Genomic DNA, 57,671 nt, shown 5'->3' with positions numbered 1-57,671 from the left:
TGCAAGATCATAGGCCACTTTAGCTAAAGGCTTGTACATTGGACTCTCTTTTGCACATCTTGCAAACTCTTCCAAATCATCCTTTCTCAAGGCATCCATCATGGCATCATTTAATACAAGCAGTTCAAAAACACCTATACGTCCCTTATAACCACTGAAATTGCAATACTGACACCCCTTTCCCTTATTGCCAAGCTTGAACTTGTGCTGTCTCTGCTCTTCGATCGGAACTCCAAGTGCGGCTTCGATGAAACGTTCCTGTGAAGGTTCGACCTCACAGTAATCACCGCACTTAGGACATACTCTTCTCACCAGACGCTGTGCAAGCACTGCCTTTAGTGAACTGGCAACCAGATATCCGGGAGCCCCCATATCGACAAGTCTCATGGTACTTGATATGGCATCATTTGTATGCAGTGTGGATAATACAAGATGACCAGTCATAGCACCACGCAGACCAATTTCACTGGTTTCCTTATCTCGCATTTCACCTACAAGAATCACATCAGGGTCCTGACGCAGACAGGCTCTAAGAACATTGGCAAAATCCAAACCTATCTTCTGGTTTATCTGAACCTGAGTTATTCTCGGCAAACGGAATTCAACCGGATCCTCAACGGTAATAATCTTAACATCTGGAGTATTAAGTTCATTCAGTGCTCCGTACAGAGTTGTGGTTTTACCGGAACCGGTTGGTCCTGTTACAAGAATCATCCCGTGAGGTCTGTGAATCTGAATTCTCATGCTCTCAAGTATTTTTTCAGGCATACCTGTAGCATTAAGGGAAACAAGACCTGTTGCCTGATTCAGAATACGCATTACTATGGATTCACCATACTGCGTTGGAAGAGTTGACACACGGACATCCACGCCGTTTCCTGCAATCGTAATGTGGAATCGGCCATCCTGAGGCAATCTCTTTTCAGAAATATCCAGACCTGCCATAAGCTTTATTCTTAATGCAATAGCCGCACCTATATCAGAACTAGGCAAAATCTGTTCAGTAAGACTTCCATCTATACGCTGTCTTATTCTCAATACACCATCATCAGGCTCTATATGAATATCTGACGCTTTCCAGTTGATTGCATCTTCAAATACTGATTTAAGTAAATTAACAACCGCAGCATCTGAGGAATCATCGTCAACATTTAATGTATCTGTTGCACCGACTTCAAATGCCGATTTCGTAATTTCACTCTGGAGCTGATCCGCATATTTCGCAATATTTTCAGTATTGCGGTATAACATTGGAAGATATTTAACTATTTCTGATTCTGGAGTTATTACAAAATCAACTTCATTTGGATCCAGTTTATCAACAATATCATCACGACCGTAATAATCGAGAGGATCCGCAATTACAACCGTAATTACGTCATTTCCCGTATTCTGATTCAATCTTTTTGATATAGCCAACGCCCTTTTCTGTCTGGCTATATTTTCAGGAAGCATTTGAACTACATTACTGTCAATATTTAATTTTGACAAATCGGTAAAAACAGTCATCTGAAGCTGTTGCCCCAATGCGGTACATATATCAGCTTCCGTAGCCAGGCCGAGAGCAACCACGGCCTGACCAAGTTTGAGGTTCATTTCCTTTGAATAGTTCAGGGCCTCTTCGACGTCGTTTTCGGTAATTATCCCGGACTGAACTAAAACGTCACCTATACGTAATCTTTTTCTAGAGCTGTTATCTTCCGGCATTATCTCAGTGTCTCCAAAAACTTTATACGACCTTCAACAAACTTACGTGAGGATTGACTTAAATATAGAGACGAGGCTTTCTTATACGCTTCCAAAGCCTGTTTGTGTTTTCCCTGCTTTTCTTCGGCAATCCCTAATCCAAGATACCATTTACCATCAGGTGAATTGGTTGAGGCCAAGGCCCTATACGCCTTTGCTGCCACAGGAAAGTTACCGCTTTCTCTGGCAATACTTGCCATCGTGGCATAATAGTCAATATTTCCAGCAACAGGAGGAGTTACAGTTTCCAAAACTTTCAATGCTTTAGCATCGTCACCACGAGACTTATATATTCTTGCCAAAAACAAGCGATAATCATAATGATAAGGAGTCTGAGCAATACCTCCGTCAAGTACTCTGATAGCATCAACGTAATTATCCTGACCAAAATAAAGACTTGCCAATTTTTCTCGTGCCTCTATGTCTTTAGGATCAACGGCAAGTATATTCCGATAAGCATCTATAGCTCTTCTGCTATCACCTTTTCCTAGAGAATTCAACGCCTGAGTCCGGTAAATCTCTTTCTGTTCATTCGGAGTAAGCTGACTCTTAGCCACCTTTAGTGAAGAAGCCTTGCGACTTACCGGCTTTTCCACCACAACTACATTCGGTTCTTCCTCAATAACATAGTTATCGGCATCGTATACATAGTCTTCTACAACATTATTTTTTTTTGATTCCTTCGCAGACTGACTGTCTGTTTTTACAACTTTATGAATCTCCTGCTTTTCAACTGTCTTAACCTGACTCTGAGCAACTTCATGGTTCTCAGGTCTGTTTCTGATTAAATTTCTTTCCGTCTTCTGATGTACATCCAGTACGGGAACATCTTGATCCAAAGCATGTTCACTGTTAACGGATTCTGTATTCACCGCTGTAATACCGGTCTCAACAGAAGCAATGACGTTATTCTGAGTGTCGGTAACCTCATTTTCATTCTGAGAAACTGTATTTCTTTCATTTGTAATCTGAACATTGTTCAGATTCGGATCTGTGGACACCTCGGCAACAGAAGCTGTCTTTTCAGAAGAGGATTCAACTTCCTTTGAAAGAGTTGCTGTCGGCTTTGTCTTGGACAGATTGTTTTTTTCTCCTATCTTATATGCATAGTAACCGGAACCTGCTAAAACAGCTACGCCAATAATTACAAGAGAAGCCAATGTCAGTTTATTAAAAGACATTCCTGCTTTTTCCGGTGGCACATACTTGCCATATTCGTCCCCGGAATTTCGTTTATTCAGTTCCTTTAAAGCTTTATTTATAACACTCATCTAGTCGCTCCAAAGATATATAGGCCACCTACCACGGCAACAAAGACCAGACTGATAATTCCCAAATTTCTGAGCAGTCTTAAAAATCCTCTTTTACCAGCTCCCGCAGTAGTACCGTTTGTATCACTTACAGCTTCTGATACTATTTTTTTTGAAACTGCATACACGCCGTAGCCATAACATAGCATCAGGGATTTATTTGCAATCACATTAATCAGCCTAGGTATCCCGTGACTTGCCTTGTAAATACGTTGTGACACCTTGCGACTGAAAACTTCTATTCCCTTAAAACCAGAGGCTTTCATACGATAATTCAGGTATGAATAAGTTTCATGTTCATTTAGGGGTCTGAGTGCATATGAAAAAGAAATTCTCTGGCGCAACTGTCTGAAGTTATTCTGCAACAGTTTATAATCAAGTTCAGGCTGGCCAAATAGAATAATATGCAGCATTTTCTCCTGTTCGGTCTCAAGATTTCCCAAAAGTCTGATGGCTTCAAGAGTTTCATCACTTAAAGCCTGAGCCTCATCTACAATCATCACAACTTTCTTATTGGCCTTATTCAGCTCCAAAAGGCGATTATTGATAATGTCATTGAGGGACAAACTTGAAACATTATCAACATCCAGCTGTAACTCCTTGGCAATGGAAAGCTTGAGTTCTGCCGGAGTAAGAATAGGATTCGGAATATACACAAGTTCATAATTATCAGACAGTTTTCCCATAAACAGTCTGAGAACCATTGTCTTACCGGTGCCAACCTCTCCGGTTACCTTTATAAACCCCTCTCCATTCAATAATGCAGTATTAAGAACCTCCAGCGCTTCTTCATGTGGAGGTAACCCGTAGTACAAACTGGTGTTCGGAGTCAAACTGAACGGTTGCTGTTCTAACCCAAAAAAATCTTGATACACCGCAAAAATCCCTAATTGTTGTTTATTTATTCTATGAAATCAACATCTGAACTCTTCTTCTCACCATCATCGTTCGGGTACCATTTCTTTAATAAATCCATGGACTTTCCGATTTCATTCTTCCAGGTATTGCCATCAACAACAACAGGCTTCAGAAGAATTACGAGCTCCTTCTTGTGATTAAAGTTGTTTCTGTTGGTAAAAAGCTCTCCTAAGTACGGAATATCTCCGAGTACCGGAACCTTTGACACATACTCCCCAACTTCAGATCTCATTAAACCACCAATGAGAATAACGTCACCTGATTTAACCTTTACAATAGTATCTGTTTCTCTTACCTGAGAACTGGCAAGAGGCAGCTGCATGGCTGAGGAGCCTCCTCCGAGGTTAACAGTCTTACTATCTTCCTTAACATCTATCACAGCCGGATGAATATGCATCAGAACTTCATTATTATCATTAATCTGCGGTAACACATCGAGGGATACACCACTGAAGAACGGCTTAAAAGTAACATCTGAAGTAATGTAATTGCTACTTGTAGTAGTGCTTGCTGAGGTATCAACAGAAATATCTGTCAGGAAGTACGAATCAGTACCAACCTTCATTATGGCCTTCTGATTATTCAAAGCAGTAATTCTCGGACTTGACAGAGTCGTTACGTCACCCTGGGTCTTAAGGAAATTCATTAGTGCATTAAAATGGCTGGATTCCGCAGAAAAAGACAATCCACCTCCCATGATGCCGATAATGGCATCACCGGATCCGCCTCCAAAAGCTTTTGCACTCCCAAATTTGAAAGTATGACCGGTTATAGCAGACCAATCTATCCCCTGAGCATAATTCTCATCCAGAGTCACTTCCAGTATCTTAGACTCTATTACAACCTGTCTGTGAAGATTTGATTCAATACTATCCAGATAATTCTTCACATTCTGTATATCTTCCGGCATACCTCGTACGGTAACAACTGCGGCATGAGGATTAACTTTAACTAGTCTGCCTTCATCTGTTCCTACAATTGAACTCAGAACATTTTGCAGGTCAGTCCAGAAATCACTCTTTGCCGTTGTTGTAACCTTAGTGCCACTTGAACTGTTTGACGAACTGTCACTGTCACTTGAAGAAGAAGATGATGATGAATTAGATGAACTGTCACTGTCTGAATTAGTCACTGTATTGTTAACAATAGATAATTTTGTTTCCGCATCTCTTATCATTGACAGATAATTGATCGGAATATTCTCGGTATGAATACCTGCAGGATACACGTAATAAACAGAATTTTTCTTTTCAGTGTAATAACCGTACATTCTATATACAGCATCAAACACTTCATCAGTGGTTACATTATCCAGATTAAGAGTAATGTTACCGCTGACTTCCGGATGAACAACCACCGAAGAATTTGTCTGATTCATTATTCGAGCAAAGAATTCAGAAGCAGGAACATTGTTTGCGGCAATTGAAATACGACTGGCATTACCTATTGAATACTGTTCATCCAACGGATTATCGGGATTCAACTCATTAAGCACATCTTCCGGTACATCAGACAACCCGGCCTGAGACAGAGCTAAAGCAAGTTCCTCCTGAGCTTCCTTAGGCTGTGGATGATTATAAACACAACCTACGCACATAGCCAAACTCAAAGCTATTGCAGATTTCAATATCCTACTCATTTTTGCACCTTCGATGTAAACAGTGATAGTTTCACAAGTACAGGATTATTATCCTTTTTCAAAAGAATGTCAGACTTGTTGATAGCATATACTCTATAACCGAAACATTCCTCTGATATGTAGCATGTCCTTCCATTAACTATGGCCCTTGTGCGCCCGTTTCCTCTCATTATTGCCTGAAGTTTGAGTTCTTCTGCAGAATTTTTACTATCGCTGCTTGTCGATGTACTCATTCCAGACAGTGGGGTTGTCGGATCATGCAACTGAAAATCTTCAGCATACGCTACTGGTATGAGCATTGCCGATAAAATAATTATTTTCTTAAGCATGTAGAAAATCCTTATTAATGCTAAGAGTATAAACTTCAACAGTCACTTCTGATACCGGATACTGAACCACATGATAGTTTATTAGATGCCAATTGAAGTTATACCCAGAGTTTTCCATTTTCTCCATATGCTTCATGATATCAAGGTAACGACCTTTGAAAGTCATACGGACAGTATGTTGGTAAAGCAGGCTGTCACCATTGCTCATCAGAATTTTAGGAGGTAAATTTTCCATAGATAACAGTTCTATTTCTGATGTTTTCAGCATACCTTTCAATATATCTGACATATGCGATGCATCAACCAGGCTCGTTGCCCCTTTATCAAGCTTTCCAGATATATCAGCAATCTCTTTATTGAGATTTTGCAATTCTTCACGAAGTTCAAGATTAGGGTCTTTCGTAATTCTGGACTGCCACGTTTCAAGTTCAGATCTTTTTTCATCGAGATCCGTCTTCAAAGAAGACATACTTGAATTTATTTTCTTTTCTGCCATGTTATTGGCGTCGATTACATAAAAATAGATCGGGGTAACAAAAGCACAAATACCAACCATCAGAACCATAACGCGTTCACGCATGGTCATGTTGGCTACTTTCTTTTCATAATCTCTATAAGCACTCATTTTCTTTCCCCTTTATCGTCTTTATCATCTTTTATTTTGCTCTCAAGGGAAAAACCTAAGTAATTGTCGTCTCTGTTGTAATTTAGTTTAACGCTGCCGAAAGTTAGATTTGATAAATCTGAATATTCACGGAACTGACCTATCCACTTTGGCACATCTTCTGCCGTTCTGGCTACACCTTCAATATCAGCCTGACCATCAACAATACTGAAACTGGTTATTGCTATACCATCATTTCTAACTGTGGCCAGAGCTTTCATAAAACCTGCAAAACCATGACCGCTTTTATTTGAATCTCTTAATAAATAGGCGCCTAACTCTCTTTTTCCCTGAGCAATTTTGCGTGCGGTTTCAACCTGAGACTGGAGTTCAGTGTCCAGTTTAAGAGACGAAACTATGACCTGAGTCTGCATCAGCTCATCAGAAACACTCTCATACTCATCATTCATAGTCTGTTGCTGTCGTACAAGCTTTTTCTTCTTGTCATTTGATACATTAGCCCACAACCCCATAACAACAGCAGTTATCAGCCAGATAATAATCATGTGTTTTAAGCTAAGAATTACCAGTTTTGGTTGAAATTCCTTGCTGTAGAGATTGATTCTAATTTTTCTCACTTACAAGTATTCCTTCTTTTAAAATTCCCAACAACGGTGCATAGCCCAAATCTTTTTTCAAAATATCAACCAGCTGTGCATTTTTACAAACCGAATATCCCACTGCCTCTGTTGTAGCCACATCATCATTTATAGGCACAACGTCAACAACTCTTCTGAAATTCTGACTGAAACCCGCAGCAATATTCTTAAGCTGTTCTGCGTTCATAACCAGAAGCAGCTTGCTCATCGGCGGCAGACCTAATCGTGATGTAAAGAAATCATCCGTAATACGGAGTATTTCTGTTGTAAGTTTACTGATCGTCGGATCGTCAGCACCGCCAATCAGATCTGTTGCCAGATTTTTATATCCTCTAAGAGTACGCGAATAGCACAGTTCTCCGCCAAAAACACCATAGACCGTAAGATCCCTGGATTTCTGAAGATAAAGAGTAAGGCAGAGCTGAGGAACAAACAGATTCTGTTCCTTGTCCTTAATTTTCCCCATTGACAGAGCCTGATAATAGGAAATAAATTCAGTCATTGCCAAATCAAAAATAGTAATTTTTTCTAAGGAGGCAACGTCATTAACTATTTCAGACAAACCTGCTATAAGCTTCTTTTCCACAAGTACAAAATTCAACGAAGGCTTACTGTTTTTCCCTGTTTTGGCATCGTAAAAATCCCAGGTATAGTCCAAAATACGCCCCTGAACCGTAGGTTCAAGTTCTTTGTTCATTGCTACGCTTTTTAATTCTTCCTCGGAAAGACGTTCATTTTTCGGAAGCTGAACCACAGTGTATAAGCCCTGCCCCAAAACAACAATCACCTTGCATGATGCTGGAATCTTATATTTTTTGAACAGTCCATCTACAGCATTTTTCCATTCTGTATTACCAGCGCACAACACCTTGTCTGTAATGATTTTAGTGGCTTTTGAGGATGTATAAAGAAACGTTATTTCCTCATTAGCAATACCTAAAATAACTTTGTTTATATTACCTTTAGCCATACAATAAATACACCGATAACAATAAAAAGATACCTAATTTAACTTTATCACGAACCTAAAATTTCAATAATTAAAACCTTTAATCATTTAGTCAAAATTTGAAATACATTAAGAATAAGCAACCAAAACTGATTTTCCTTTGTTTTCCAAAGAAAATTTTGTAATTTTCCTCACATATTTTTTTGATTTTTCGACCAAAAAAACTGTAATTATCATCTAATGCGTTGAATTGTTAGATTTTTATCTATAAAATACTATTTATACTAATACACAAATTATTGCTATCCATACATTTATGAATACCAAACATTGAACTTGGAGATGATTTTTTTGATTATGCTCAAGAACATTGTGCGAAAAAATGATAAAATCACACTGTCTTGACATCACAAAACGAATTTTCTTTGATAAAGACATTACTTCAAAGGCTAAGGTATCAGTAGCAAATAGTTAAGTAGGAAAGGAAATTAAATCAAGATAGAAGGTAAGTTATTAAGTCGAGAGGTAAATTATTATGGCCGCGCGTGGAGTAAACAAAGCAATTTTAGTAGGCAATCTGGCTGCCGAGCCTGATTTTCGCATGCTGAACGGAGGATCAAACAGTGTAGCCACTGTCAGTCTTGCAACAAACGAATCATTCAGGGATCAGAACGGCAACATACAGGAAAGAACTGAATGGCACCGCATTGTATTTTGGGGCAGACTTGCTGAAATCGCAAGAGATTATCTCCACAAAGGTTCTCAAGTTTACGTTGAAGGAAAAATCAGAACTCGTTCATACGATGATCAGAATGGTCAGCGTAAATACATTACTGAAATTCAGGTTACAGATCTGCAGATGCTTGGAAACAAGCCTCAGAATCAGGACAACAATGGCTACGGAGCCAACAATTACAATCAGCAGTATGGTGGCAACAGTTTGCAGAATCCTCAGAGAGGAAATCAGCAATATAACGGCAACGGCCATAACAACCAGGGAAACTATAACAACAATGGTTTCAATAATAACAATTTTGGCAACAATGGCAATTTCAATAATAATTACGGCCGTTCCGGGAACAACGTACCTCAGCAGCAGAATCCAATGCCTGAACCATCATATAACCAGAGCTCCAGCCAAAACGGCAGTGACAACGCTTACCCTGGATTACCTCCGTTACCATCTCAAGGGGCTGCTCAGACAGCTCCGGGAAATCTGAACATAGAAAAAGCTTCAGACTCAGGGGCAGGAAGCAATTCTGAATTTACTGCCAAGGAACCGGACATGCATTCATCATTCAACGATGATCCGTTGCCATTCTAAGTTGAAAATTTAAACTTTTTTCAAATTATCAAGTCTATAAAACAACGGCCGGAAAGATATAATTTCCGGCCTACTTTATGTCTCCTACATTTGTTTAAATCAAGCTTTTTATTTATAATAGTCTTGGTTGTTTGTACATAATAATTTTCAGGGATTCCTCAAGTGTTGAATCATTTAAAAAAGCTTTCACTATGCATCAGTTCTGTTTTGGTTTGCGCTCCTGCTGTTGCGGACAATGCGCCACTGATGCAAATCACTGAATATGATGAAAGATGCTATGGCTACGTTCCTGAATACGTAGCTCCTGACACTACAGTAGATATCCAGAAAGTGCCGATATCCATCACTGCGGACAGTATGGAATCGAACATTAAAAACAACATTCAATATGATGGAGATGTTGAAATCATCCAGGGAAACAAAAGGCTTAAAGCTGACAAAACAACATTCAATCAACATACTCAGGAAATGACTGCTTCAGGCAACATTCTCTACGAAGACGGCCAGATCACAGTAAGCAGTGATACAACACTTTACACAAACCTTGCCACTAACAGTACTGAACTGCACAATGCCACATATATGATCAATGGTTCAGTTATCCGTGGATCAACTGAAAAAGCTGTGCTGAATAACGAGAATAAAACTATCTCACTGTATGACGCCTCCGTGACTACATGCCCTAAACACCAGCCTTCATGGGTATTAAATTCTTCCGAAGTTAACATTGATCAGAATGAAGTTTTCGGTGAAGCATATCATACTGTTTTTAGATTTCATGATGTACCTGTGCTTTATTTACCTTATTTTAATTTTCCAATTAAAAATGAACGTAAATCAGGTCTTCTTTACCCTAATATTGAATATACGTCATCTGACGGAGGAATGCTCACACTTCCTATATACTGGAATATTGCTCCCAATTATGATTTTACTTACAGTCCTAAAATCATAACACGAAGAGGATTGTTGAATACCGGTGAATTCCGTTACATGCCTTTCAGAAATACATATGGCTCCGTGTATGGTCAATACATAAGTCATGACAGACACTACAAGAGTGACGGCGACACGGGAATAAACCACCAAACATTTGACGAACGGTGGATTTACTACATCAATCACGAAACATATTTTTCTGATAAAGATTATGGTTTCCTGATTAATTTTACTCGTGTAAGAAGCAATGACTACAACTACGTTAACGACTTTGATCCCAAGGTTCCTACACTTATTGACAATCAGCTGGTACAGTCAGGAAAGCTGTATGTTGACAAAAACAACTTTGACGCTAATCTGCTTGTTCAAAAATATCAACTCCTGGTACCTAACGAATATATTGTAAATCTGCCATTCAAACTTGTTCCACGGGTTGAAATGAACTACCATGACACCATTGGTTCACATTTGGCATACCGTTCCGGTTTCGAGTATTCTCGTTTCAGGGTTGAAGAATTAAAGGAGCAGAGTTACAAAGGTGACAGGTATCATTTTCAGCCTGAAATCGAATTGCCTATTCTCAATAAGAACGGGATTGAAGTAAGAGCTATCGGAAGAGGATTCCTTACCCATTATGAACAGGATATTCCGTCCACTCTGTACTCGAGCTACATAACTCACGGTTTTACCCCTGGCTTAATTAACGAAAAGGTCAACAGATATCTCTACAACGGAGAAATATACAGCAAGGCCACTTTTGTTAACAATACCCTCAGTTTCAAGCAGACACTTGAACCTGAAATCCAGTACATGTATATCCCTTATCGTAATCAGGATCATATAGGTATATACGATTCAACTGACAGAGTATATGATTACTACTCATTATTCGGTTACAGAAAATATGCCGGGCTGGACAGAATTGCCGATACAAACAGAATAAGTTACGGTATTACCTACCGTATGTATGACAACGAATTGAAGGAAAGGCTGAGATTCAACATCGGTCAGGGATATGATTTCCATAGTCAGAAGGTAAAATTCTATCCTAATGAAACCTCAACTACATATCCGAGAACCCCAATTGCCACAGGAATCAATTTGAATTTTCTTGATTATGTATCAGCCAACGGAAATCTGGTATATAACACTGAAAAAGGGGAAACATCAAGCTGGAATAGCCAGCTTAACGGCATGTATGAAGAATTTAAGGTTCAGCTCAGTTATCGCTATCTGAGAGACGGGAACCAGACTATGAATGGCGAGATCAGCGATCTTAAACAACTTGGGGGGGCTTTCAACTTCCCTATTACTGACGATATTAAAGGTGTGGCTGCAATGTACTATGATTTGGAAAGAAGTCGAAATATTGACCAGAAACTTGCTCTCAAGTACGAATCATGTTGCTACAGTATCGGTTTCCAAATCGAAAGATTCAATAAACCGGACAACTACACACTTACAGCTAAAAACGAAACAAAATACGGTGTTTTCTTTGAATTAAAGGGATTGACTGATTCGAATATGAACGCATCCTTCTCTCCGGAAACAAAACTGATTCCATATAACAACGCCGTAAACTTGAATAAATAGGATATTGTTATGCTAAACAGCCTTTTTAAGAAAACAGCAACAATTTCTACCCTTCTGATTATGATGGGGTTATCTCAGGCGGAAGCCACCGATTACATGGTTGACAGAACCATTGCAATTGCCGGTGACGAAGCAATCCTTTTCAGCGATCTGAATTCAGAGGTAATCAAATACAAAAACTTTCTGAAAGCCCATAATCAGGAATTACCTGCTGACGATGTCATTCGTAAGAATGTTTTGGAACAATTGATTACCAAAAGACTTATCCTGCAGTTGGCAAATAAAAACAACATTATTATCAGTGATACAGATTTGGACAGAGCAATAAAACACATTGCTGAAAACAATCACATGACTACTGAACAATTAATGTCAAAGTATAGAACAACAGGTTTAACTGACGTCGCCATCCGAAATACAATCAGAGATGACATCATCATTGACGAAGTGAAGCGCAGTCAGGTAAGAAGCCGTATTCACATATCTGATCAGGAAGCTGAACATCTTGCTTACGTCTTAAAGGATCAGGCAGCGCATATGCTGACATACCATTTGGCAGTAATTAATTTTTCCCTTCCTGTTACACCGTCTCCTGCTGCAACTGATGCCGCTAACCGTAAAGTTAATATGGTAATGAAAGAATTAAAATCAGGAATGTCATTTGCTCACGCCGCTCAGAAGTACTCTGAGAGCAGTAATGCCATAAATGGAGGAGACCTTGGGAAACTGACTATAAATGAAATTCCTGAATATGCCGCCCCCGCAGTATCAAGGGCAAAACCGGGAGATGTCGTAGGACCTATCAAAACAGAAAGAGGTCTTTCTCTTATCAAGGTCTACGATATTGCAAAAATGACACCTCAGCCTCTTGAACAGGTTAAGGTTAGACACATCCTTCTTACAACCAACATCATATTCGATGATGTTGCCGCAGAACAGCGTTTAAACAACATTCGTAACGATATAATAAACGGTGACCATAAATTCGAAGATGAGGCAAGGCGCTATTCTGAAGATTCAGGGTCAGCCTACAACGGAGGTCTGATCGACTGGTCTAATCCTGACATTTTCGATCCTAGATTCAGAGAGGCAATTAAAAGCCTTAATCCAGGTGATATCAGTGAGCCTTTCAAAAGCAGTTTCGGCTGGCATATAGTTGAATTGATTGATAGAAAAATAGACAAAGATTCAATTGAAGCATATAAAATCAAAGCCAGAGAAATATTATCAAACCGCTCAGTTATGGAAGAAAGTGAGAAATGGGAAAGAGAGCTAAGAGATTCTGCCTACATTAAAATACTCGAATAGACATCTCCATATAGAATGACTTGTATTAAATTGATTTGAACATAAACAGAGACATAAATGCACGATTTAGTTACTCAGGGACATACCGCACGAAAAAGATTTGGTCAGAACTTTCTTCAGGATCAGAACGTTATTGCTAACATAGTCAGAGCCATCAATCCGTCAGCTGATGACAACATTGTTGAAATCGGCCCCGGCCTTGCCGCCCTAACAACTCCTGTAAGTGAAAAAGTTAATAAACTTCATGTTATAGAGCTGGATAGAGACCTGGCCAAAAGATTGAGAGAAAATCCGTTTCTTTCACCAAAACTCGAAATTCACGAAGCTGATGCCCTGAAATTCGATTTCTCAACACTCGGCTCAAAAGAAAACCCTGTAAGAGTATTCGGTAATCTGCCATATAATATTTCCACACCGCTTATGATTCATCTGTTCTCTCAGTCTGAAGTGATCAAGGACATGCATTTCATGCTGCAGAAAGAAGTAGTAACAAGACTGGCGGCCGCACCTGACTCCAAAGACTATGGCCGACTGTCTCTAATAACTCAGTATTACTGTAAGGTAATTCCTATCATGGAGGTAAAACCCAACGCCTTCCGACCAGCTCCAAAAGTAACAAGTGCTGTTGTACGTTTGGTTCCTTATGATAAGAAACCTTATGAGGTGAAAGACATAAGAAAACTTGAACAGGTTCTTGCACTGGCATTCAATCAGAGACGAAAAACAATACATAACAGCTTAAGAGGCTTTATTTCTGATGAAGAACTGTTAAATTTAGGAATTAGTCCTCAGCTCAGAGCCGAAAATATAACACTGCAGCAATACTGTCAGCTCGCAGACATGTTACTCGATAAGAATATTGAAAATGTAAATCAGACTCAGTCATAACATTCAGGTTATCAGTATGAGTAAATGGATATTGGGACTTACCGGCGGGATCAGTTCAGGGAAAACCACGGTCTGCAGTTTTTTTAGGGAATTCGGATGCACGATTGTCGACGCCGATGTCTGTGCACGAAAGGTGGTCATGCCCGGAACAGAAGGCCTGAATGAACTGGTAAGTCATTTCGGACAGAATATTTTATGCGAAGATGGTTCTCTTAACCGACGAGCCCTGCGCAATATTATATTTGTTAATGAACAGGAACTGTCGTACGTGAACAGTATCCTGCACCCTCTTATCCATGATCAGATTTTAAAAGAGCTCTCCGAAGCAACCGGCTGTTATGTAGTACTCGCAGCCCCTCTGCTTTTTGAAAATAAACTGGAACATATTCCCAATCGTATTTTATGCATGGATATTTCACCTGAAATTCAAATCGAAAGAACAATGCAAAGAGACGGATGTTCCTATGAAATAGCCAAAGCAATGGTTGAACATCAGTTACCAAGAGAAAAGAAAATCAGTGCCAGTGATGATGTTGTAGTTTCTAATTTTCCGACTCTGGAAGAATTAAAAAACAAAATTCATGAACTGCACTGCCATTATCTTGAAATTATCAAAAAAGAGAATGAAAATGACAAAAATTAAGTGTCCAATCTGCAACTGTGAAACTGAGTGGAGTCCTGATAACAAATACAGACCTTTCTGCTCTGAACGATGCAAAACGATAGATCTCGGCGGATGGGCATCAGGAAAATATCATATCAGTTCTCCTCTAACACCTGAAGATATGGAAGACGAAGACACTGCCATTGAAATTGAAAAAGCACTACAGGAGCAGCTAAAAAACACACATGGAAACAGTTAAACTGGCCTCCTGTTAATTATTATTTATCTTCCAATTCCATAGCAGGTATTTCAAAGAGCTTAACAAGCTGTAAAAGTTGAGATACCTGTTTTTCAATAAAATAATAACAATTGTCTGTTTTTTTTAACATTAATTCTTGCCATATCAAAAAAACAACAAACGATATACGCCTAGATATCCACTCACTATGTATAATCTTTAGAGAGTGTGGAGATATTTTATAAGTAAGGATTAATTATGGCTGGAGTCATAGCGATGATTTTGGCCGGTGGTGAAGGAACAAGACTTCAGCCACTGACCGTTACTCGTTCAAAACCTGCAGTCCCGTTTGCAGGAAGTTACAGACTTATTGATTTCGTTCTTAATAATTTTGTTAACTCAGATATTATAAGAATTTTTGTTCTTACCCAATTTAAAAGTCAATCTCTGTACATGCATATGAAAAAGGGGTGGACCGTTAACGGTATACCAGGATGTTTCATAGATCCGATTCCCGCACAAATGAGAATGGGTAAACGATGGTATGACGGCACAGCTGATGCCATATTCCAGAATCTTAGTTTCATACGATACAATTCTCCTGACCAGGTGTGTATTTTCGGCAGTGATCATGTTTATAAAATGGATATCAGGCAGATGCTTGAATATCATAAAAACAAAAAAGCCGATTTAACCGTATCCGCCATCAAAGTGCCTATAAAACAGGCACGAAGCTTTGGTGTTATAGAGGTTGACAGCGAATGGAAAATGATTGGTTTTGAAGAAAAACCAAAGAATCCGAAACCTATTCCCGGAGAACCGGATTACGCACTCGTATCAATGGGCAATTATATTTTTGAGGCAGATACCTTATATGAAGAATTAGCCATTGACTCTGTAAACCAGAATTCAACACATGACTTCGGATGTGATGTAATACCCAACATTTATCCAAAGCGTCCGGTATATGTATATAATTTTTTAGATAATTATATTCCCAACGAAAAAAATAAAGGATATTGGAGAGATGTAGGAAGTATAGACATGTACTGGCAGACAAATATGGATCTTATTGATGAAGAACCTAGTTTTGTACTGCATAATCCATCCTGGCCACTGCACACAAATTATCCCCCTCTTCCTCCTGCAAATTTCATAAATACAGAAAACAGACAATGTTCCATCTCTCAAAGCATGATATCAGCAGGTTCAGAAATTGTGGGGGCCAGTGTTGATCACAGTATTATAGGTTTCAACTGCAGAATCGAGGAAAATGCAGAAATCTCCGATTCTGTACTTTTAGGAGACGTGGTTGTTGGAAGCAACTGTAAGATAAAGAAGGCGATTATTGATAAACACGTAACCATAGCTCCGGGAACTGTTATCGGAGAGGATCCGGAGCACGACAGAAGTTTCTATACAGTCTCTGATGGTGGCATCGTTGTTATACCGAAAGGTGCCAGAATTGGTTATTAGATTATGAATGTTCTGTTTTTAACTTCTGAGCTATGCGATTTCGTTAAAACAGGAGGGTTGGCGGATGTTGCCAAAGCCCTCCCGATGGAACTTGTCAAACGTAATCATGATGTCCGAATCATGATGCCCTGTTATAACCGTATACCCAATTATTTTGATTATCCAGTGATAGCAGATCTGTCTTTAACCAATCCTCAAAATAATACTGGTATTGAATTTAAAGTTAGACAGGCCAAACTCTGTAATAAAGTAACTGTCTGGCTAATAGAAAATGAGCACTACTTTGCAAGAAACAGCATTTACGCAGAGAACAATCAGTCGTACTACGATAATGGCGAAAGATTTGCCTTTTTCTCTGCGGCATCACTACTTACTACTGAATATCTCAAATTTGTACCTGACATTGTTCACTGTAATGACTGGCATACTGCACTGACCCCGATGATTCTTGCTTTAAAATACCAGAACTCTCCTTTTTTCAAAAACACTCGTTCTGTTATCACTATTCACAACGGGGCTTTTCAGGGCGTTTTTGAAAAAAGTCAGCTATGGATGTTACCTGAAATATCGCAGGTAAATAATGAAACTGTCAGTCAGGGATTTAACAACATAAACTTCCTTAAATGCGGGGTGTTCTATGCTGATAAGATTAATGCCGTAAGCCCGAGCTACGCCGAAGAGTTAACAACTTTTCTTGGCGGACACGGAATGTCACAGAATTATATGGACAGAATTAATGACCTGTGTGGAATAGTAAATGGCTGTGACTATTCCGACTGGGATCCTTCAATAGATAAAAACATTCCGTTTAACTTCAATTCAGACACAATGGTTGATAAAAGCCTATGTAAATTTCTGCTTCAGGAATATACAAATCTTCCGGTATGCAATAAGCCTATTTTCGGAATGGTTTGCCGTCTTACCGATCAGAAAGGCATAAATCTCTTAATCCCTGTACTGGATGAAATGCTCCAGCATCAGATACAGCTGATTATAGTCGGTACCGGAGCACCGGAACTTGAAAACATCCTTCATCAATACACCAAAAAATACGCAGATAGATTTGTATTCAAAAGTGTATACGATAATAAACTGGCGCACATGGTTGAAGCAGGTTCAGACTTTTTTCTCATGCCTTCCATTTACGAGCCATGCGGCTTAAATCAGATGTATAGCCTTGCCTATGGTACATTACCTATTGTACGAGCTGTAGGAGGACTTAAAGATACCGTTATCTGCTACGATGAAAACCCTCTAGAGGCTACAGGCTTTATTTTCAAAGAAGCTGAACCTCAAGCCTTTCTTAACTGCGTAAGACGTGCACTTATATTTTACCTTCAGGAACACCTTGAGTTTTTACGAATCAGAAGAAACGCAATGAATGTACGTTATAACTGGTCTGACTCAGCCGAAGAATATGAAGAAATGTATAAAAGTGCCATGCACTAAAACTCCATTATTTTTCACGGATTTAACATTAAGGTGGCGATTTTCAACCTATAAAGTATAATATGTCGAGTTTGTTAATTAACCTGTTCTATTTTATAAAAAATGATTTTTCTAAAACAAATCGAAACTCCCAGTAACCTAGATTTAAGAACCGCCTTTCTGTCCCCTTTTCAAGGAATAAGTTTTTTACTTTCCCGTCCTTTCCTTCTGTTCAAAGTTTTACTGTGCTCTGTTGCCATAGTACTGTCACTGCCGGTATTTATTTTAAACTTCTTTACCATTCCTATTTTTCTGTGTCTTATAATGCTGATGATCATTAATGACATCGAGGGAGATAATCTTTCCTTTGCCGAAATAATGACATTGGTTTATACAAACATAAAGATAAAGGTTAAATCCTTTATTTTCATGTCTTTTCCTGCTCTGCTATTCATTCTGTACATTCTTTACAGTATTGAAAATTTCAGCAAAAGCGTATTAATATACGAAGTGTTTGGACTGCTGTGCTTTCTTAACATATGGGGGTTGATAACTGCAAACGCCCTGTTGATTTCATCAAAAAATAACAGCACTCTGTTAAATTCGGTAACCGATAGCCTCAATCTGCTGGTATCAAAACCCTTTGTTTTTTTTAGCCAGCTTATTATCTGGACTATGGGGTTAATGTTTACATTAGCTGTGCTGGGGGCGTATATTCTGATTTTACCAAGTGTTGGAGTCGCCCATGGTTCATTATTAGAAATGGTAATGGTAATCTTAATTACATTTATCGCTATATGCGTATATCTGGCCTTCTACATATCAGGAATTACTGTTCTGCTTTACCACTGGTACGTAAAAACTTCTCAACAGTCAGAAGATACTGCTGATTCCTGATTTACTGTTTTTCTGATAATAAAAATCCGTTATGCCTCTTGCATAACGGATTCCTTCTCCCCCTAAATTACTTTGCAGAAGAGATATTCAGCAACTTATCTGCTTCTTCCTCAGTTATTCCCTGACTCAAAAGCTTTTTCCTCTTTTTCTCATAGAAATTAGGTTTGCCTTTATTCTTCAGATCTCTAGCTCTTTTCTTTATATGTTTTTCTTTTTCGTCAGACTTAACATCTTTATCTTCTTTCTTTTTCTTCTTTTTAGAGAAGTCAGCAAGCTTATTCTGAGCCTTTAAACCATCTATAACTCTTAAGGTTATCTTCTCTCCCGTGTACCTCTCTATTTTGCCAAGAATAGGCACATCATGAGCCTCTACAAGATTAATAGCTACCCCTTTCTTGCCTGCTCTTGCTGTGCGTCCTATTCTGTGAACATATATATCTGCACTTCTCGGCATATCGAAGTTAATCACGTGAGATACGTCAGATACATCTATTCCTCTTGCTGCCACATCTGTTGCCAACAGAATATTTACTGATCCGCCAGCAAATCTTTCAAGGGCGGCTATACGCTTTTCCTGCTCCATTTCTCCACGGATATAGGCGAACTTAATTTCCGCCTTATCCAATTCCTGAACCAGTTCCTGCAGGCGTTCACGAGTCTTAACGAACACAATCGGCTTTACGATTTTTTCACTTCTCAGAAGATATTTCAGAAGTTCAACCTTATGTTCCAAACTGTCAGCAAAAATCTTATACTGTACCACCTTCTTCTTTTCAGAGCGAGGTGAGTCAACATGAATTTCTACAGGATTCTGCAGTACCTCATTAGCAAATTTTGAAAGTAGCCCCCCCTCTAAAGTTGCTGAAAAAAGAAAAGTCTGTTCTCTCCTGCTTGCTGCTTTGGAAATACTTACAACATCATCATAAAAGCCCATGTCCAGCATTCTGTCTGCTTCATCAAGAACAAGAATTTCCACACCCTTAATATCAAACATTTTCTTCTTAAGATATTCAATCAGACGTCCAGGAGTGGCTATAACGATATCAGTACGCTGGCTGAGATCAGGAAGCTGTTCTTCATGATCGACACCGCCAATAACAGTGCATGAACTTACTCTAGGTAGATATTTGCTAAAAAGTTTTACCTGCTCATGAACCTGTAAAGCAAGTTCTCTAGTGGGTGTAAGAACGAGAATACGGCTAAGGCTGTGTTTTTTGTTGGAAAAATCTATAATATGCTGCAGACAAGGCAGAACGTATGCTGCAGTTTTACCGGTGCCTGTCGGAGCATCGGCTAAAACATCAAATCCAGACAAAGCATTAGGTATAACCTCCTGCTGTACTATTGTCGGTTTGCGAAATCCCTGTTCTTCCACAACTTTCAGTAATCTGTTATCTAATTCTAATTCAGAGAATTCCATATTTAACCTATATTTTCCTTAAGTATTTTTTCATGATAAGCAATAATGGAATTTACCACTTTAACAACAAGAGGATCAACTGGAGTTTGTCTTCTTAAAAGATAACGCACCAACTCAAGATCAGTACAGTCAAGAAATGTATTGTACTCATCAAATTCCTGATCTGATGCCTGAGGTAAATAATCATTTACATAAGGTTCAAGCATAAGATCCAGTTCTTTCATTCCCCTACGAGACTTCCATTTTAAGCTGTCCCACTGAGATTCAGTCTTCACTGCAAACCTCCATCAAACCGCAATCGGGGCTTTTATTACAGGGTACGGATCATAGCCTTCAATAATAAAATCCTCAAATTTATAATCAAAAATTGAATCAGGCTTTCTCGCAAATCTTAGGGTAGGCAAAGCCCTTGGCTCTCTGCTTAACTGCTCTTTTGCCTGTTCAAAATGATTGAGGTACAGATGCACATCTCCACCCGTCCAAACAAATTCGTATGGAATCAGATCACACTGCTGAGCAACCATATGAAGCAGCATTGAGTAACTGGCAATATTAAAAGGCAGCCCCAGGAATGTGTCACAGCTGCGCTGATACAGCTGCAGACTTAACTTACCATCAGCAACATAAAACTGAAACATCGCATGGCATGGAGGTAATTTCATATCATCGATACAGGCTACATTCCATGCTGAAACGATCATACGACGGCTGTCAGGAGTATTCTTTATCTGCTGTATTACGTTGGAAATCTGATCAATATGCTTACCATCCGGAGTTGGCCATGAACGCCACTGATAGCCATACACAGGCCCAAGATCCCCGTTTTCATCAGCCCATTCATCCCATATTGTAACTTTATTGTCATGAAGATATTTAATGTTTGTATCTCCGTTAAGGAACCATAATAATTCATGGATTATTGATCTTGTATGACATTTTTTTGTTGTCAGTAAAGGGAAACCATCCTGCATGTTAAAGCGCATCTGATATCCAAAAACAGACTTTGTCCCGGTACCTGTTCTATCGGTTTTCACAGTACCGTTGTCCATAATATGCTGTAATAAATCTAAATATTTTTTCATTAAAAAATCCTTATTGAAAAGCTGTCATTACGACAGCTTTTTTCTTAAAAAATCATCTATTTGATATTCAGAATATCCGAAAGACCTTTTTCTTTAAGATAATCCACATACATTTGCTTGATTGCTGCGGTATCTGACAGCTTAATGGCTTTCTTGAATATATCTGAGAGCTCTTTAGTGTCAACCCTGCGAAGGACATACTTAATTCTGGCTATTTCTGTGTAATTCATACTTAACTCACGATATCCCATTGAAATAAGCAGAATTGCTCCCAACGGATCTCCGGCCATTTCTCCGCACATTGCCAACGGACGATTCAACTCTTGTACACATATACGGTATAAGCGCCATAATACCCTAACCATGGCAGGATTAAAACAGTCATAAAGCTTGGAAACACGTGGATTATTTCTGTCTACCGCTAAAGTATACTGAGTGAGGTCATTACTACCTATGGAGAAGAAATCCAGATACTCAGCAAGATCTTCCAATAAAAACATAGCAGCAGGAACTTCTATCATGGCACCAAGTTTCGGATGAGCTACAACAGAACTGTACTCTTCACAGATTTCCTTATAGGCCTGCTCCAAAATTTCCTTACTTTTTATCACTTCTTCAAGACTGGATACCATAGGAAGCATTATTTCAAGATTTTCGTACTTTCTGTTCGCCTTAAGCATTGCCCTGAATTGAGTGCGAAGCAAATCAGGCTTATCCAGACTTATGCGTATACCTCTCCATCCAAGGAACGGATTAGCTTCGTTAAACGGCATGTACGGTAGAGGTTTATCCCCACCGACGTCCATGGTTCTCATACGAACTCTTGTGGATGCAAAACTCTTGAGAAATTCTTCATAATGAATACATTCCTCCAGTTCTGTAGGAAATGTATTATGCATCATAAATTCAACTTCAGTACGATAAAGGCCAACGCCGTCAATCATCGAAAGTACTGCTTCCGACTCCTTATCAAAATTTAATCCAGCGTTTAATTCGACACTTATCTTAACGCCATCAGAAGTAACGGCAGGTTCATTCTGTTCAGCAATAAACAGTCGTGTATTCTCTTCATCCTTAAGAATATTACCCCTGTATTCAGTTATTATGCCTACAGGAGGATCAACAAAAAGTTCCTCTCGGTTACCATCAAGAATAAATAAATGTCTGTCTAACTTGGACAGAGGCAAATCAACTCCCATCAGTGTAGGAATGTTCATATTCTTGGCAAGTATAGCCGCTATGGAATTAGCACTTCCCTTAAGAGAGATAATACCTGCAATTCTTTCACGAGGCAGTTCAGCAATAAGTGCTGCTGTTATTTCCTCCGCCAACAGTATCACAGGTTCAGAAAATGCAAATTCTTCAAGATAACTGTGTGCTAGTCTGGACAAAAGACGCTGCGACAGGTCACGAATCGCTAATGACAGTTCTTTCTTGTTCTGACTGTTGCAGTCAGCTATCATTTCTTCAGCAATAAGCTTAACTGCCGAAGAAGCTGACCACCCTTCATCATAAATTTTAGCATCTATCTTGTTGCTGAAATCACTGTCTTCAATAATATCCTGGTATGTATCGAAAACATTACTCATATCACTGTTCTTAAGATTATCATTAACTTTAAGGGTAAGTGAATCAAGATCCAGTTGCAACTGAAAAAGTGCCTGGTGAAACAGCTCAACCTGAGTTTCACGGTCATTATTTTTTTTCAGAAGAACCTGTTCCAACTCCATATGTGGCTGCCACACCCAACCTCTTGCTATGGCAATACCACCGGAACCGAAGGTGCACTTCACAGGTTCGGAATTATTGGCTGTCTCATCCTTCTGCCCTGCTATATACAGAGATGAGGACAAATGTGCAGAAAGTGATACTAGAAAAGATTCTTCTATTTCATCAAACTGTCTAGATTCCTTCTGCTGAATGATCAGAATACCAAGATTCAGATCATTGTAATTGATTGGAACACCAAGAAAGGATTTAAATTCTTCCTCTCCAATTTCCGGTATGTATTTGAAATTAGGATGTTCCTGAGCATTAGCCAGATTAAGAATAGTATTTTTCTTACCTACCAGACCTACAAGTCCTTCACCAAAACGCAAAGTAACCTTACCTTCACAGTCATTATTCAAACCGTCAGTAGCAACAAGTCTGTACCGTCCTCTGGTGTGATCGGCTATATATATTGAACAGCAGTCTACACCTAAAGCTTCACGAGTCTTTGCAACCACAAGCTTAAGTGCCTTATTTAAATCCTTTTCACCTAAAAAGGACTCAACTATCAATCTTAATTTTGTAAGCATTATTTTCTCCTTACATGACGCTGCTGGCTCTGTTTTCCATACCAATTTCTTTTCTTAACAGAACTGTCAACCTCTGTTTCATCTTCATTCGGAGTTCGTATTTCCTTGCCGAATAAAGCATAATCAGAAAATTCTTTTAAAATTTTTCGGTAAACATCTCTCTTAAAAGAAATAACCTGTCTTACCGGATACCAGTAACTGACCCATCTCCAATTATCGAATTCCGGAGTGCTGGATAAATTGAATTGAATTTTGTTTTCTGCGTGCTCACACAACCGCAAAAGGAACCATTTTTGTCGCTGGCCGAGGCATACGGGACGCTCATTCCATCTTACCAATCGCTGAGGAAGCTGGTATTTGTGCCACAATTTAGAAACATGAATAATGGTAACATCGCTTTTAACCAGACCAAGTTCTTCATTGAGTTCTCGATACATGGCCTGAACAGGCGATTCACCGGCATTAATTCCCCCCTGAGGAAACTGCCATGAATTCTGACCGATACGGCGAGCCCATAAAACTTGCCCCTGCTGGTTACATATCACAATACCAACGTTAGGTCTAAAACCGTCGCCGTATATCACTTATACACCTCAAAAATCACTATACTCCGATGCTATATCAATTCTAACACATATACAGAACATCACATATCGTTATGACTCATTTGAAGTTAGGAATGGGAGAAAGCCATAATATTTGTTTATAATTGTAATGCAGTGATATTTATAAACAGGTTTTCATATCAGGATTAACATCAGATGATACCTTTCAGTATTGACGAACTTATGCACAGAGTTATTGCTTTGAACGGAATGACAGTCGGGGAACTTGCTTCAGCATTGAACATTCCTCTTCCATACAATACAAAAAATGCAAAAGGCTATATCGGCCAATTGGCTGAAATCGCCTTGGGAGCCACAGCAGGTGCAAAACCAGTGCAGGATTTTATTAACCTTAATGTTGAACTGAAAACCATTCCACTTCTGAAAAACTGCAGACCTGCTCAAAATACTCATGTTTGTATTCTAGAACATCAACATATCCGTAACCAAACATTCGAAAATTCAAACTTCTACAATAAAATCAAACAGGTTTTGTGGTTGCCGGTTGAAGGAGATCCTTCCATAATATTTGCAGAAAGGCACTTCGGAACAGGTTTTCTTTGGCATCCTGATGACAGACAATACCGCATTCTTCATGATGAATGGGAAGAAATTATGGAGTTCATTGCTATCAACGGGATAAAATCAATCACATCGGACATTGGCGAAAATGTGCTTCTGGCACCATGCGGAGGCACTAAAAACAATTACCAATATGGTTTTTACTTAAGAAAATCTTTTACAGCTCAAATCATTGATAATTTCCTTTCTGAATTATCATAAATATGTTTTTTAGTCGTCAGTTAAGGATATTAATTATATTTATTAAAAAATTTTAGATACTGATAATTTAATAAATTTTTTTGCTGTTTTATTGATAAATTTTATCATTAGCACCTCAATTTATTAGCATTAATCATACTTTTAAGAATTAGTGATATACAATTCTTTTATAATTATTTATCTTAATAAGTGACAATCAGTAGAAAATATAAAATCTAATAATAATAACTGATATTAAGTTGCGTAATTTTGAAATTAGGAGAAATTTTAATGAGCGTTACCGTAAAGGAATTTAAAGATAAATTCAAGGTTGCTTTCAAAGTGTCACAGGAAGCAGCCCAGAATGCAAAGGAAATTTATCTCTTATGCGATTTCAATGCATGGGAACCTGTTGCATTAACTCTCAACAAGAATGGTACTTTCACCGTTAATGTTGATATTGCCAAGGATGAAAATCTGAAGAAGACCTATCAGTACAGATATCAGTACGTTATGCCTGACAATTCTGAAAAGTATGACAACGATTGGGATGCTCAGTACTACATTCCAAATCCGTTCAACGGCGATAACTCTGCTTTTGATATTCCTGAACCTTCAGCAGAAGAAGCTCCTGTAAAGGCAGCAGCAAAGCCAAAAGCCGCAAAGGCTAAAACTACTGCAAAAGCCCCAGCCAAATCAGCAGCCAAAACAACCAAAACTTCTACCAAGAAGAAGTAATTAATAATTTTTTGATAATACTCCCGAACCAAAACAAGCTCTGACAACAGTGCTTGTTTTTTTATGCATAAAAATATACACGCAAAAAAAGATTAGAGGAAATTAAGAAATTTCCCCTAACACAAAAACCTAGATTGTATAAGCTTAACTAAAGATTATTCTTCAGACGCACCGGTCTTAACAACTAATCTTTCAGCGATACGAGCTGCTCTACCAGTACGTTCACGGAGGTAGTAAAGTTTAGCACGACGAACCTTACCACGACGAGTAACGGTAATAGAAGAAATTAATGGGCTGTGGGTCTGGAATACACGTTCAACACCTTCACCATTAGAAATCTTTCTTACAGTAAATGCAGAATGAAGACCACGATTACGCTTAGCGATTACAACACCTTCATAAGCCTGTAAACGTTCCTTTTCACCTTCAACTACACGCACCTGAACACGTACAGTGTCACCTGCTCTAAATTCAGGAACATCTGAACGCATCTGTTCTTTTTCAATTTGTTCAATTAAATTCATAATAAATTCCTACCTAGGATATACTGATAACTCTCTACTGTTCAACCTTACGATCTACTTGGACTTGCGTTCTCGCAGATAAAGGGCAAGAATTTTTTCTTGCTCGTCAGTCAGAGCTAGGTTATTTAAAATATCTGGCCTTCTTTCATAGGTTCGGACTAAAGACTGTTCTAATCTCCACTTTCTTATTTTCTCGTGATTTCCACTCATAAGAACTTCCGGAACTTTCTGTCCATCAATCTCTGGCGGTCTGGTGTATTGAGGACAATCCAAAAGTCCTGTGGCAAACGAATCCTCCACAGCACTCAGTTCATCGCCCAACACTCCCGGTATCAAACGAGACACGGCATCAACCACAATCATAGCCGGTAATTCACCGCCACTAAGGACATAATCACCAACAGACCATTCCTCATCGACATATTTATCTATAATTCTTTCATCAATACCTTCGTACCTGCCTGCAATAATGATTAGTTCATCATTTTTAGCAAGTTCTACACAGCCCTGATGATCAAATTTACGCCCCTGAGGTGACATATAAATCACCTTGGCATTTGGAAGCTGTTTCTTGGCCTCAAGAATAGCATCTCTTAGAGGCTGAACCATCATCACCATGCCGGGACCACCGCCAAATGGACGCTCGTCCACTTTCTGGTGTTTGTCATAAGCAAAAGATCTTGGGTTAATGCAAAAAAGGGAAATTATTCCACGCTGTACCGCCCTGCCTGTTACACCAAATTCAGTAATTGCCTGAAACATTTCCGGAAAGATGCTAATTACACCAATCCTCATAAATACCTCATCATACTACCGAATCTGTTTAGAAGTCAGGTTCCCAATCAACTTGTATTACTTTTTCGTCAAGATCAACATTCTTTACCACATGTGGTAAATAAGGTATAAGTCTTTCCTTAATTTCATACTTGTCATCTTTTCTGGCCTTAACAACTAACACGTCATTGGCCCCTGTTTCCATCATGTTAGACACAATACCTAAATCATACCCATCCAGAGTAACTGCCCTAAGACCGATAAGCTCGATCCAACGGAAAACTCCTTCAGGCAATTTAGGTAAGGAGCTAGGGAGTATACCAATGTCACTACCTGTAAAGCCCTGAACTACCTCGCGAACATCAAAACCTTTGATTTTCACGATATAGCTGTCAGCATGTGGCTTTGCATCTGTTATTTCTATACTCTGCCACTGCCCGCCTGGCTTACGATAAAACCAGGGCTTATAGCTAAAAAGACTTTCAGGATCCTCTGTATAAGAAAAAACCTTAATATAGCCTTTGATTCCAAAAACGGCACCAAAACGGCCCATTACTTCAGGTACTTCTTTATCCATACTAATCCCTATATCTCATCACTCTGTTAAAAAACCGTGGTAATCAAATACCATCAGCATCAACTTAAGCGTTAGCCTTGGCATCCTTAACGAGCTTCTTTACACGATCAGAAAGCTGAGCACCCTTGCCAACCCATTCAGTAACCTTGTCAAGGTTAAGATTGAGCTTAACTTCATTGCCCTGAGCAATCGGATTGTAGAAACCGATGTCTTCGATGTATCTACCGCTGAGAGCACGACGTGAATCAGCAACTACTACGTGATAAAATGGACGCTTTTTAGAACCACCACGCTGTAAACGAATAACTACCATATTTTCCTCTATATAAGGTTAATTAACTGACAAAACAATTTCGCCATATACAAAATAGGTTGAAAAATTTTAACTTTTTTTGAGAATTAATCAAGTAAAATTTGCACAATATCTAAATTTTTTATGGAAAAAAATTAAAAAAAGCCATTGCAATCAGCAATGGCTTTTAGAGCAAATATAATTTTTTACTGTTGAGGAGGCATCTTGAAACCTGCGGCAGGCATAAGATCCTTCACCAGATTAAGCATCTTACGAAGCCCACCCTTACTCTGCAGACGTTTCATCATGTGCTGCATCTGAGTAAACTCTCTTATCAGTTTTGTTACTTCGGTAACTTCGACACCAGCACCATCTGCTATTCTCTTCTTACGAGATGCCTTAATAATTTCCGGATGTCTTCTTTCCTTAATGGTCATTGAATTGATGATGGCTTCTTTTCGATAAATAATCTTATCGTCTACCTTATCCTTAATTTCGTCCGGAAGAGCACTCATGCCAGGTAATTTATCCAGCATGCTGGCAATACCACCCATATTGCGCATCTGAACAATCTGAGCTCTGAAATCATCGAAGTCAAAATCCTTACCGGTCTTGAATTTGTCTGCCAGTTTTTCAGCCTGCTTCTTATCAACCTTACGTTCCATCTCTTCAACAAGAGATAAGATATCACCCATGTCAAGAATTCGACTTGCCATACGTTCAGGATGGAATGGATCAAGTGCTTCAATTTTTTCACCAGCTCCGAGGAATTTGATAGGCTTTCCGGTTATCTTACGGACAGAAAGTGCCGCACCGCCACGGGCATCACCATCCATCTTAGTAAGAATAATACCGGTTAAAGGTAATGCATCATTGAAAGCCTTGGCAGTATTGGCAGCATCCTGACCAGTCATGGCATCCACCACAAATAGTGTCTCGACCGGATTGATATCAGCATGAATTTCCTTGATTTCATTCATCATGTCTTCGTCCACATGCAGACGACCGGCAGTATCCACAAGTAAAACATCCATGAACTTAATCTTGGCTGATGCCAAGGCATTGCGGACAATATCAAGAGGTTTATCTTCAACAGTTGACGGGAAGAACTCCACTCCTACTGTTTCAGCAAGAGTCTTTAACTGCTCAATAGCTGCAGGTCTGTACACGTCAGCACTCACAACCATTACCTTCTTCTTTTCTCTGTCTTTAAGGTACTTTGCTAGTTTTGCAACAGTTGTTGTCTTACCAGCACCCTGTAAACCAGCCATAAGAACGACAGCAGGAGGCTGAGTCGCAAGATTAAGTTCCGCACACTCATCACCCATAACAAGCTTTAGTTCTTCGAAAACAATCTTTACGAATTCCTGTCCCGGATTAAGAGCCTGATTCACTTCCTGACCAAGAGCCTTGGTCTTTACTTCAGCAATAAAATCCTTAACCACCGGCAAGGCAACGTCTGCTTCAAGAAGAGCCATTCTAACTTCACGAAGAGTATCCTTGATATTATCTTCTGTTAATTTCCCCTGTCCTGTGATATTACGCAGGGTCTTAGTCAATCTCTGAGTTAAATTTTCAAACATTTTTTAATCCATAAAAAAGATCTGGGCTCTGTATTTCCAGACACAAAATAATTAATCTTACACCTAGCACATTATAATTGAGGCGACAACATTTTAATAGTGAAAGCTAACCAAGATATATGAAAGATCTCACTATGTAATGTTTTACAGAACTCATGTAAACAACAAAAAAGGCCGTAGTTTAGTACGGCCTTTCACTCAAACATACTTCAGAATTAGTTGTTGTTTACAAAATCAACGCCCTGCTGAATGTCTTTCTTAAGGATATCTAACATACCGTTAAGAGCATTTTCTTCAAAAGAGCTTAACTTGCCAATTGGCAGATATTCCTTAACACCTTCAGTACCGAGCAGTAAAGGCTGAGCGAAGAATGAAGCATAACCAGTTTCGCTTTCAACATAAGCTGGTTCAACAACATTTTCTTCACCGCTTAAACCGCGAACAATAGCTAATGCAAAACGAGCACCGGCAGCTGCCATTGACAGAGTAGCAGAACCAGACCCCTTGGCTTCAACCACTTCAGTACCAGCGTTCTGTACATGAAGAGTCAGCTTTTCAATCTGATCAGCAGAAAGTTTTTCATAACCTTCAGACTGAGAGAATAAAGGAAGAATTGTAGTGCCACTGTGACCGCCGATTACCGGAACCTTGGCTGAACAACGACAGCTGTTGGTTGCATCAGCCCAGAATGTTTCAGCACGCAGGGTATCAAGCATAGTAACACCGAATAAGCGCTTCTTATCATAGCAACCAGCCTTCTTTAATACTTCGGCTGCTAATGGAACCATTGTGTTTACAGGGTTGGTGATAATAGCGATACAAGCCTTTGGTGCATGCTTGGCAACTGCTTCTACCAATCCCTTAACAATGTTGGCATTAAACTTGAACAAGTCACTGCGATCCATACCTGGCTTTCTGGCCATACCGGCTGGAATAACAACAACAGAGGCACCAGAAACAGCCTTTACCAGACCTTCGTCACCGGTAAAACCTTCAACTGATACATTGGTAGGGATGTGGCTTAAATCAACTGCTACGCCAGGGGTTGATGGAGCAACGTCATAAAGAGATAATTCAGAACCTTTTGGTAACTGGTTTTTCAAAAGAAGAGATAACGGCTGGCCAATACCACCTGCTGCACCTAAAACTGCAATTTTCATTATTACGGATCCTCTGTAATTTTTACTTATTCTTATACACTAATATTCAATTCGAGTATATTACTCTAAAACAATAATAACTGCTATATTTAGCACCTTAAAATGACGTCTAAATTCAAATTTTTGAGCTCATATCACCTTTATTTTTGAATTTTCTTTTTTGTTAAACGTGATACAAATCAACTTTAATAAATTTGCGTCACTTCAATAAATCATTTTTCCTTTACATCTATAAAAAATTATGCAAATAAAGTGCATAATTATGCATTTTCGTTCTATTCCTGTTATAATTCGACAGATATCTGAGGTAATGAAAATGGAAGATCTAAACAATCAAGACTCTTTAGAAAGAGTTTTTCTTGAATTACTCGGGGCTGAATGCTACAGCTCTCAAACCGAGATTGCGGATGCTTTGCTTGCCAAAGGGTTCTCTAACATGAATCAGTCAAAAGTATCCAGAATGCTTACCAAATTCGGAGCAGTACGCAGACGTAATGCCAAAATGGTTATGGTTTACTGTCTTCCTTTGGAAACAGGCATTCCAACCATAGACAAGACCATCAAATCACTTGTTTTAGACATTGCGCATAACAACAACATCATTGTCATTCATACAAGTCCCGGAAGCGCTCAGATGATTGCCAGAATGCTAGATTCTGTAAGAAAGGCAGAAGGTATTCTCGGTACCATTGCAGGAGATGACACAATATTTGTAACACCAAAAATTGATGTTGATATTGTGGATCTCTATGAAAGCATCAGGGATTTATTTGAAAACTGACATATTAGTTTCCATTTTCATCTGTTAAACAAAAATGCATCCTATAAATCTAAAATGCATAAAAGTTTAAAAAAGTCCTGTATTCAATACAGGACAAATGAATGTGAATAAAAACCGAATTAGCTAATAACTGCTAGAGAGCGTCATCATCCGTTTCACCGGTTCTGATTCTGACTACATGTTCACAGTTATACACAAAAATCTTTCCGTCACCGATCTTGCCTGTCTTGGCGGCTTTTACAATACTCTCCACCACCTCTTCACAGATCTCATCCTTGACAACAACCTCCAGCAAGGCCTTAGGAAGAAAATCAACCTGATATTCAGCCCCTCTGTATAGTTCTGTATGTCCCTTCTGACGACCAAAGCCCTTCACTTCAGTAACTGTCATACCTTCAATTCCAAGTTCAGAAACAGCTTCTCTGACATCGTCCAATTTAAATGGCTTAATAATAGCGCTTATAAGTTTCATGGTTCACTCCTCACCAAAAATACACCCTAATATTCATTCAAAGAACGTGCCATAATTCAAGCTCACAAAAAGCGATTAAACTTGTAAATACAGTCACTAACTTTTAAATATGTGCACAATAAATAAAGAAACGCCCCAAACATGTGCATAACGATCGGCAGATTAACAAAAAAGGGCTGTTTCCTCCATGGAAACAGCCCTTGTCCAGAATACCCCTATTTCAGATTAGGCAGTATACTCAGGCATTTCATTAAATTTCAGGTATGAGTATACCTTGTCCTTCTTACCGTCAAGAGCCTTAACACCTTCAAGGTATTCTTCCTTGGTCGGGATTCTTCCTAAAACAGAAGCAACTGTTGCCAATTCTGCTGAAGCAAGATAAACATTAGCTCCCTGTCCCAGACGATTAGGGAAGTTGCGGGTTGAAGTTGAAATAACAGTAGCATTATCAGCCACACGAGCCTGATTTCCCATACATAATGAACAACCAGGTATTTCACAACGAGTACCAACCTTTCCAAATACACTGTAAAGACCTTCATGAATGATTTCAGCACGATCCATCTTGGTAGGAGGAGCTATCCAAAGCTTTACAGGTAACTGATTCTTGCACTTTTCCAGAATGGTAGCCGCAGCTCTGTAGTGACCAATGTTAGTCATACATGAACCGATAAATACTTCATCAATCTGCTTTCCAGCAACATCGCTTAAAGTTCTCGCATCATCAGGATCATTAGGAGCGCAGAGAATTGGTTCCTTGATCTCATCCATATTGATTTCAATTACAGCTGCGTATTCAGCATCATCGTCAGCCTTTAACAGCTCAGGATTTGCCAGCCAGGCTTCCATTGCCTTAACACGCTTTGCAAGAGTGTCCTTGCTCTGATAGCCTTCCTTGATCATCCAATTAAGCAGAGTGATATTAGACTTAATGTATTCAATTAGAGGTTCTTTGTTCAGAGCTACAGTACAGCCTGCAGCAGATCTTTCAGCAGACGCATCAGCAAGTTCAAATGCCTGTTCAACCTTAAGATCTGGCAAGCCCTGAATTTCAAGAATTCTGCCTGAGAAAATATTCTTCTTTCCCTTCTTCTCTACGGTAAGAAGTCCCATTTCAATGGCTTTAAGAGGAATGGCATGAACAAGATCTCTTAAAGTAATACCAGGCTGCATTGTTCCCTTGAATTTAACCAGAACTGATTCAGGCATATCAAGAGGCATAACGCCGGTTGCAGCGGCAAAAGCAACAAGACCTGAACCAGCAGGGAATGAAACACCCATTGGGAATCTGGTATGAGAATCGCCACCTGTACCAACAGTATCAGGAAGAACCATTCTGTTTAACCAGCTGTGAATTACGCCATCACCCGGTCTTAATGCAACACCGCCTCTTTCCTCTATAAACTTAGGTAAAGTATCATGGGTAACAACATCAACAGGCTTTGGATATGCTGCAGTATGACAGAATGACTGCATTACAAGATCTGCACTGAAATTAAGACATGCCAAATCCTTGAGTTCATCTCTTGTCATAGGACCGGTAGTGTCCTGAGAACCTACAGTAGTCATCTTTGGTTCGCAGTAACTGCCTGGTCTTACACCGGCAACACCGCATGCTCTACCAACAATCTTCTGTGCAAGAGTATATCCCTTGCCATTATCTTCTACTTCCTTAGGCATTACAAACACATCACTAGGACCAAGGTTCAGATATTTTCTTGCCTTAGCAGTCAAGCCACGACCAATGATGAGAGGAATACGTCCACCGGCTCTCACTTCGTCAAGCAGCACCTGAGTCTTTAAAGAGAAGGTTGATAACACTTTAGAATCATTATGAGCGGTAACCTTACCTTCATAAGGGTAAACATCGATAACATCACCTGTATTCATTGATGTTACGTCCATTTCAACAGGTAATGCACCTGCGTCTTCCATTGTATTAAAGAAGATAGGAGCAATCTTGCCACCAAAAACAAAACCACCGGCACGCTTGTTAGGCACAAAAGGAATATCATTACCCATGAACCACAGTACACTGTTGGTTGCACTCTTTCTTGAAGAACCTGTACCAACAACATCCCCAACATATACTAAAGGATATCCCTTTTCTCTTAAGCTGTTGATTGATGATACAGGGCCTGTAACCCCATCTTCATCCGGAGTAATACCAGGACGGGCATTCTTCAACATAGCCATAGCATGAAGAGGAATATCAGGTCTGCTCCATGCATCTGGTGCAGGAGACAGATCGTCGGTATTGGTTTCACCAGGAACCTTGAACACTGTCAGTGTAACTTTCTCTGCAAGCTGTGGACGAGAAGTAAACCATTCTGCATCAGCCCATGACTTAATAACAGCCTTTGCATATTCATTGCCTTTATCAGCTAAAGAAGCAACCTGATCAAAAGCATCAAAAATCAGTAAGGTATGTGATAACGCCTTAGCAGCAGTAGGAGCAAGTTCTTCAAATTCTAAAAAGTTAATCAATGAAGCGACATTATATCCACCCTGCATGGTTCCAAGAAGCTCAACAGCTCTTACAGCTGAAATCAGAGGACTCTTAAGAGCACCTACAGCCACATTAGTTAAAAAATCAGCTTTAACCTTGGCAGCTTCGTCTACCCCAGGAGGAATTCTGTTCTCAAGAAGAGAAACAAGTTCTTCTTCTGAGCCTGCTGGAGGATTCTGAAGAAGAGTTACAACTTCAGCTACTTCATCGACGGTTAATGGCTTTGGAACCACACCAATTTTGGCACGTTCTTCAACCTTAGCATGATATGAATCTAACACTATGTGCTCCTTAAATATAAGCCTGAACTAAAGAGAATTTACTTAAACCATGCATTCCTTGCCTTCCGCGCGGAATCTTTTTAAACATTTCATCAGATATTTAAGCTCATCAAAATAACAATCAGTAATTTAAATCATGATGCGTAAATATCAACATGGCAAAAAATCAAGTTTTCCAATGCTTGATTATAAAATAAAACACCGAAAAATTACATAACGAAAATTTTTCTCATTATATTTGATTTCACTCATATGTGGATATTTATCTAATCATTTATGAAATAAATAAAAAAAATCGGAAGTTTTACTTCCGATTTTCTCAAGAACGCATTTGTTAGCGATGGTGTCCGTGAGGATTAGGTCCAAAGTAGGAATGATGAGGATTTGGACCATAATACGGCTCATAATAACCATGATGATGGTGATGATGAGGTGGTGGAGGAGGCATGTGATGATGGTGATGATGAAATCCTGGCCCCACCGGAACCGGAGCTATAACTATTGGTCTAGGCCCATAAACAGGAGGAGGTGGTGGTGGATAATCAGGTCCAACATAAATACCTGCTCCGCCTCCACCAACAGATACGGACACCTGAGCATTAGCCACACCGGTCATGCCTATCAAGACAAAGCATGAAAGCAGCAACATACGAGCAAACTTTAACATAATACCCCCTTTCCGGTTAATCCGGATTGAGAAAATAATAACAATGTTTTATTACTTATAATTGTAATCAAAAAACAGAGAAATCATATTACAAATCTGTTTTTAAATATTACAAGATGTTACAGGCTTTATTACCTTGTCAGTGAATCAATAAATCTCTTCCAGTCAAAAGCCTGTCCCGGATCTGTTTTTCTGTCCGGAGCGACGTGTTCATGTCCTACGATTCTGTCAACTGTGATTTTCGGATATGAATTCATAAGAACTTTGGTAACCTGTTCAAGACTTAAATACTGTTCATCTGTGTATGGTATATCGTCAGCTCCTTCAAGTTCTATACCTACAGCAAAATCATTGCAGGCGTTTCTTCCATTAAAACATGACTTGCCGGCATGCCAGGCTCTTTCAAGAAATGATACAAACTGAACCACTTCCCCCGTTCTTTTTATATACAGGTGAGAACTAACTTCCAGATCTTTAATCGTTTCAAAGTAAGGATCATCTTCTACAGGCAGCTGTCCCGTAAAAAATTTCTCAACATACTCTCCACCGAATTTTTTTGGCGGCAATGAAATATTGTGAATAACCAGAAGACTGATCTCATTGTCAGGTCTGGCATTAAAATTTCTGGAAGGGATTTTTTTTGCGGAACTCAACCATCCATCAGTAATAATTGGAATTCCGTTTACGAGACTGGACACCATTACCAGTTTCCTTATTTTATATGAAAATTAAAATTCATTTACCATAAAAAAAATCTGCCTGCCGGCAGATTTTTTAAGGTTTTAAGCTATTACAGCGTCCGTGTCATGAACATGAACCTCTTCAATGAATCTGTTCTGTTCAAGCCCCTGCTTGCCATCTTCAATTGTTATCAGGTTATAAGCTGTCGCATCAGCTAAAAGCGCTCTTAACAACATATTATTAAGGTGATGACCTGTTTTATATGCCTTGAACTCACCAACAATGCTCTGAGCAGACATATAAAGGTCTCCTATAGCATCAAGCATTTTATGCTTAACAAACTCATTTGGATAGCGCAGGCCTTCAGGATTCATCACATGGAAATCGTCCATTACCACAGCATTATCAAGACTTCCGCCTAAAGCAAGGTTATGCGCATGCATGAATTCAACATCCTTCATAAAACAGAAAGTTCTTGCACGACTAACATCACTTAAGAAACGATCTCCATTAAAATCAAGCTTATAGTGCTGCATGGACTTATCCATTGCAGGATGATTAAAATCAATCTGAAGATCCAGTTTAAAACCCGCCTTGGTAGGACATAACTCTGCCCACTTATCATCAAGTTCAACTCTGACCTTTTTCAGAACCTTAATGAATTTCTTTGGAGCAGAAAGGATTTCAATACCTGCACTTTCTAGCAGGTATATGAATGGCTGAGCTGAACCATCCATCACAGGTAATTCAGGTGCATTGACTTCAATGTAAAGATTATCAATACCTGTTGCACTTAAAGCAGCACTCAGATGTTCGATAGTTGCAACACGTGCACCGTCATCACTGATTATCGCTGTGCATAACTCAGTATCTCTTACCATTTCGGCAGAGGTTTTCATGTAAACCTTTGGACTAAGGTCAGAACGAACATATACAATACCAGTATTCGCAGGTGCAGGTTTAAAAGTCATCGAAACTTTCTTGCCTGAATGCAAACCAATACCGGAAGCAGAAACTTCCTTTTTGATTGTACGCTGTCTAATCATCATAATCTACGGCTCTTAATTTAATTGAACATCAGGGATATTAGTTATAAACGCACCCTATCAACTATGACAATAATTATCTAAAAAAATTTCAATAGATAACCACCGTCTAAACAAAGATGTGATGAACATCAACTGACATCATTATATCAAAAAAATCTCAGGCATTCATATTTTCATCAAAAATTCAGCTAATATTTCATAATTAACCAACTTTTTTTCTACTTGATTTGCTTAATTATTAACCAATCATAAAAAAAGGGAGAACCGCATCTCCCTTTGTATATCAATCTACATCAGAAATAATATTTCAAATTAGTTTGATTTTTTTGTCAGCCATGCTGGTAATTCACATGAACTGTCAGAAGTATCATTCTTAGAAACCTTAGATACATCATTCAATACATCATCCTGACCAGAAAAATCTGAATTCTGATTGAGAGATGAATTTAAGAACATGCTTGATAAACCGGTATTTTCACCATTATCTCCGCCTGTTCCCAAAGATTTGGCAAGAATGTTATTAATATTTTCTGAAGCAGGTTTATCCACTTCTGTCAAACCGGCCAGTACAATGGTCACATGTACTGCATCAGGTTTCATGTTAGGATTAATTACGCAACCGAACTTGGTATCTGAATCCTCTGTACCGTAACTTGTCTGAAGAAGAGAACCAAGTTTATTGTACTTATCCAGACCCAGCTCTTCGTTCATTGTAATATTGACGATAATACCGCGGGCTCTGCAGTTTGAGAAGTCTTCAAGCAACGGACAGTTGACAGCATTCATAATTGCCTGTTCAACAGCATCTTCACCCTCACCTTCACCCATGCCGATAAGAGCAGTACCTGAACGTAACAGCATGGTTCTGATATCATTGAAATCGAGATTCTGAAGGCCACACTTTTCAATCACATCAGCAATACCCTGAACAGCTCTCTTTAATACGTTGTTACACTCCTGGAAAGCACGAACCAAAGAAATATTCTTAGGGAGGTACTTTAACAGCTTATCGTTAGGAATAACAATCAGAGCATCAACTTCTTCTCTTAACTTTTCAATACCCTGTTCTGCCTTGATTAACTGTTTTTTACCTTCAAATGAGAACGGCTTTGTAACAATAGCTACAGTCAGTGCACCGAGTTCCTTGCGGGCAACATTTGCAATAACAGGTGACGCACCTGTACCAGTACCGCCACCCATACCAGCAGTAATAAACACGATATCACACTTACCGATATTTTCACGAAGAACTTCTCTGCTTTCCTCCGCAGCATTTCTACCAATTTCAGGGTTTGATCCGGAACCTAAACCGCGAGTTGTATTCACGCCAATCTGAATTCTGTTCTTGGCAGTGTTTGAATTCAGAGCCTGCAAATCAGTATTCACAACCAGAAAATCGACATTGGCAACTTCTTCATTAATCATATGCTGTACGGTGTTACCGCCACCGCCACCAACACCAATTACCTTGATTACAGCCTTGCCATTGTCGGCAGGTACGTATTCATTCTCGATATCAGCAGATGCATCTGCCGCGTGTAAAATATCAGTCATTTTAAAACACAACTCCAAACATGATTTGGTGCTCACAAATCATAAACTTAACCGTAAAGCTTTACAGAACCTGATGAGAAGAACAGATACTGAATCAAAACTCACCAGACTATTAAATTTTGCGTTAATACATAATGCAAATAACAACAATAGACAATCCTTTTGCAATGTGTACACAATTGCATGATAACTATATATCAGAAAGTAAAGTTATTATCTACTATATTTTATTTAAAATAAGTGCATGATCCCACTGAAGCCCATGCGCATAGAATTATTAGTCGGATCACACAAAAGAAAGAGTGAACCAACATGGAATCCTACATGTTTCCATTCCACCACTCTGTTATTTTCTGTTTCAGATTTCCAATCATTCCACTCTGCTCTCTCGCTTTTTTGTGACTTTCAAGAATCTCACTAAAACGAATAAGACCAAGAGAAGCACAACCGGAATATGGGTTTATGGCATCACTGAGTCCTTCAATCTTTTCTTTATCTACCTGATGAATTCTAATTTTCTTGGCATACGCACCAAGTCCATTTTTGGTAAATATCTTTGAAACACATTCATCAAGACACTTTATCTCTGCACCGCCACCTGTTATAACGAAACCAGCACCTAATGATAATTCACCATTTGACACATTAACTTCGTTTAAAGTAGTCAGCACCTTCATAATAAGCTGGCTGTATCCGGCCTCAATAGATTCCGCCAGATCTCCCTGATTTATTGATCTTACCTGAGCCTGACCATTCTTGTCCATGCGAATACATTTGTTTGTAATACAGTTATTGGAAATTGCAAAACCATAATCGCATTTTAATTTTTCTGCCGTTCTTTCACTTAATCCGTAAGTAACGGCAATATTCTGAGTAATCTTATCGGCTCCATACGGACAGGATCCTACGTATATGCAGTGTCCCTGATCAAAAATAGTAATCCCGGTACTGCTCTTACCTATATCAAGCACACATACACCAAACTTCTTTTCTGTATCGGTCGTTGCCACATATGCAGTTGCCTGTCCGCTAAATACAAATTCAGGAGCATACTCCGTCTCTATACAGCATAAAGATCTTCTTATGTTGTCTAAAAAAGAAGTCTGTGCATACACCTGATGAATAAACGATCTCAACTGACCTCCCGTCATGTCAAGAGGGTCTTCAACTCTTTCGTTAGAATCTACCTGATAATAATTAGGAATTGCCGTTATCAGTTCATAGTCCTTAATTTTCAGAGAATTGGCTACATCATTGGCCCTTGCGATATCATCTTCCGTAATTGGACCACGACGAAGTTCACACGATCCGGTGTTGTTCTTGTAAGTGATAAAACGTCCTGGTACAGACACAAAAACTCTTGGATTATTAATCTTTGGCAGAGTGTTTTCGTCATAGGATCTAGTTACAGTATTATGCGACATATTGTAGGCAATTGAGATATTCTCTTTCAATTTATCCATGCTGACAATGCCATCAGCATTCATGCCCGTTGTTTTGCATTTACCGTAGCCAATAATTTTAATACTGTCATCATCATACAGGATTGCGCTGCAAACTTTAATTTCACTGGTTCCCAAATCAATGGATACTATGTAATCCTGTGTAGTGATTTTATTTAATTCGTTGGCTGCCATCATTACTGTCCGCTTATGTCTTTCCACTTAACTGCAATACCGGTATCATATCGCAAGTCAACATATTCTATAGTATTTTTATTTTCAATATGTGGATACGCTTCTATAAAATTATTCAATCTCCACATAAACACATTGTTCTGATCAGTTGTAAATCCGATATCATCGTTATTCCCGAGTATCAGCCTTACACCGTCAGAAAGCCTCAGACTCCAAATATTGTTATCATTTATACCAAGTTCATAAACATGATAACCTGCTCTTTCCAAGAATATATTAACATCACAATACATCTCATAAACTGAACGAGCCAATTTTTCCGGACCGAACAATGCTGGGCTTTCTTTTAAGAGATTCGTATTCTTAGGATGAATCACACTCCAGTCAGCCACTAAAATACCATCATTGTATAGAGCCAGTGGCTTGTGTTCAGTAATATTGAGAGTAAGAATATCAGGTAACTTCTTCTGCATGGTAACCCGGTTTATCCAAGGCATTGTCTCCATATATGAACGCATCTGAAACAAGTCCATGGTATACAGATTGTGGCTTTCCGGATTTGCCATAAAAAATTCTTCAACATCCTGCTTGGTCATGTAATTCAGATCTCCCTTGATCTGAATCTGCCTGACAGGGATACCGTCAACATCAGTCATGACGGTATACACCTTTTTTATAAAACAAAAATCAAAAACAAGCACAGCAATAAAAAACAGCACCCCGAGAATATATGATCCTCTGGTTACTCCTGAATATTTTTGCTGCACGTTTTTATTTCTGGCCACAGTTACTTTCTTTCCTTCATTTTGGCAATATCAAGCTTATATTCAGCAAGTACCTTTGCCAGCTTGCCAACATTACCTGCTCCCTGAGTAAGCAGAATATCACCATCTTTAATAACATCAGCGACGGTTTGAGGAACTTCATCAGCTGAAGATACAAAATAAGGTTCTACTCTCCCCCTTAATCTTATGGAGCGACATAATGAGCGCCCGTCAGCACCTACAATAGGATCTTCTCCAGCTGGATAAACGTCAAGCAGAATCAGTTCATCCACAAGTCCAAGAACATCAATAAAATCTTCAAAACAGTCACGGGTTCTTGTATATCTGTGCGGTTGGAAAATCATTACCAAACGGCGATCTGGCCATCCTGCACGTACGGCATTGATGGTTGCTCTAACTTCACTTGGATGATGTCCATAATCATCTACAAGCATTACCTTTCCGTTGCCTGTTTCAAATTCACCATACTGTTCAAATCTTCTGCCCACCCCCTGGAATGACCCTAGGGCATCGATAATTGACTTGTCATCAATCTCGCTTTCTGTTGCCACAGCAATAGCTGCTGCTGCATTGAGAGCCATATGGAATCCCGGAATTGTAAGTTTAATATCAAGAACGGAGCCGTCCTTTCTCTTAACCTTGAAAGTTGAACTGTCAGTATGTTGCTTAAAATCAAAAACTCTTACATCACTGTCTTCCCTGGCGCCATATGTTATTACGCTTCTGCCGATCTGAGGAAGAAGTTCTCTGATCACAGGGTCATCGTTACATACAACGGCAACTCCGTAAAAAGGAAGATTATGTAAGAATTCAATAAAAGTTGCTTTTAATTTGGCAAAATCTCCACCATATGTATCCATATGGTCTTCTTCAATGTTTGTAACTACAGACATCATAGGCTGAAGATGCAGGAAAGATGCATCTGATTCGTCAGCTTCTGCTATAAGGTAACGCCCGGTACCTAGTCTGGCATTAACACCGGCACTGTTTAAAAGTCCGCCTATAACAAAAGTAGGATCCCGCCCTGCTTGAGCATATATACTTGAGATAAGACTTGTAGTTGTTGTTTTTCCATGGGTTCCGGCAACGGCAATACCAAAACGATATCTCATAAGTTCAGCAAGCATTTCAGCTCTGCGTACAACAGGAATTCTTAACTCAATTGCTCTGATCCATTCCGGATTGTTTTTTTTGATTGCACTTGAAATAACTACAACACTTGCATGTTCAACATTCTTACTGTCATGTCCGATAAAAACCTTAATACCCTTGCTTTCAAGATGCTTGGTAGTACTGCTCGCCATAATATCCGAGCCGGTAACTTCATAACCTTCATTAGCCAATACTTCAGCAATACCATTCATACCGGCACCACCGATGCCGACAAAATGGATACGATGAACCTTATGCATTTGAGGGACTTCAAAATCTGTTTTTGCCATAAATACTCCGAATTAATATTTTATGAAGCCTTATCAGCTAATTCCATACACACCTTCGCCGCAGCCTCGGTGGCATCCAGTTTGGCCATACTGCCCGCAATTCTGCTCACTTCACTGATTTTACCACGATTATCAGACCAGTCCTTGAGTATGTCAGCCAATTTCTCAGATGTCAGCTGTGACTGAGGCATACACACAGCTCCGCCATTATCAGACAGATACCTTGCATTTTTGGTCTGGTGGTCATCTACGGCAGTTGGAAGGGGGACAAAAATGGCAGGCATTCCAGCTGCAGACACCTCAGCAAGGGTTAAAGCACCAGCACGACATATAATCACGTCATTTGCAGAATATGCAGAAGCCATATCGGAAATAAAATCACATACAGTAAAATTTTCAACCTCAAGACTTCTGTATACCGCATCCACACCAGAACTGTTCCCTTTACCTGTCTGGTGAGTAATATGTATTCTCGCTCCATTCTTATTGGCTAATGCAACAGCTTTAGGAACTAGATCGTTAAGAGCCTTAGCTCCAAGACTACCGCCTATTACCAGAACGTTTAAATTTTCATGATTAAAATCTTTTGGTAATCTGCCGTTTAAAGCCACAACTTCCGCACGCACGGGATTACCGATATACTCGACTTTTTTTCCAGAAATAGCACCTGGAAAACCTAAAAGCACTTTATCAGCTATTTTTGATAAAATTCTGTTTGTTATTCCCGGAGAAGCGTTCTGTTCATGAAGAACCAATGGTATTCCACATAACTTTGCGGCAATTCCACCTGGGCCTGAAGCATATCCTCCCATACCCAGAACAACATCAGGCTTAAACTTTCTGATAACCTTAAGTGCTTCAAAAACAGCTCTCAGAATGGTAAACGGCGCTCCAAGCTTCCTTAACAAGCCGTTTCTTCTTAAACCGCTGATCTTGATAAATTCAATTTTAAAACCATGTGCAGGTACAAGATCTGCTTCCATCCTTTCTTTGGTTCCCAACCAAAGCACTTCGAAATTATGCTTTTCAGAAAGTTCCTTTGCCACTGCAAGTCCGGGAAAGACATGTCCCCCCGTTCCACCGGCCATAACAAGAATCTTTTTCATCATTTAGTCCTATGTTTAAACGTTCTGTGCACCATCTTTGTTTTCAGCACGAACGCGTTTATTAACCTGCTTATATCTAATCTGTGCCTTTCGTATTCTGTTGACATAACTTAATTTTCGTTCATAGCTGATTCTTAATAGAATACATACTGCTATAACCGAAGAAATAAGGCTGGTACCACCATAACTGATAAAAGGCATTGTCAGACCCTTGGTAGGAAACAGGGCACAGATTACCCCCATATTGATAATACACTGAACACCAAACCAGGTAGCTATGCCTATTGCACAGAATCCCTGAAAATAATTGCAGTCAGTTTTTGATCTCAGGGCTTCGAATCCCATAAAGAAACTTCTTACTATCAACATTAGTTCAAGTGCAAAAATAACCAGAACCGATATAAATCCGCATTCTTCACTGACAATGGACATAATAAAATCAGTATGCGGTTCAGGTATATAACTTAGTTTGATTTCACTATTACCTAACCCCTGTCCCCACAGTCCGCCTTTAGCGATGGCAATCAAAGACATACTCAACTGGAAACCTGTACCTGTTCTAGTCACAAAAGGATCCTGAAAACTTACTATTTTCCCCATTCGATACGGATCCTGTATCAGCCACAGAACGCCGAGCAGTCCAAGGATACAAACCGGAAATATATACTTCCACTGCATCCCAGAAATAAAAAGAATAACCCCGAGAATGATGGCAATAATCACCATTGTTCCCATATCTCTCTGGAGATACAGAATTGCCACAAACAGTAAAAAAGGAATAGATATCAGCAGATTGCACTTAAAGCGCCTAATTTCATCGTAATGCCGATGAATATAGCCTGAAACAAAAAGAATTAGAGCCAGCTTCATGAACTCGGAAGGCTGAATATTACAGAACCCCAGCGACAACCAACGCTTGGCTCCATTTATATCTCGCCCTACAAACACGACCAGAAGACTCAGTACTATGACCAGGCTCACTATCTTAAATCTTCCCAACTCATACCATTGTTTTGTGCTGACATTAAGCAGCATCATATACAGAACAAAAGATCCAAAACAGAATCCCAGCTGTTTCAACAGATAATGGGAATCAGTGCCAAACTTGTCAACACTTACATAGATGGAAGAAGAATAGATTGCGATCAGACCGATAACTGTCAGTATAGCCGGCAAAACGATATACCAGGTATCAAACATGACCCCGTTTAACCTGTATTTTTTGTCACTGTTTCCAAGTAATCTGGCCCAGAAGCTCATTTAAAGCATCCTTACCTTTTCGGCAAAAACATCACCACGTTCTTCAAAACTCTTGAACTGATCTAGACTTGCACATGCAGGAGCAAGAAGAACAACATCTCCAGGTTTTGCAATTTCATTATGCGCAATTTCAATAGCTTCAACCATACTATCAGTCAATCTTGTCTGATCACCAAGAGTTGCAAGCATAGCACCATCACGACCAAAACAAAGCATATATGCGATTTCTTTCCCGAGCATATTCTTGATAGGAGTAAAGTCCTGCCCCTTACCTAACCCGCCGGCAAGAAGAATAATACGTCCCTTAACACCATCCTTAAGCCCAGCTACGGCAGCTAAAGTAGACCCTACATTAGTTGCTTTGGAATCATTGTAATAACGAACACCTTCAAGTTCACGAACAAGCTGACAGCGATGAGGAAGACCTGTAAAGCTGCGTAATACTTTCAGCTGAGCATCCCTACTGATACCTAAAGTATCTGCAAGCGCCATAGCTGCCAATGCATTGAGCTCATTATGAAGACCTGTTATACCCAATTCAGTGTTTCTGATTAAAGGAACCCCGTCCACACTTAACCAGACTTCACCATCCTTAATAACACGTCCGTAGTCTTTATCATCACAGCCAAAGCTGGAAAAATATTCTCCTGACGGAGGAACTGTTGCCTTATCTTCGCGACTTACAATAATTTTATCGGCATTCTTGAAAATTCTCTGCTTTGCTTCAAGATAAAGCTGCATACTGCCTTCATATCTGTCAAGATGATCTTCACTTAAATTAAGAATAACAGCACCGGCTAGCTTCAGACTGGAAGTTGTTTCGAGCTCAAAACTTGAGAGTTCAAGTACATAGGCATCTACATCATCAGCGATAACATCAAGAGCGGGAATACCTATATTTCCGCCCATACCACATTTCTTGCCGTCAGCTTCGACCATCAGAGCAGTTAATGTGGTTACTGTACTTTTACCGTTTGAACCGGTAATACCAACTGTAGGAGCCTTAGCATATCTGGCAAAAAGCTCAATATCACCGATAATTTCCGCCCCACACTCTCTGGCTTTAACCAGAGCAGGTAATTTTAAAGACAGCCCCGGACCTACAATCAGACAGTCAAAGCCGCCTAATTTATCTCCGTCAAGAGCTCCTTTAAACAAAGAAACTCTCTTATCGAGATCTGCTTCGCCTGCCGGCTTTTCACGACTGTCAAAAACAACAGGAACAACCCCATGAGCCAACAGAAAATTCACGGTTGAAAGACCACTCTTTCCCAAACCAACAACAGCAACAGACTTAGCCATTATCCTTTAATCCTTAACGCAGTTTTAATGTTACTAAACCAATCAATACCAATACAAAGGTAATAATCCAGAAACGGACAATTACGCGTGGTTCCGGCCAACCGCTCTTTTCAAAGTGATGATGGATTGGAGCCATCTTAAAAATACGCTTACCATGTCTTAATTTGTATGAACCGACCTGCAGAATTACACTAATGGTTTCGATAACAAATATACCGCCCATTACGAATAACAGGATTTCTTCTCTGATAACTACAGAGATAACACCTAAAACAGCTCCGAGAGATAGAGAACCGACATCCCCCATAAACACCTGAGCAGGATAAGTATTAAACCAAAGGAAGCCCAGACCGGCCCCTATAATTGAAGTACATACCAGACTGCATTCTGCGGCATGCGGCAGATATGGAATAAACAGGTAATTGGCATATTCGGCATTACTTGTGAGATAAGCAACAATTCCCAGACCGGCTGCAACAAGTATTGTACAGGTTATGGCCAGACCATCCAGACCGTCAGTAAGATTTACGGCATTTGATGAACCAACAATAACGAAGTATACAAAAGGAATAAACAGGAATCCGAGATTAGGCATGCAGTCCTTAATAAATGGTAATACAAGCTGTGTTTCCGCAGGACTCTTACTAACAGAATACAGGGTGACACCGATTATAATAGCAACTACTGACTGCCAGAAATACTTGTACTTGGCAATTAATCCGTTAGGATTTTTTCTGACAATCTTAAGGTAGTCATCAGCAAAACCTATCAGTGCATGACTTACCAAAGCAAACAAAACAATCCACACATGGATGTTGTCGAGCTTACACCACAGAAGCATTGACAGAACAATCACTCCGATAATCATGATACCGCCCATGGTCGGCGTACCGCGCTTACTGAAATGACTTTCAGGACCGTCATTGCGGACAACCTGACCAAAATGAAGCAACTGAAGTTTTCTGATCATATATGGTCCGATCATCAATGACAAACACAACGCTGTAATTAAAGAACATATAGCTCTTACACTGATATAATTTACAACTCTCAGAGCTCCCAGCCCCTGAAAGTTGTTGGCCAGATAATCAGCCAGCATTACTAACATTTACTACCTCCGCATAATGCTCTGATATAGTCAACAATCTTTTCCATATGCATGAAATGAGCTCCTTTAACAGCTACAGTAGAAGAACTGTTGCTTTTTAGGAAATCATTTATAAAATTCTGCAGTTCATCTTTGCTGTTAAAATGAATCCCTTTATTACCAAAGGAAGCAGATGCCTCTTTAGCTAAATCACCTACAGTCAGGAAATAATCTATTTTTCCTAGGGCGTACTCACCAACTGAAGAATGAAGAGATTTAGCACCTTCTCCGAGTTCACCCATATCACCGAATACAAAAATCTTTTTCCCCGGAAATAATGACAGCGTATCTATTGAAGCTTTCACGGCATTCACTGAAGCATTGTAAGCATCATCTATCAATGTGACACTGCCATACTTTTCAACAAAAAGACGTCCCTTACACGGAGCGACAGATGATAATCCCTTTACGACATTTTCAAGTTTAGCCCCAACAAATGAACTAAGAGCCGCGGCGCACAATGCATTTGCCACATTATGCCTGCCTGGAATGCCAAGATTTATTTCTGCTTTACCTAACGGGGAGTTCAACTCAAATGAAAAACACCCGTTCTGCTGCAAAGTCACTTTTTCAGCTCTGAAATCTGCATCAGATTTTCCTTCAGCGGAAAAAGAAACAAGCTTAAGCCGGTTGCCATACTCTGCAGACCATTTGGAATAATACTCATTGTCAGCATTTACAACGCCCCGACCGCCATGGCCTAAAGCATAGTCAAGAATTTCACTCTTTGCTCTGTAAACTCCGTCCAGACTGCCAAAACCTTCAAGATGAGCACTGCCAACATTATTTATCGCAACAGCATCCGGCTCTGCAAGATTAACGATATAGTTAATTTCTCCAGGGTGGTTGGCACCAAGCTCTATTACAGCATATTCTGTATCCTTTGAAATCTGCAACAGGGAAAGAGGTACACCTACCGCATTATTGAAATTTCCCTGAGTCGCAACTGTGCTCCCCATGGTTTTAAGTATTGCCGTTGTCATTTCCTTAACTGAAGTCTTGCCACAGGTACCTGTCATACTGACCACTTTTGCCTGACTCATGCGACGATTTAATTTACCTACAAGTCCTAAGGCTTTAGCGGTATCGCCAACAATAATCTGTGGAACACTGACATCACATCTATGATCAACCACTACGGCTTTTGCACCTGATTCTGCTATATCACTGATAAAAGAATGCGCATCAAAACGTTCACCCTTCAACGCAATGAATAAAGCCCCCCTGACGTCCTTGCGGGAATCAGTCTCAACTCTTTCAACAACTTCATCCGGAGACCCGGTAAGTTCACCTTCTAAAAAATCCGCAATAAGTTTCAGTTTCAAAGGAATCATTATCTGTCAACTCCAACTAACTCCATGGCAACCTCACGATCACTGTAATGATGTTTGGTTTTTCCTATAATCTGATAATCCTCATGCCCCTTGCCTGCGACAAGCAATACGTCATTCCCGCTGGAATTTCTGAACGCATCTTCTATGGCCTCTCGACGATCCTGAATAACTTTGTAATTTGTGTAAATATTTCGTACACCATCTATCATCATTCTTATAATTTCATCAGGATTTTCAGTACGAGGATTGTCATTGGTGAAAATCACATGATCCGCATTCCTGCAGGCAATCTCTGCCATAACAGGTCTTTTACCGGTATCTCTGTCTCCACCACATCCGCATATGCAGGTTATTTTGCCAAAACGGTGCTCTCTTACTGCATTGATTGCCTTTTCCAAGCCATCAGGTGTATGAGCATAGTCAACAATTATCATTGGAGTATGTTCAGTTTTAAAACATTCCATTCGCCCGTTTACAGCTCTCAATACATGAGCGGTTTCGGCCAGTTCATTAAGAGAATACCCGTGCACCAGCATGATTCCCAATGCGCAAAGAACATTTTCAGCATTAAACGAACCTATAAGCGGTACAGTTAATTCAGCTTTTCCAAAAGAACCATCAACTTGAATTTTTATACCATGTGGCAGATATTCGATATTTTCAGCAAAAATAACTCTGTCACCTTCAATTCTGTCTGTGCTGTAGGCCAGCGCTCCAGGTAATTTTGAAAGGAACTGTCTGCCAACCGTGTCATGAGCATTTATCACGCACATATCAGACGGAACCGACCTGAACAGTTCAAACTTTGTTGCGGCATAATTTTCCATCGTTTTGTGAAAATCAAGATGATCGCGACTTAAATTGGTAAAAGCACAGATTTTAAATTTTAATTCACTGGTCCGTTTAAGTGCTATACCATGTGATGAAACTTCCATTGCTACTGCAGAGGCCCCATCATTTTTCATTTCGTATAAGGTTTTTTCCAGATCCAGAGCAGCAAGTGTTGTATTTGCACAAGGCTTTAAATCAGGATAAAAACCTGTTCCAAGTGTTCCAAGAATTCCGGTTTTTACCTTCAGTTCATTCAACCAAGCTGCAACAAGGTGTGTAGTTGTACTTTTACCATTAGTGCCAGTAACACCTATTAAATCAAGATCCTTCGAAGGACAATTGTAGAAGACAGAAGCAATAACAGACTGTTTTTCGGAAAGCTCCCTTACCCCGAAACACGGTACACCTACTGCAGGAGGCACAAAATCATCACCAGAATCTTCATAAATTACTGCGGCAGCCCCTTTTTCAACAGCTTGACCAATTGTTGTTCTGGCATCAAAGTTCAAACCTTTCAGGGCAATAAACAACGAACCGTCAGTTACACGACGGTTGTCACTGCATAAAGCAGACAAATTAACGTCAGGTGCCTGTATATTCAAGGCCTCAGCAATTCTTTTTAAACTTATCATCAGAATCCCTTAATTCTTTTTCTGCTTGCTTCTCAATATTCTGTCTTTATCTTTAATGGTTTTCATACTTCCATCGGGATTAAGATCATCAGGCGGAATATTGTAAAGTTCCAGAGTCTTCTGCATTACTTCTGAGAAAACAGGACCGGCTACCACACCACCGTAAAACTTACCTGCATGAGGTTCATTGATTATAACCGCCATAGCAAAACGGGGATTACTCATCGGGGCAATTCCTACAAAGGACCCCATGTAGTATTTACCGTAACCGCCGCTTTCAGCAACCTTTGCTGTGCCTGTTTTTCCACCAATACGATACCCCGGAACGCGAGCCAGAGACCCGGTACCTCCACCTTCAACAACCGATTCAAGAGCATCAAGCATTCTTTTTGTTTCTGCTTCATTGAGTACTCTTGTTCCTACAGGAGGAGTGTCAACCTTAATAATGGACAAAGGCTTTCTGATACCCTTGTTGGCAAAAATACTGTATGCCTGAGCAATCTGCAGAGGCGTAGCACGGAGTCGATAACCATAGCCCATTGTCGCACGTTCAATATCACTTATTCTTGTTTTGTTAGTTATCTTCGGCAATGAGCCCGCACTTTCACCTACAAGATTAAGGTTTGTTTTTTTGCCATAACCAAAAATACTTAATGTACTTATTATCTCTGAAGCTTTCATCTCAAGAGCCACATGTGCCATAGCTGTGTTGGACGAAAACTTTATGACTTCACTAAGAGTACCGCTGTTCATTGCATGGCTGTCGGTTATTCTTTTTCCGTTAACCAAAAAAGGACGGCAGTCAATTACCCTGCGCCAATCAATCCGGTTATGAGCTAAAGCGCCCATGGCAATCAATGGTTTTGTAGTTGAACCAGGTTCATAGGAATCAGTGACAGCTCTGTTTCTTGCACGACGTGACTCATAATTATCCCTGTTGTTAGGGTTGTAGGAAGGAGAATTAACCATGGCAAGGATTTCACCTGTCCACGCATCAATAAGCACCAGACTTCCAGAAGTGGCCTGATTAATTTCTACTGCGTACTTAAGGGCGGTATATGCTTTGAACTGAATACGTTCATCTATACTCAGGTACAGATCTTCCGCTTTCTTTTCTTCCTTGTATGTACCTATATATTCAATAATGTTATTCTTATTATCTTTTTTGATACGTCTCTGACCAGGTATTGAAAGCAGGTAATCATTGTATTGTTTTTCAATACCTTCAGTACCAATACCGTCAACATTAGTAATACCTACCAACTGGGCATTAACCTCGGCAGTAGGGTAATATCTATGCAGAATCTTTGATTGGCTCACACCAGGAATTCCCATCTCTTTTATCTGAGCGGCAACAAACGATTCAACTTCCTTGGCTAAAAGAATTTCGCCTTTATTGCTTGCATATACCTTGTCATGCAAGGTCTGATACGGCATTCCTACAAGCGTGGCAAGAACCTTTAGCTGTTCATCCAGCTCTTTTTTTGGTTTTTTGGATTCATGAAAACTTCTACGATAAAGAGAAATGGAATGCTTCGGAACACTGCTTGCGAGTTCGACCCCGTTTCTGTCTAAAATTCTCCCTCTGTGGACATCGTCCTGCTGCGTACGCACAATTAAATCATCGCCCTTCGAAATCAGCCAGTCAGGGCTGTAGACCATCAGATAATAGATTCTAAGACAGATACAGATAATGAGAAAGAAAAAAAATCCCCAAAGAAAATAAACACGCTTTGATGATATATTCAACGACATATCACCTTCGCCTTTCAGGTATTTTTTTAACTTCTGTTTTAATTCTGATTTCATTTGAAGTTACCGCCTGAATTTCTTACATCGATAACTTTCTTGTTTTCCACGGTTGGATCCGACATATGGAGTTTTTCTTTTGCCAAAGCTTTAACGTGAGAATATTCAGTTAAAGTCTGTCTCTCCAGACGCAGATGCTGATATTCCTGAACTATCTTATCCTGAAGCTTTAGCTCCTGATTCATCTTCGTTGTATTTTTTCGAGTATCCTGAACTCTGGAAACAAGAATAAAACTAGCTAGAAGAATAAGCCCAAGACAGGCTATGAAGTATGTATTGTTCCTGAAAAAACTAATCACATGTCTGCATAATCCATCATCCTCTTCCGACAATGAATTGTTATAGTTATACTCCACTTCCCCACCTCCGGGCTACTCTGAGAACAGCACTGCGCGAACGAGGATTAACACTAACCTCCTCGTCAGAAGGATAAATCGCCTTACCGACAGTTTTAAATGTTCTAGTCTTGAGAATTTCATCTTCTGATACAGGCAAGCCTCTTGGCGGCTGAATACCTTTCTCAGCACGACGCATGAAATTCTTTACCAGTCTGTCCTCAAGAGAATGGAAACTAATTACAGAAAGCAGGCCTCCTGTTCCAAGTAATCTCTTTGAGTTTTCCAAGGCCTTCTCGACCTGATCGAGTTCACTGTTAACTAAAATTCTTATAGCCTGAAAACTTCTGGTTGCAGGATGCTTTCCTTTTTCCTTTATTGGTATTACTCTGGCAATCATGCTGCTTAATTGACGGGTGGTTGTAAAAGGAGTCTCCACTCTGTCATGAACGATTGCGGCAGCAATTTTTCTTGCAAAGCGCTCTTCACCGAAATCATGCAGAACCCGAGCAATCTCGTCCGCACCAGCAGAATTCACCCATTCAGCCGCACTGACTCCTTCAGATGGATCCATTCTCATATCAAGAGGTCCGTCATTCATGAAACTGAAACCACGTTCAGGATCATCAAGCTGAGGAGATGAAACACCAAGATCCAGTAACATGCCATCTATCTGACCAACGACGCCAGAAGGTTCAAGCAGAGAAAGAGCATCCGCAAAACAGCCATGAATAATTGTAAAACGTGAATCTTTAATATCCTGAGCGGCTTTAACGGCTTCAGGATCTCTGTCTATTGCAAAGAGCCTTCCATCGGGACCGAGTCTGGATAAAATTTCACGTGAATGTCCCCCCCTGCCAAAAGTACAATCCAAGTATGTACCGTTAGGTTTTATTTCTAAAGCGTCAACTGCTTCTTTCAGCAGGACTGTAACATGCTTATAACCGTTCATAATTAGACAGTTTACGTATACAACAAGGGGTTAAACAACAAATATTTGAAGGAAAAAGAGATCTTTGAATTGATCAGTGAGTTGGTCTATAAGCCGGGTTCTGTACTGATTTCTCAGTGGTGATCATTCCTCTAGACCGGCAATTGCTCACCGGTTCAAGCGACCAACCCGCCCCTTACGCGGGCAACGTCAATGAGGCCTATTTGGTCTTGCTCCGGGTGGAGTTTACCTTGCCATGTACTGTCACCAGCCATGCGGTGCGCTCTTACCGCACCATTTCACCCTTACCGATAAACGGCGGTATACTTTCTGTTGCACTTGTCGTGGACTTTCATCCCCTAGACGTTATCTAGCACCCTGCCCTGCGGAGCCCGGACTTTCCTCCCCTTTATGCGTCTGTCTTTCAACACAACCATAAAGCAGCGATCACCCGACCAACTCGCCGTGATTATATCATATATATTTTTAACTTTATACTTTATGTGTTAAAAGAAAGTTACACCTGTGAAAAGAAAACGGTATTCACACATACATTTACTCAGTTTTACTCTGATTCAGCAGATAATCGTACAAATCGTTTTTACGCAAATCATACATCTGAGCCACAAGTGAACAGACTTTTTTAGGAGGAAGTTCACCTGAAAGGATGTCAATTAATTTTTTGGCATCTGAAGGGATTGCATTATCATTTTCTTTTTTTCTGTATGGAGCGAGTACAATTACCATCTCCCCCTTCTGAACATTCGGATCCTTTTCAAGTTCCTCAGCCAGGTGGTTACAGGTCGTGTAATATTTGGTTTCAAAAGTTTTTGTAAGTTCACGAGCTACCATTACCTTGCGATCACCGAATACTGCCCCCAGAGCTTTGGCCGTATCAAAAATACGGCGGGGAGCCTCATAGAAAATCATGGTTCTTTCTTCCTCTAAAAGACTTCTCAGCTTATCATGCAAAGCTTTTTCCTTTACAGGGAGAAAACCCTCAAAACTGAATCTGTCACTAGGCATTCCGGAAGAGCAGAGCGCAGTTATGGCTGCACACGCCCCAGGAAGCGGATATACCATAATTCCTTTATTGACACATGCAGCCACCAGATGATATCCGGGATCAGAAACCATTGGGGTACCCGCATCTGAAATAAGAGCGACAGAATTACCCTCTTCGATAATTGCTGTTATTTTATCAGCCTTCTCAGTTTCGTTGTGGTCATGAAAACTAATTAGTTTTGGTGATTTCACGCCAATGCTTTCTAGCAAAGGTAGCGAGTGTCTTGTATCTTCAGCACATATCACATCAGCTTTTTTCAGGACGTCACAGGCTCTGAATGTAATGTCATCCATGTTTCCGATAGGAGTTGGAACGATATAAAGCGCATTCTGCAATTCAAGCATATTTTAATAACCTTGTACTACTTATCCACAAGCAAAACGTGTATAATAACAAACAGTAATAGTTGTCAATTTTGAGAATTCACAAATGTTCACAAAACATAAGCATTTTAAATTATCTTCAGTTTTTTATACACTGTTATTTTTATCCACACTTAACGCATGTAGCGTACTTTCCGGACACGATTCAAAACTTAAACCTGAGCCTTTTGCCGCCATGGAACACGACTCATCATGGTATTCTTCACAATTGAGCGCATCCGTACCGGAATACAACTATGACTGGCAGATTCTGCTTGCCAGAGCATATTCCAACGAAGGGAATACTGGTGCAGCTTCAGAAGTTCTCAGCCAGATGAGAGAATCCGCCATCACTCCTCTTCAGGGGAATATTGCAGACATCATTGAAGCTCAAATCAAATCAAAATCCGGTAATTACAAAGCAGCTGCAAATCTGTTAAATTCAGTTAACGTCATGTCTTTACCAAAAGACGTAGCAAATTATTACTACTCACTTTCAGCAAGAGTAAATGAGGCGAACGGTAAATATCTTGATGCCGGTCTTAATTACCTTAACCTTGCGGATTCAATCAGCAATAACGACAAATCAGAAATCTACGAAAGAGCTTCCTCTGCACTCTCAAAGGCGGCTCCTAAAGATTTGATGAATGCTTTCAGACAGTCAAAAGCAAATGGAGACGATCTGACCTGCGGATTTATTGAATATGCACTTATCAGCAAAAATCAGAGTGCGAAATCAAAAGAAAGACTGTTGAAGTCCTTTGAAGAAAAATACCCTGATCACCCGGTATTAAGCAAAAAAGCCACCCAACATGAAACCGCTTCAAATGAAAAGGCATTCGGAAACAATATTGGCAACGGAGATACAATCGCAGTATTCCTTCCACTTACCGGCCCGTACGCAAAAATCATCGGCAACCCAGTGAAAATAGGTATACTCAGCTCATACAGAGACAGAGGCATCAGCGTTAATCTGAAGTTCTATGATACCGCCGCTTCTTCAATTCCTGTTCTGTACAACCAGGCTCTGAACGATAAAGCCAAGGTTATTATCGGGCCAATAATTAAAGAACAGGTAAATGAATTACTCGCACAGCGCCCTGCCGTGCCGGTCATTGCTCTTAATCAGGGTAACTCTCAACCAAACGTATCCAACGTATACTACCTTACTTTGGCTCCTGAAAATGACATGTTCAATGCCTCACTTGAAATGCAGAGAGATCGCATTCAGTCACCAGTAATCATCGCACCAAGAAATGAAAGAGGCGACAGAATGGCCAACTCACTTAACAGTTACTGGAGTACTGCTAACAATAAAGGTATCAGTCTTTGTTATTATGAAGATATGAACACCATCGAAAATACAGTTAAAGGCTGCTTAAACAGTTATAGAGCATATGATGGCGTATATATCTATGGAACCCCTCTTGAAACTTCCAAAATTAAGGACAGCGCCCGAGCATACATCGGTGATAGTGCAACCTACTATGCTGGTGCCAAGAGTAACGATGGTCTTACTCAGTCAGCTATAGCAACCAGTCTGAACGGCATCAAGTTGGGTGACCAGCCTTGGATGTTGAAAGACAGTGGAGCAAAACAAAGAATTCAGGAAATTCTTCCTAAAGCTAATGGTGACACTTTAAGAAGTTTTGCCATAGGCTATGACTCACTCAATCTTGCACTCCATTTACATGATTTAACAGCAAATCATCAGCAGTCTATCAGAGGACTTAGTGGTGATATCAGTATATCTGAAAACGGCAAGTTAAAGCGTATCATTACCTGGATTAAAGTAGGAAATTAACAAGTGACTGATAATATTCAACAATATCTTGAGAACACTATTAACAAATGTCTGGAAGACACCATGACAGCAGTAACAAGTGTGCCTCAGGAAGCTTTAGAGAATATGGAAACAGCTGTCGCTGCAATGAGTTTAAGCCTTCCAAACAACAAAATAATTTGTTTGGGAAGTCCTTTGTGCCGACCACTTTGTTCTATTTTTTCCCAGGTCCTTAACGGCAATCTCATGTATGCAAACCAGAAAATTAACGCAATTGTTCTTAACAATGATGCTGGGCAGATGAGTCATTTATATCCTAATTTAGGAATAGAAGAATCATTAAGAGTTCAGTTTGAAAGTGTTGCAAAAATGAATGATTGCCTGTTAATCATATCTGAGAATGCCAACGAAAGCCAGAATCTTATCAGTCTTATACAAAGTGCTCATGAATGCCAAATTCAAATTATAGTAATATCACACATTCATGATAACGTTATGAAGGATATTGTGACAGAAGATGACATTCAGATTGTACTGAACACTCAGAATACCGCAAACTTTACTGAAGTTGCATTGGTGATTCTGAATGCTTTCAATGTATTTCTCAGTGAAATAGATAATCAGACAGACTCTTCGTACTAGTGTCATAAAAACACATTCTAACAATTGTAGCGCCCCGGTTAGTTAGATAAAACTTACCGGGGTATTTTTATAAAGTTTACAGTCGAAATGGAAAAGAACATTAGGTACAACACAGTTTACCGTTCCACTCTCAACCCCAACGATATATCAGATTTCATATTGCAACAGAAAAACATTACCTATCGCGTTTACGACAAAATAATAAAAGAGAGTCTGATGAATATGAATAAAAATTAAGAACTTAAGAAAACCTTAATGGAATATATCTATATATTACCCATTCTTTGAATATCTAGTTACATTATCAAAAATAATTTATTAGGAAGTCCAAAAAATAAGAGACTTCCTTTATTTTTTATGTTATTATAGTTACATACTAACGTGTAACTATATAGGTACAATTATGGTTGTTGATACTCCCGAACTTCCTCCTCTGCTTTTCAATAGAAATGGTAAATATACTTATGTCTGTTCTTATGAGAACGCATGGGATCCTGTACGTCACATGTCTGTCAGAGTCAAGGGCAAAACCGTTACCGTTGGTAAGATTATTGGCGGTAACCTAACCGGTACTATCGAATGGACTGAGGATTTCTTGAATCAGTAT

General features: G+C 39.6%; 53 protein-coding genes and 1 other RNA gene (1 of these 54 running past the window's edge). 15 read left to right on the top strand and 39 right to left on the bottom strand.

What is annotated here, in order from left to right; genetic code table 11:
* The 8 genes in view from T489_RS0101040 to T489_RS0101005 are tightly spaced (at most 26 nt apart) and all read right to left on the bottom strand, a layout consistent with a single transcriptional unit that may run on beyond the window.
* A protein-coding gene (locus tag T489_RS0101040; RefSeq protein ID WP_031578193.1) for a GspE/PulE family protein crosses the window boundary here: on the bottom strand, nt 1-1,707 show its 5' portion. Its footprint begins 57 nt before the window's first position; only the first 1,707 of its 1,764 coding nucleotides appear in the window; it begins with the start codon at nt 1,705-1,707; its stop codon lies beyond the left edge, outside the window.
* Nucleotides 1,707-3,017 carry a tetratricopeptide repeat protein gene (locus T489_RS13955; protein WP_051621685.1) on the bottom strand — a complete coding sequence of 437 codons (1,311 nt, stop codon included), beginning with the start codon at nt 3,015-3,017 and terminating at the stop codon, nt 1,707-1,709. Before T489_RS13955 ends, T489_RS0101040 begins: the two co-directional genes overlap by 1 nt.
* A complete protein-coding gene (locus T489_RS0101030; protein WP_037318385.1) occupies nt 3,014-3,931 on the bottom strand; it encodes an ExeA family protein in 918 nt (305 codons plus the stop codon). Before T489_RS0101030 ends, T489_RS13955 begins: the two co-directional genes overlap by 4 nt.
* A gap of 26 nt (nt 3,932-3,957) precedes the next feature.
* Nucleotides 3,958-5,613, bottom strand: a complete 1,656-nt coding sequence (gene mshL, locus T489_RS0101025) for a pilus (MSHA type) biogenesis protein MshL (protein WP_084155352.1) — start codon at nt 5,611-5,613, stop codon at nt 3,958-3,960.
* Entirely contained in the window at nt 5,610-5,942 is a 333-nt protein-coding gene (locus tag T489_RS0101020) for a hypothetical protein (protein ID WP_031578188.1), read from the bottom strand. Before T489_RS0101020 ends, mshL begins: the two co-directional genes overlap by 4 nt.
* On the bottom strand, nt 5,935-6,567 hold the full coding sequence (locus tag T489_RS0101015; protein WP_031578187.1) for a hypothetical protein: 633 nt from the start codon (nt 6,565-6,567) through the stop codon (nt 5,935-5,937). Before T489_RS0101015 ends, T489_RS0101020 begins: the two co-directional genes overlap by 8 nt.
* Complete coding sequence (locus tag T489_RS0101010; RefSeq protein ID WP_031578186.1) at nt 6,564-7,184, bottom strand: PilN domain-containing protein; 621 nt, start codon at nt 7,182-7,184, stop codon at nt 6,564-6,566. Before T489_RS0101010 ends, T489_RS0101015 begins: the two co-directional genes overlap by 4 nt.
* Nucleotides 7,171-8,175, bottom strand: a complete 1,005-nt coding sequence (locus tag T489_RS0101005) for a hypothetical protein (RefSeq protein WP_031578185.1) — start codon at nt 8,173-8,175, stop codon at nt 7,171-7,173. Before T489_RS0101005 ends, T489_RS0101010 begins: the two co-directional genes overlap by 14 nt.
* Nucleotides 8,176-8,689: 514 nt before the next feature.
* Between T489_RS0101005 and T489_RS13950 the strand changes: the two genes are divergently transcribed.
* From T489_RS13950 to T489_RS14835, 9 genes are all read left to right on the top strand, one after another.
* On the top strand, nt 8,690-9,478 hold the full coding sequence (locus T489_RS13950) for a single-stranded DNA-binding protein (protein WP_051621682.1): 789 nt from the start codon (nt 8,690-8,692) through the stop codon (nt 9,476-9,478).
* A gap of 162 nt (nt 9,479-9,640) precedes the next feature.
* Complete coding sequence (locus tag T489_RS0100995) at nt 9,641-12,010, top strand: LPS-assembly protein LptD (protein ID WP_157608024.1); 2,370 nt, start codon at nt 9,641-9,643, stop codon at nt 12,008-12,010.
* Nucleotides 12,011-12,019: 9 nt separating this feature from the next.
* On the top strand, nt 12,020-13,318 hold the full coding sequence (locus T489_RS0100990) for a peptidylprolyl isomerase (RefSeq protein WP_031578182.1): 1,299 nt from the start codon (nt 12,020-12,022) through the stop codon (nt 13,316-13,318).
* A gap of 57 nt (nt 13,319-13,375) precedes the next feature.
* Nucleotides 13,376-14,206, top strand: a complete 831-nt coding sequence (gene rsmA, locus T489_RS0100985) for a 16S rRNA (adenine(1518)-N(6)/adenine(1519)-N(6))-dimethyltransferase RsmA (protein WP_031578181.1) — start codon at nt 13,376-13,378, stop codon at nt 14,204-14,206.
* Nucleotides 14,207-14,222: 16 nt separating this feature from the next.
* Complete coding sequence (gene coaE / locus T489_RS0100980; RefSeq protein ID WP_031578180.1) at nt 14,223-14,849, top strand: dephospho-CoA kinase; 627 nt, start codon at nt 14,223-14,225, stop codon at nt 14,847-14,849.
* Nucleotides 14,836-15,069 (top strand): DNA gyrase inhibitor YacG, encoded by a 234-nt coding sequence (locus T489_RS0100975; protein ID WP_037318381.1) that lies wholly within the window; start codon nt 14,836-14,838, stop codon nt 15,067-15,069. The genes coaE and T489_RS0100975 overlap by 14 nt, the downstream gene beginning before the upstream one ends.
* Nucleotides 15,070-15,306: 237 nt before the next feature.
* The gene (gene glgC, locus T489_RS0100970; RefSeq protein ID WP_031578178.1) at nt 15,307-16,524 is read left to right on the top strand and encodes a glucose-1-phosphate adenylyltransferase; all 1,218 of its coding nucleotides are present in this window, start codon (nt 15,307-15,309) and stop codon (nt 16,522-16,524) included.
* Between the two features lie 3 nt (nt 16,525-16,527).
* On the top strand, nt 16,528-17,973 hold the full coding sequence (gene glgA / locus T489_RS0100965) for a glycogen synthase GlgA (RefSeq protein ID WP_031578177.1): 1,446 nt from the start codon (nt 16,528-16,530) through the stop codon (nt 17,971-17,973).
* Nucleotides 17,974-18,636: 663 nt separating this feature from the next.
* Nucleotides 18,637-18,849 (top strand): hypothetical protein, encoded by a 213-nt coding sequence (locus tag T489_RS14835; protein WP_157608023.1) that lies wholly within the window; start codon nt 18,637-18,639, stop codon nt 18,847-18,849.
* A gap of 67 nt (nt 18,850-18,916) precedes the next feature.
* Here T489_RS14835 and srmB read toward each other — a convergent pair whose 3' ends face one another.
* From srmB to rppH, 5 genes are read right to left on the bottom strand one after another with little or no spacing between them, the layout of a single operon-like run.
* Nucleotides 18,917-20,269 (bottom strand): ATP-dependent RNA helicase SrmB, encoded by a 1,353-nt coding sequence (srmB, locus tag T489_RS0100950; protein WP_037318377.1) that lies wholly within the window; start codon nt 20,267-20,269, stop codon nt 18,917-18,919.
* A gap of 2 nt (nt 20,270-20,271) precedes the next feature.
* Nucleotides 20,272-20,544: an FAD assembly factor SdhE gene (locus T489_RS0100945; RefSeq protein ID WP_031578174.1), complete on the bottom strand. Its 273-nt coding sequence runs from the start codon at nt 20,542-20,544 to the stop codon at nt 20,272-20,274.
* Nucleotides 20,545-20,556: 12 nt separating this feature from the next.
* Nucleotides 20,557-21,351, bottom strand: a complete 795-nt coding sequence (gene thyA, locus T489_RS0100940; protein ID WP_031578173.1) for a thymidylate synthase — start codon at nt 21,349-21,351, stop codon at nt 20,557-20,559.
* Between the two features lie 56 nt (nt 21,352-21,407).
* On the bottom strand, nt 21,408-23,651 hold the full coding sequence (gene ptsP / locus T489_RS0100935; protein WP_031578172.1) for a phosphoenolpyruvate--protein phosphotransferase: 2,244 nt from the start codon (nt 23,649-23,651) through the stop codon (nt 21,408-21,410).
* Nucleotides 23,651-24,235 carry an RNA pyrophosphohydrolase gene (gene rppH / locus T489_RS0100930; RefSeq protein WP_051621681.1) on the bottom strand — a complete coding sequence of 195 codons (585 nt, stop codon included), beginning with the start codon at nt 24,233-24,235 and terminating at the stop codon, nt 23,651-23,653. The genes ptsP and rppH overlap by 1 nt, the downstream gene beginning before the upstream one ends.
* 177 nt (nt 24,236-24,412) lie before the next feature.
* Here rppH and T489_RS0100925 point away from each other — a divergent pair, with 177 nt between their 5' ends.
* The gene (locus T489_RS0100925) at nt 24,413-25,039 is read left to right on the top strand and encodes a MutH/Sau3AI family endonuclease (RefSeq protein ID WP_031578170.1); all 627 of its coding nucleotides are present in this window, start codon (nt 24,413-24,415) and stop codon (nt 25,037-25,039) included.
* A 270-nt stretch (nt 25,040-25,309) separates the two neighbouring features.
* Entirely contained in the window at nt 25,310-25,756 is a 447-nt protein-coding gene (locus tag T489_RS0100920) for an early set domain-containing protein (RefSeq protein WP_177178508.1), read from the top strand.
* A gap of 155 nt (nt 25,757-25,911) precedes the next feature.
* Here T489_RS0100920 and rplS read toward each other — a convergent pair whose 3' ends face one another.
* The 6 genes from rplS to mdh form a co-directional block, all read right to left on the bottom strand.
* Nucleotides 25,912-26,280 (bottom strand): 50S ribosomal protein L19, encoded by a 369-nt coding sequence (gene rplS / locus T489_RS0100915; RefSeq protein WP_037318373.1) that lies wholly within the window; start codon nt 26,278-26,280, stop codon nt 25,912-25,914.
* A 54-nt stretch (nt 26,281-26,334) separates the two neighbouring features.
* A complete protein-coding gene (trmD, locus tag T489_RS0100910) occupies nt 26,335-27,075 on the bottom strand; it encodes a tRNA (guanosine(37)-N1)-methyltransferase TrmD (protein ID WP_031578167.1) in 741 nt (246 codons plus the stop codon).
* A gap of 28 nt (nt 27,076-27,103) precedes the next feature.
* Nucleotides 27,104-27,631: a ribosome maturation factor RimM gene (gene rimM / locus T489_RS0100905; RefSeq protein WP_031578166.1), complete on the bottom strand. Its 528-nt coding sequence runs from the start codon at nt 27,629-27,631 to the stop codon at nt 27,104-27,106.
* Nucleotides 27,632-27,695: 64 nt separating this feature from the next.
* On the bottom strand, nt 27,696-27,944 hold the full coding sequence (rpsP, locus tag T489_RS0100900; RefSeq protein ID WP_031578165.1) for a 30S ribosomal protein S16: 249 nt from the start codon (nt 27,942-27,944) through the stop codon (nt 27,696-27,698).
* A gap of 185 nt (nt 27,945-28,129) precedes the next feature.
* A complete protein-coding gene (ffh, locus tag T489_RS0100895) occupies nt 28,130-29,506 on the bottom strand; it encodes a signal recognition particle protein (RefSeq protein WP_031578164.1) in 1,377 nt (458 codons plus the stop codon).
* Nucleotides 29,507-29,721: 215 nt separating this feature from the next.
* The gene (mdh, locus tag T489_RS0100890; protein WP_031578163.1) at nt 29,722-30,666 is read right to left on the bottom strand and encodes a malate dehydrogenase; all 945 of its coding nucleotides are present in this window, start codon (nt 30,664-30,666) and stop codon (nt 29,722-29,724) included.
* A gap of 316 nt (nt 30,667-30,982) precedes the next feature.
* Between mdh and argR the strand changes: the two genes are divergently transcribed.
* A complete protein-coding gene (argR, locus tag T489_RS0100885) occupies nt 30,983-31,447 on the top strand; it encodes a transcriptional regulator ArgR (protein ID WP_031578162.1) in 465 nt (154 codons plus the stop codon).
* A 133-nt stretch (nt 31,448-31,580) separates the two neighbouring features.
* Here argR and T489_RS0100880 read toward each other — a convergent pair whose 3' ends face one another.
* The 20 genes from T489_RS0100880 to rsmI all read right to left on the bottom strand — a co-directional run bounded on the left by T489_RS0100880 (nt 31,581) and on the right by rsmI (nt 54,621).
* Complete coding sequence (locus T489_RS0100880) at nt 31,581-31,919, bottom strand: P-II family nitrogen regulator (RefSeq protein ID WP_031578161.1); 339 nt, start codon at nt 31,917-31,919, stop codon at nt 31,581-31,583.
* 225 nt (nt 31,920-32,144) lie between these two features.
* Nucleotides 32,145-34,709 (bottom strand): bifunctional aconitate hydratase 2/2-methylisocitrate dehydratase, encoded by a 2,565-nt coding sequence (acnB, locus tag T489_RS0100875; RefSeq protein WP_031578160.1) that lies wholly within the window; start codon nt 34,707-34,709, stop codon nt 32,145-32,147.
* A gap of 334 nt (nt 34,710-35,043) precedes the next feature.
* The gene (locus tag T489_RS14550; RefSeq protein WP_198020385.1) at nt 35,044-35,376 is read right to left on the bottom strand and encodes a hypothetical protein; all 333 of its coding nucleotides are present in this window, start codon (nt 35,374-35,376) and stop codon (nt 35,044-35,046) included.
* A gap of 131 nt (nt 35,377-35,507) precedes the next feature.
* Nucleotides 35,508-36,077, bottom strand: coding sequence for a 1,6-anhydro-N-acetylmuramyl-L-alanine amidase AmpD (gene ampD, locus T489_RS0100860; protein WP_031578159.1), 570 nt, complete (start codon nt 36,075-36,077; stop codon nt 35,508-35,510).
* An 81-nt stretch (nt 36,078-36,158) separates the two neighbouring features.
* On the bottom strand, nt 36,159-37,103 hold the full coding sequence (lpxC, locus tag T489_RS0100855; protein ID WP_031578158.1) for a UDP-3-O-acyl-N-acetylglucosamine deacetylase: 945 nt from the start codon (nt 37,101-37,103) through the stop codon (nt 36,159-36,161).
* 315 nt (nt 37,104-37,418) lie between these two features.
* A complete protein-coding gene (ftsZ, locus tag T489_RS13360) occupies nt 37,419-38,660 on the bottom strand; it encodes a cell division protein FtsZ (RefSeq protein ID WP_051621679.1) in 1,242 nt (413 codons plus the stop codon).
* Between the two features lie 320 nt (nt 38,661-38,980).
* Nucleotides 38,981-40,300 carry a cell division protein FtsA gene (gene ftsA, locus T489_RS0100845; protein WP_031578154.1) on the bottom strand — a complete coding sequence of 440 codons (1,320 nt, stop codon included), beginning with the start codon at nt 40,298-40,300 and terminating at the stop codon, nt 38,981-38,983.
* Nucleotides 40,300-41,082, bottom strand: a complete 783-nt coding sequence (locus tag T489_RS0100840) for a cell division protein FtsQ/DivIB (protein WP_031578152.1) — start codon at nt 41,080-41,082, stop codon at nt 40,300-40,302. The genes ftsA and T489_RS0100840 overlap by 1 nt, the downstream gene beginning before the upstream one ends.
* 2 nt (nt 41,083-41,084) lie before the next feature.
* A complete protein-coding gene (gene murC / locus T489_RS0100835; RefSeq protein WP_031578151.1) occupies nt 41,085-42,524 on the bottom strand; it encodes a UDP-N-acetylmuramate--L-alanine ligase in 1,440 nt (479 codons plus the stop codon).
* A gap of 20 nt (nt 42,525-42,544) precedes the next feature.
* Entirely contained in the window at nt 42,545-43,633 is a 1,089-nt protein-coding gene (gene murG, locus T489_RS0100830; RefSeq protein ID WP_031578150.1) for an undecaprenyldiphospho-muramoylpentapeptide beta-N-acetylglucosaminyltransferase, read from the bottom strand.
* Nucleotides 43,634-43,645: 12 nt separating this feature from the next.
* Nucleotides 43,646-44,890: an FtsW/RodA/SpoVE family cell cycle protein gene (locus T489_RS0100825; protein WP_051621677.1), complete on the bottom strand. Its 1,245-nt coding sequence runs from the start codon at nt 44,888-44,890 to the stop codon at nt 43,646-43,648.
* Nucleotides 44,891-46,192 (bottom strand): UDP-N-acetylmuramoyl-L-alanine--D-glutamate ligase, encoded by a 1,302-nt coding sequence (murD, locus tag T489_RS0100820; protein WP_031578148.1) that lies wholly within the window; start codon nt 46,190-46,192, stop codon nt 44,891-44,893.
* A 13-nt stretch (nt 46,193-46,205) separates the two neighbouring features.
* Complete coding sequence (gene mraY / locus T489_RS0100815) at nt 46,206-47,300, bottom strand: phospho-N-acetylmuramoyl-pentapeptide-transferase (protein WP_031578147.1); 1,095 nt, start codon at nt 47,298-47,300, stop codon at nt 46,206-46,208.
* A complete protein-coding gene (gene murF, locus T489_RS0100810; RefSeq protein ID WP_031578145.1) occupies nt 47,294-48,673 on the bottom strand; it encodes a UDP-N-acetylmuramoyl-tripeptide--D-alanyl-D-alanine ligase in 1,380 nt (459 codons plus the stop codon). Before murF ends, mraY begins: the two co-directional genes overlap by 7 nt.
* A complete protein-coding gene (locus T489_RS0100805; RefSeq protein ID WP_051621676.1) occupies nt 48,673-50,136 on the bottom strand; it encodes a UDP-N-acetylmuramoyl-L-alanyl-D-glutamate--2,6-diaminopimelate ligase in 1,464 nt (487 codons plus the stop codon). Before T489_RS0100805 ends, murF begins: the two co-directional genes overlap by 1 nt.
* A 9-nt stretch (nt 50,137-50,145) precedes the next feature.
* On the bottom strand, nt 50,146-51,945 hold the full coding sequence (locus tag T489_RS0100800) for a peptidoglycan D,D-transpeptidase FtsI family protein (RefSeq protein ID WP_051621674.1): 1,800 nt from the start codon (nt 51,943-51,945) through the stop codon (nt 50,146-50,148).
* Nucleotides 51,942-52,301: a cell division protein FtsL gene (locus T489_RS0100795; protein ID WP_031578142.1), complete on the bottom strand. Its 360-nt coding sequence runs from the start codon at nt 52,299-52,301 to the stop codon at nt 51,942-51,944. The genes T489_RS0100800 and T489_RS0100795 overlap by 4 nt, the downstream gene beginning before the upstream one ends.
* Nucleotides 52,291-53,232, bottom strand: a complete 942-nt coding sequence (gene rsmH, locus T489_RS0100790) for a 16S rRNA (cytosine(1402)-N(4))-methyltransferase RsmH (RefSeq protein ID WP_031578141.1) — start codon at nt 53,230-53,232, stop codon at nt 52,291-52,293. Before rsmH ends, T489_RS0100795 begins: the two co-directional genes overlap by 11 nt.
* A 73-nt stretch (nt 53,233-53,305) precedes the next feature.
* Nucleotides 53,306-53,674, bottom strand: an RNA gene (rnpB, locus tag T489_RS13985) — RNase P RNA component class A.
* Nucleotides 53,675-53,766: 92 nt separating this feature from the next.
* Entirely contained in the window at nt 53,767-54,621 is an 855-nt protein-coding gene (gene rsmI, locus T489_RS0100780; RefSeq protein ID WP_031578140.1) for a 16S rRNA (cytidine(1402)-2'-O)-methyltransferase, read from the bottom strand.
* Between the two features lie 85 nt (nt 54,622-54,706).
* On the opposite strand from rsmI, the gene T489_RS0100775 reads away from it, so the two are divergent.
* The 3 genes from T489_RS0100775 to T489_RS13355 form a co-directional block, all read left to right on the top strand.
* A complete protein-coding gene (locus T489_RS0100775; protein ID WP_031578139.1) occupies nt 54,707-56,443 on the top strand; it encodes a penicillin-binding protein activator in 1,737 nt (578 codons plus the stop codon).
* A 3-nt stretch (nt 56,444-56,446) separates the two neighbouring features.
* On the top strand, nt 56,447-57,064 hold the full coding sequence (locus T489_RS0100770; protein WP_031578138.1) for a phosphoheptose isomerase family protein: 618 nt from the start codon (nt 56,447-56,449) through the stop codon (nt 57,062-57,064).
* A gap of 403 nt (nt 57,065-57,467) precedes the next feature.
* Nucleotides 57,468-57,671, top strand: a 204-nt coding sequence (locus T489_RS13355) for a hypothetical protein (protein WP_037318363.1), incomplete at its 3' end; no start/stop codon positions are given.

The organism is Ruminobacter sp. RM87, assembly GCF_000701925.1.
Classification (GTDB): Bacteria; Pseudomonadota; Gammaproteobacteria; order Enterobacterales; family Succinivibrionaceae; genus Ruminobacter; species Ruminobacter amylophilus.
This window is presented reverse-complemented; position numbering and strand designations above follow the sequence as displayed.

Coding starts and splice junctions, on each gene's coding strand:
- T489_RS13955 (WP_051621685.1), bottom strand. CDS start 3,017: ATGAGTGTTATAAATAAAGCTTTAAAGGAACTGAATAAACGAAATTCC.
- mshL (WP_084155352.1), bottom strand. CDS start 5,613: ATGAGTAGGATATTGAAATCTGCAATAGCTTTGAGTTTGGCTATGTGC.
- T489_RS0101020 (WP_031578188.1), bottom strand. CDS start 5,942: ATGCTTAAGAAAATAATTATTTTATCGGCAATGCTCATACCAGTAGCG.
- T489_RS0101015 (WP_031578187.1), bottom strand. CDS start 6,567: ATGAGTGCTTATAGAGATTATGAAAAGAAAGTAGCCAACATGACCATG.
- T489_RS0101005 (WP_031578185.1), bottom strand. CDS start 8,175: ATGGCTAAAGGTAATATAAACAAAGTTATTTTAGGTATTGCTAATGAG.
- T489_RS13950 (WP_051621682.1), top strand. CDS start 8,690: ATGGCCGCGCGTGGAGTAAACAAAGCAATTTTAGTAGGCAATCTGGCT.
- T489_RS0100990 (WP_031578182.1), top strand. CDS start 12,020: ATGCTAAACAGCCTTTTTAAGAAAACAGCAACAATTTCTACCCTTCTG.
- rsmA (WP_031578181.1), top strand. CDS start 13,376: ATGCACGATTTAGTTACTCAGGGACATACCGCACGAAAAAGATTTGGT.
- coaE (WP_031578180.1), top strand. CDS start 14,223: ATGAGTAAATGGATATTGGGACTTACCGGCGGGATCAGTTCAGGGAAA.
- T489_RS0100975 (WP_037318381.1), top strand. CDS start 14,836: ATGACAAAAATTAAGTGTCCAATCTGCAACTGTGAAACTGAGTGGAGT.
- glgC (WP_031578178.1), top strand. CDS start 15,307: ATGGCTGGAGTCATAGCGATGATTTTGGCCGGTGGTGAAGGAACAAGA.
- glgA (WP_031578177.1), top strand. CDS start 16,528: ATGAATGTTCTGTTTTTAACTTCTGAGCTATGCGATTTCGTTAAAACA.
- T489_RS14835 (WP_157608023.1), top strand. CDS start 18,637: ATGTTTACATTAGCTGTGCTGGGGGCGTATATTCTGATTTTACCAAGT.
- srmB (WP_037318377.1), bottom strand. CDS start 20,269: ATGGAATTCTCTGAATTAGAATTAGATAACAGATTACTGAAAGTTGTG.
- thyA (WP_031578173.1), bottom strand. CDS start 21,351: ATGAAAAAATATTTAGATTTATTACAGCATATTATGGACAACGGTACT.
- ptsP (WP_031578172.1), bottom strand. CDS start 23,651: ATGCTTACAAAATTAAGATTGATAGTTGAGTCCTTTTTAGGTGAAAAG.
- T489_RS0100925 (WP_031578170.1), top strand. CDS start 24,413: ATGATACCTTTCAGTATTGACGAACTTATGCACAGAGTTATTGCTTTG.
- T489_RS0100920 (WP_177178508.1), top strand. CDS start 25,310: ATGAGCGTTACCGTAAAGGAATTTAAAGATAAATTCAAGGTTGCTTTC.
- rplS (WP_037318373.1), bottom strand. CDS start 26,280: ATGAATTTAATTGAACAAATTGAAAAAGAACAGATGCGTTCAGATGTT.
- trmD (WP_031578167.1), bottom strand. CDS start 27,075: ATGAGGATTGGTGTAATTAGCATCTTTCCGGAAATGTTTCAGGCAATT.
- rimM (WP_031578166.1), bottom strand. CDS start 27,631: ATGGATAAAGAAGTACCTGAAGTAATGGGCCGTTTTGGTGCCGTTTTT.
- rpsP (WP_031578165.1), bottom strand. CDS start 27,944: ATGGTAGTTATTCGTTTACAGCGTGGTGGTTCTAAAAAGCGTCCATTT.
- ffh (WP_031578164.1), bottom strand. CDS start 29,506: ATGTTTGAAAATTTAACTCAGAGATTGACTAAGACCCTGCGTAATATC.
- mdh (WP_031578163.1), bottom strand. CDS start 30,666: ATGAAAATTGCAGTTTTAGGTGCAGCAGGTGGTATTGGCCAGCCGTTA.
- argR (WP_031578162.1), top strand. CDS start 30,983: ATGGAAGATCTAAACAATCAAGACTCTTTAGAAAGAGTTTTTCTTGAA.
- T489_RS0100880 (WP_031578161.1), bottom strand. CDS start 31,919: ATGAAACTTATAAGCGCTATTATTAAGCCATTTAAATTGGACGATGTC.
- T489_RS14550 (WP_198020385.1), bottom strand. CDS start 35,376: ATGTTAAAGTTTGCTCGTATGTTGCTGCTTTCATGCTTTGTCTTGATA.
- ampD (WP_031578159.1), bottom strand. CDS start 36,077: ATGGTGTCCAGTCTCGTAAACGGAATTCCAATTATTACTGATGGATGG.
- lpxC (WP_031578158.1), bottom strand. CDS start 37,103: ATGATTAGACAGCGTACAATCAAAAAGGAAGTTTCTGCTTCCGGTATT.
- ftsZ (WP_051621679.1), bottom strand. CDS start 38,660: ATGACTGATATTTTACACGCGGCAGATGCATCTGCTGATATCGAGAAT.
- ftsA (WP_031578154.1), bottom strand. CDS start 40,300: ATGATGGCAGCCAACGAATTAAATAAAATCACTACACAGGATTACATA.
- murC (WP_031578151.1), bottom strand. CDS start 42,524: ATGGCAAAAACAGATTTTGAAGTCCCTCAAATGCATAAGGTTCATCGT.
- murG (WP_031578150.1), bottom strand. CDS start 43,633: ATGATGAAAAAGATTCTTGTTATGGCCGGTGGAACGGGGGGACATGTC.
- T489_RS0100825 (WP_051621677.1), bottom strand. CDS start 44,890: ATGAGCTTCTGGGCCAGATTACTTGGAAACAGTGACAAAAAATACAGG.
- murD (WP_031578148.1), bottom strand. CDS start 46,192: ATGGCTAAGTCTGTTGCTGTTGTTGGTTTGGGAAAGAGTGGTCTTTCA.
- mraY (WP_031578147.1), bottom strand. CDS start 47,300: ATGTTAGTAATGCTGGCTGATTATCTGGCCAACAACTTTCAGGGGCTG.
- murF (WP_031578145.1), bottom strand. CDS start 48,673: ATGATTCCTTTGAAACTGAAACTTATTGCGGATTTTTTAGAAGGTGAA.
- T489_RS0100805 (WP_051621676.1), bottom strand. CDS start 50,136: ATGATAAGTTTAAAAAGAATTGCTGAGGCCTTGAATATACAGGCACCT.
- T489_RS0100800 (WP_051621674.1), bottom strand. CDS start 51,945: ATGAAATCAGAATTAAAACAGAAGTTAAAAAAATACCTGAAAGGCGAA.
- rsmH (WP_031578141.1), bottom strand. CDS start 53,232: ATGAACGGTTATAAGCATGTTACAGTCCTGCTGAAAGAAGCAGTTGAC.
- rsmI (WP_031578140.1), bottom strand. CDS start 54,621: ATGCTTGAATTGCAGAATGCGCTTTATATCGTTCCAACTCCTATCGGA.
- T489_RS0100775 (WP_031578139.1), top strand. CDS start 54,707: ATGTTCACAAAACATAAGCATTTTAAATTATCTTCAGTTTTTTATACA.